This is a genomic window from Streptomyces rimosus subsp. rimosus, from assembly GCF_000720725.1.
Lineage (GTDB): Bacteria > Actinomycetota > Actinomycetes > Streptomycetales > Streptomycetaceae > Streptomyces > Streptomyces rimosus_A.
Genome location: NZ_JOCQ01000012.1, coordinates 1 through 57,671, shown reverse-complemented (window position 1 = coordinate 57,671; position 57,671 = coordinate 1). Strand labels below are relative to the sequence as shown.

General features: G+C 71.0%; 42 protein-coding genes and 1 pseudogene. 20 read left to right on the top strand and 23 right to left on the bottom strand.

All coding sequences use genetic code 11. From position 1 onward, the window contains the following. Positions 1–504: 504 nt before the first annotated feature. The 6 genes from IH45_RS0109030 to IH45_RS0109005 all read right to left on the bottom strand — a co-directional run bounded on the left by IH45_RS0109030 (position 505) and on the right by IH45_RS0109005 (position 7,957). Positions 505–1,509, bottom strand: coding sequence for a sugar phosphate isomerase/epimerase family protein (locus IH45_RS0109030; RefSeq protein WP_030664147.1), 1,005 nt, complete (start codon positions 1,507–1,509; stop codon positions 505–507). 15 nt (positions 1,510–1,524) lie between these two features. Beyond that, positions 1,525–2,724, bottom strand: a complete 1,200-nt coding sequence (locus IH45_RS0109025; protein ID WP_030664143.1) for a Gfo/Idh/MocA family protein — start codon at positions 2,722–2,724, stop codon at positions 1,525–1,527. Positions 2,725–2,816: 92 nt separating this feature from the next. Next, positions 2,817–3,866 (bottom strand): substrate-binding domain-containing protein, encoded by a 1,050-nt coding sequence (locus IH45_RS0109020; RefSeq protein WP_030664140.1) that lies wholly within the window; start codon positions 3,864–3,866, stop codon positions 2,817–2,819. A 24-nt stretch (positions 3,867–3,890) separates the two neighbouring features. Beyond that, positions 3,891–4,901: an ABC transporter permease gene (locus IH45_RS0109015; protein ID WP_030664137.1), complete on the bottom strand. Its 1,011-nt coding sequence runs from the start codon at positions 4,899–4,901 to the stop codon at positions 3,891–3,893. Beyond that, on the bottom strand, positions 4,898–6,391 hold the full coding sequence (locus IH45_RS0109010) for a sugar ABC transporter ATP-binding protein (protein ID WP_030664134.1): 1,494 nt from the start codon (positions 6,389–6,391) through the stop codon (positions 4,898–4,900). The genes IH45_RS0109015 and IH45_RS0109010 overlap by 4 nt, the downstream gene beginning before the upstream one ends. Positions 6,392–6,772: 381 nt before the next feature. Continuing rightward, the gene (locus tag IH45_RS0109005; RefSeq protein WP_030664130.1) at positions 6,773–7,957 is read right to left on the bottom strand and encodes an ROK family transcriptional regulator; all 1,185 of its coding nucleotides are present in this window, start codon (positions 7,955–7,957) and stop codon (positions 6,773–6,775) included. A 522-nt stretch (positions 7,958–8,479) separates the two neighbouring features. On the opposite strand from IH45_RS0109005, the gene IH45_RS01000000143350 reads away from it, so the two are divergent. Both IH45_RS01000000143350 and IH45_RS1000000150605 read left to right on the top strand, forming a co-directional pair. Beyond that, entirely contained in the window at positions 8,480–9,322 is an 843-nt protein-coding gene (locus tag IH45_RS01000000143350; protein WP_050514672.1) for an RNA polymerase sigma factor, read from the top strand. Positions 9,323–9,400: 78 nt separating this feature from the next. Beyond that, on the top strand, positions 9,401–10,126 hold the full coding sequence (locus IH45_RS1000000150605) for an RICIN domain-containing protein (protein WP_324607926.1): 726 nt from the start codon (positions 9,401–9,403) through the stop codon (positions 10,124–10,126). Positions 10,127–10,648: 522 nt separating this feature from the next. Here the strand turns inward: IH45_RS1000000150605 and IH45_RS0108990 are convergent. From IH45_RS0108990 to IH45_RS1000000148640, 7 genes are all read right to left on the bottom strand, one after another. Further along, positions 10,649–11,572, bottom strand: coding sequence for a sugar phosphate isomerase/epimerase family protein (locus IH45_RS0108990; RefSeq protein WP_050514671.1), 924 nt, complete (start codon positions 11,570–11,572; stop codon positions 10,649–10,651). Then, a complete protein-coding gene (locus IH45_RS0108985) occupies positions 11,569–12,768 on the bottom strand; it encodes an ABC transporter substrate-binding protein (RefSeq protein WP_030664117.1) in 1,200 nt (399 codons plus the stop codon). The genes IH45_RS0108990 and IH45_RS0108985 overlap by 4 nt, the downstream gene beginning before the upstream one ends. Further along, positions 12,765–13,769 (bottom strand): ABC transporter permease, encoded by a 1,005-nt coding sequence (locus IH45_RS0108980; RefSeq protein WP_030664114.1) that lies wholly within the window; start codon positions 13,767–13,769, stop codon positions 12,765–12,767. The genes IH45_RS0108985 and IH45_RS0108980 overlap by 4 nt, the downstream gene beginning before the upstream one ends. Continuing rightward, positions 13,766–14,767 (bottom strand): ABC transporter permease, encoded by a 1,002-nt coding sequence (locus IH45_RS0108975; protein ID WP_030664110.1) that lies wholly within the window; start codon positions 14,765–14,767, stop codon positions 13,766–13,768. The genes IH45_RS0108980 and IH45_RS0108975 overlap by 4 nt, the downstream gene beginning before the upstream one ends. Next, entirely contained in the window at positions 14,764–16,248 is a 1,485-nt protein-coding gene (locus IH45_RS0108970) for a sugar ABC transporter ATP-binding protein (RefSeq protein WP_030664108.1), read from the bottom strand. Before IH45_RS0108970 ends, IH45_RS0108975 begins: the two co-directional genes overlap by 4 nt. A gap of 158 nt (positions 16,249–16,406) precedes the next feature. After that, positions 16,407–19,895 (bottom strand): ThuA domain-containing protein, encoded by a 3,489-nt coding sequence (locus IH45_RS0108965; RefSeq protein WP_050514670.1) that lies wholly within the window; start codon positions 19,893–19,895, stop codon positions 16,407–16,409. A gap of 478 nt (positions 19,896–20,373) precedes the next feature. Beyond that, complete coding sequence (locus IH45_RS1000000148640; RefSeq protein ID WP_158812979.1) at positions 20,374–20,793, bottom strand: hypothetical protein; 420 nt, start codon at positions 20,791–20,793, stop codon at positions 20,374–20,376. Positions 20,794–21,067: 274 nt separating this feature from the next. On the opposite strand from IH45_RS1000000148640, the pseudogene IH45_RS0108960 reads away from it, so the two are divergent. Then, positions 21,068–21,493: pseudogene (locus IH45_RS0108960) on the top strand (pyridine nucleotide-disulfide oxidoreductase); the annotation flags it as partial. Positions 21,494–21,687: 194 nt separating this feature from the next. Here IH45_RS0108960 and IH45_RS0108955 read toward each other — a convergent pair. Next, positions 21,688–22,374, bottom strand: a complete 687-nt coding sequence (locus tag IH45_RS0108955) for a hypothetical protein (protein ID WP_030664101.1) — start codon at positions 22,372–22,374, stop codon at positions 21,688–21,690. Positions 22,375–22,881: 507 nt separating this feature from the next. Between IH45_RS0108955 and IH45_RS0108950 the strand changes: the two genes are divergently transcribed. The 4 genes from IH45_RS0108950 (at position 22,882) to IH45_RS0108935 (ending at position 26,817) form a co-directional block, all read left to right on the top strand. Continuing rightward, entirely contained in the window at positions 22,882–23,448 is a 567-nt protein-coding gene (locus IH45_RS0108950; protein WP_324607925.1) for a DUF4142 domain-containing protein, read from the top strand. Positions 23,449–23,657: 209 nt separating this feature from the next. After that, complete coding sequence (locus IH45_RS0108945; protein WP_030664095.1) at positions 23,658–25,103, top strand: DUF1996 domain-containing protein; 1,446 nt, start codon at positions 23,658–23,660, stop codon at positions 25,101–25,103. Between the two features lie 17 nt (positions 25,104–25,120). Beyond that, entirely contained in the window at positions 25,121–25,594 is a 474-nt protein-coding gene (locus IH45_RS0108940) for a hypothetical protein (protein ID WP_050514669.1), read from the top strand. Positions 25,595–25,695: 101 nt separating this feature from the next. Next, the gene (locus IH45_RS0108935) at positions 25,696–26,817 is read left to right on the top strand and encodes a methyltransferase (RefSeq protein WP_463607444.1); all 1,122 of its coding nucleotides are present in this window, start codon (positions 25,696–25,698) and stop codon (positions 26,815–26,817) included. 70 nt (positions 26,818–26,887) lie between these two features. Here the strand turns inward: IH45_RS0108935 and IH45_RS0108930 are convergent, their stop codons facing one another. Further along, positions 26,888–28,204, bottom strand: a complete 1,317-nt coding sequence (locus IH45_RS0108930) for an MFS transporter (protein WP_030664087.1) — start codon at positions 28,202–28,204, stop codon at positions 26,888–26,890. Positions 28,205–28,326: 122 nt separating this feature from the next. Between IH45_RS0108930 and IH45_RS0108925 the strand changes: the two genes are divergently transcribed. The 4 genes from IH45_RS0108925 to lacZ all read left to right on the top strand — a co-directional run bounded on the left by IH45_RS0108925 (position 28,327) and on the right by lacZ (position 34,521). Then, entirely contained in the window at positions 28,327–29,124 is a 798-nt protein-coding gene (locus IH45_RS0108925; protein WP_030664084.1) for a (Fe-S)-binding protein, read from the top strand. Beyond that, positions 29,121–30,596: a lactate utilization protein B gene (locus tag IH45_RS0108920; protein WP_030664079.1), complete on the top strand. Its 1,476-nt coding sequence runs from the start codon at positions 29,121–29,123 to the stop codon at positions 30,594–30,596. Before IH45_RS0108925 ends, IH45_RS0108920 begins: the two co-directional genes overlap by 4 nt. After that, entirely contained in the window at positions 30,593–31,231 is a 639-nt protein-coding gene (locus tag IH45_RS0108915) for a LutC/YkgG family protein (protein WP_030664076.1), read from the top strand. The genes IH45_RS0108920 and IH45_RS0108915 overlap by 4 nt, the downstream gene beginning before the upstream one ends. A 113-nt stretch (positions 31,232–31,344) precedes the next feature. After that, on the top strand, positions 31,345–34,521 hold the full coding sequence (lacZ, locus tag IH45_RS0108910; RefSeq protein WP_030664074.1) for a beta-galactosidase, LacZ type: 3,177 nt from the start codon (positions 31,345–31,347) through the stop codon (positions 34,519–34,521). 42 nt (positions 34,522–34,563) lie between these two features. Here lacZ and IH45_RS0108905 read toward each other — a convergent pair whose 3' ends face one another. Then, the gene (locus IH45_RS0108905; RefSeq protein ID WP_234440467.1) at positions 34,564–35,634 is read right to left on the bottom strand and encodes a hypothetical protein; all 1,071 of its coding nucleotides are present in this window, start codon (positions 35,632–35,634) and stop codon (positions 34,564–34,566) included. Between the two features lie 316 nt (positions 35,635–35,950). Between IH45_RS0108905 and IH45_RS0108900 the strand changes: the two genes are divergently transcribed. Continuing rightward, positions 35,951–37,126 carry an SGNH/GDSL hydrolase family protein gene (locus IH45_RS0108900; protein WP_030664068.1) on the top strand — a complete coding sequence of 392 codons (1,176 nt, stop codon included), beginning with the start codon at positions 35,951–35,953 and terminating at the stop codon, positions 37,124–37,126. Positions 37,127–37,143: 17 nt separating this feature from the next. On the opposite strand, the gene IH45_RS0108895 is transcribed toward IH45_RS0108900, so the two are convergent. The 3 genes from IH45_RS0108895 to IH45_RS0108885 all read right to left on the bottom strand — a co-directional run bounded on the left by IH45_RS0108895 (position 37,144) and on the right by IH45_RS0108885 (position 39,878). Continuing rightward, positions 37,144–37,566, bottom strand: coding sequence for an ASCH domain-containing protein (locus IH45_RS0108895; protein ID WP_030664054.1), 423 nt, complete (start codon positions 37,564–37,566; stop codon positions 37,144–37,146). A gap of 10 nt (positions 37,567–37,576) precedes the next feature. Then, on the bottom strand, positions 37,577–37,939 hold the full coding sequence (locus tag IH45_RS0108890) for a DoxX family protein (RefSeq protein ID WP_030664052.1): 363 nt from the start codon (positions 37,937–37,939) through the stop codon (positions 37,577–37,579). Positions 37,940–38,021: 82 nt separating this feature from the next. After that, on the bottom strand, positions 38,022–39,878 hold the full coding sequence (locus tag IH45_RS0108885) for an ABC transporter ATP-binding protein (RefSeq protein WP_030664048.1): 1,857 nt from the start codon (positions 39,876–39,878) through the stop codon (positions 38,022–38,024). Positions 39,879–39,984: 106 nt separating this feature from the next. Between IH45_RS0108885 and IH45_RS0108880 the strand changes: the two genes are divergently transcribed. Together IH45_RS0108880 and IH45_RS0108875 are read left to right on the top strand one after the other, a co-directional pair. Further along, entirely contained in the window at positions 39,985–40,467 is a 483-nt protein-coding gene (locus IH45_RS0108880) for a MarR family winged helix-turn-helix transcriptional regulator (protein ID WP_030664045.1), read from the top strand. Between the two features lie 76 nt (positions 40,468–40,543). After that, positions 40,544–43,501 carry an FAD-binding and (Fe-S)-binding domain-containing protein gene (locus tag IH45_RS0108875; protein ID WP_030664042.1) on the top strand — a complete coding sequence of 986 codons (2,958 nt, stop codon included), beginning with the start codon at positions 40,544–40,546 and terminating at the stop codon, positions 43,499–43,501. Between the two features lie 198 nt (positions 43,502–43,699). Here the strand turns inward: IH45_RS0108875 and IH45_RS0108870 are convergent, their stop codons facing one another. Then, positions 43,700–45,058, bottom strand: a complete 1,359-nt coding sequence (locus tag IH45_RS0108870) for an alpha-amylase (RefSeq protein ID WP_030664039.1) — start codon at positions 45,056–45,058, stop codon at positions 43,700–43,702. A 338-nt stretch (positions 45,059–45,396) separates the two neighbouring features. On the opposite strand from IH45_RS0108870, the gene IH45_RS0108865 reads away from it, so the two are divergent. Continuing rightward, positions 45,397–46,875: a Gfo/Idh/MocA family protein gene (locus tag IH45_RS0108865; RefSeq protein WP_030664037.1), complete on the top strand. Its 1,479-nt coding sequence runs from the start codon at positions 45,397–45,399 to the stop codon at positions 46,873–46,875. Positions 46,876–46,945: 70 nt separating this feature from the next. Here IH45_RS0108865 and IH45_RS0108860 read toward each other — a convergent pair whose 3' ends face one another. Further along, a complete protein-coding gene (locus IH45_RS0108860) occupies positions 46,946–47,653 on the bottom strand; it encodes a L,D-transpeptidase family protein (protein ID WP_032917045.1) in 708 nt (235 codons plus the stop codon). Between the two features lie 296 nt (positions 47,654–47,949). Between IH45_RS0108860 and IH45_RS0108855 the strand changes: the two genes are divergently transcribed. Then, the gene (locus tag IH45_RS0108855; RefSeq protein WP_030664032.1) at positions 47,950–49,827 is read left to right on the top strand and encodes an ABC transporter transmembrane domain-containing protein; all 1,878 of its coding nucleotides are present in this window, start codon (positions 47,950–47,952) and stop codon (positions 49,825–49,827) included. Further along, entirely contained in the window at positions 49,824–51,605 is a 1,782-nt protein-coding gene (locus IH45_RS0108850; RefSeq protein WP_030664029.1) for an ABC transporter ATP-binding protein, read from the top strand. The genes IH45_RS0108855 and IH45_RS0108850 overlap by 4 nt, the downstream gene beginning before the upstream one ends. Positions 51,606–51,664: 59 nt before the next feature. Here the strand turns inward: IH45_RS0108850 and IH45_RS0108845 are convergent, their stop codons facing one another. Next, a complete protein-coding gene (locus tag IH45_RS0108845) occupies positions 51,665–52,456 on the bottom strand; it encodes a metal-dependent hydrolase (RefSeq protein ID WP_030664026.1) in 792 nt (263 codons plus the stop codon). Positions 52,457–52,628: 172 nt separating this feature from the next. On the opposite strand from IH45_RS0108845, the gene IH45_RS0108840 reads away from it, so the two are divergent. Beyond that, positions 52,629–55,142: a DEAD/DEAH box helicase gene (locus IH45_RS0108840; RefSeq protein ID WP_030664023.1), complete on the top strand. Its 2,514-nt coding sequence runs from the start codon at positions 52,629–52,631 to the stop codon at positions 55,140–55,142. Positions 55,143–55,176: 34 nt separating this feature from the next. Beyond that, positions 55,177–56,094 (top strand): acyl-CoA thioesterase, encoded by a 918-nt coding sequence (locus IH45_RS0108835; protein ID WP_030664021.1) that lies wholly within the window; start codon positions 55,177–55,179, stop codon positions 56,092–56,094. 87 nt (positions 56,095–56,181) lie between these two features. Here IH45_RS0108835 and IH45_RS0108830 read toward each other — a convergent pair whose 3' ends face one another. After that, positions 56,182–57,066, bottom strand: a complete 885-nt coding sequence (locus IH45_RS0108830; RefSeq protein WP_030664016.1) for an NAD(P)-dependent oxidoreductase — start codon at positions 57,064–57,066, stop codon at positions 56,182–56,184. A 49-nt stretch (positions 57,067–57,115) separates the two neighbouring features. Here IH45_RS0108830 and IH45_RS0108825 point away from each other — a divergent pair, with 49 nt between their 5' ends. After that, positions 57,116–57,526: a MerR family transcriptional regulator gene (locus tag IH45_RS0108825; protein WP_030664013.1), complete on the top strand. Its 411-nt coding sequence runs from the start codon at positions 57,116–57,118 to the stop codon at positions 57,524–57,526. Positions 57,527–57,671 lie beyond the last annotated feature (145 nt).

Sequence of the window (57,671 nt, the reverse complement as noted above, 5' to 3'; positions counted from 1 at the left end):
TTCATCGACTCATAAAGACCTTGCGCAGGAAAAAAGTTAACTTTCTACTGAGTAAGAACAAAGTCCGTCCGGGCACGCCGAATACCCCGTCGGCCTCGGCATTTCCGACGGGGCAGCGGCGAGAGAACCCACAGGTCAGCCGCCTAACAGCCGCGATGCGGCGTGGCGCTGCGGAATTCACGCGCGAAGATTCGGTTACGGGAAAAGAGGCTCGCCCCTATGGGCAGGTCGGAGGCGGTCCGTGAACTGGCGCTGGGGACCGGGGGAAAAGCGTGGCATATAAAGACTCCCGTGGTGCGCGAGGCACACATATCGCTGTACGCGTATGGCACCCCGAAGGCGGTTCCATCCCTGAAGGAGAGCGATGCTCACAGCTCGTCCCGCCGCGTTACCCATCCGTTATCCGCCTCGTGGCGCGACGCCCGGCGGACCGGAATTCTCCCGGGCCGGCGGGTGCACGCGGGCGGCGGCCACGCATGCCGTCGGCGGTCGGCCCGGAACGCCTCAGCCGTGGCTTCCGAAAGCGGCGTCGAAGGAGGCGGCCGGGGGTGGGAAGTCGTACGCCTTCAGCCGGGCGAGCGCCTCCGCGGCACCGTGGCGGCGGTCCATCCCGGCGTCCTCCCACTCGACGGAGACGGGGCCTTCGTAGCCGATGAAGCCAAGCACTCGGAAGACGTCCTCCCAGCGCACGTCGCCACGGCCGACCGAGACGAAGTCCCAGCCGCGCCGCGGGTCACCCCACGGCAGGTGGGAGCCGAGGCGCCCGTTGCGGCCGTCGAGGCGTGTGCGGGCCTCCTTGCAGTCGACGTGGTAGATCCGGTCACGGAAGTCGTAGAGGAAGCCGGCCGGGTCGACGCCCTGCCAGATGAAATGGGAGGGGTCGAAGTTGAGGCCGAAGGCGGCGCGGTGGTCCACGGCCTGCAGGGCCCGGTCGGTGGTCCAGTAGTCGTAGGCGATCTCGCTGGGGTGCACCTCGTGCGCGAAGCGGACGCCCTCGGCGTCGAACACGTCGAGGACCGGGTTCCAGCGGTCGGCGAAGTCCTGGTAGCCGCGCTCGACCATGCCTTCGGTGGCGGGCGGGAACATGGCGACCAGATGCCAGATGGCGGAGCCCGTGAAGCCGACCACCGTGTCGACGCCGAAGGCGGCCGCCGCGCGGGCGGTGTCCGCCATCTCGGCCGCGGCCCGTTGCCGTACGCCCTCGGGCTCTCCGTCGCCCCAGACGCGGGGCGGGAGGATGGCCTGGTGGCGCTCGTCGATGATGGCGTCGCAGACGGCCTGGCCGACCAGGTGATTGGAGATCGTCCAGCACCTGAGGCCGTACTTCTCCAGGATGCGGCGCCGGGAGTCCAGATAGGCGGGGTCGGCGAGGGCCTTGTCGACCTCGAAGTGGTCGCCCCAGCAGGCGAGTTCGAGGCCGTCGAACCCGGCGTCGCGAGCAATCCGGCACACCTCCTCAAGGGGGAGGTCGGCCCACTGACCGGTGAAGAGGGTGAAGCGACGGGACATGATGCACAGTCCTCCTCAGTTTGTCGTAGCTGCTGTGGGTGTGACAGTCACGTAGACGCTGTCCTTGGACGCGCTCTCCTCGATGGCGGCGAGCACCTGCTGCACCTGGAGCCCGTCGGCGAAGGACGGTGCGGGCTGGACACCCGTGGCGACGGCGTGAACGAGGTCGCGGGCCTGGTGGACGAAGGTGTGCTCGTAGCCGAGGCTGTGGCCGGGCGGCCACCAGCCGTCGAGGTAGGGGTGATCGGGTTCGGTGACCAGGATGCGCCGGAACCCCGCTTCGGGAGCGGGGACGGTGCCGTCGAAGAACTGGAGCTCGTTCAACCGCTCCAGGTCGAAGGCGAGCGATCCGAGCTCGCCGTTGACCTCCAGGCGCAGCGCGTTCTTGCGGCCGTGGGCGAAGCGTGTGGCCTCGAATGAGGCGAGCGCGCCGGAGGGGAAGCGGCCGATGAACAAGCTGGCGTCGTCGACAGTGACGGGACCGCGCTCGACTCCCCTGGTGGTGGCCGGCGCCGGCGCGGCGGCAGGGACGGGCCGCTCGGTGACGAAGGTCTCGCTGAGTGCCGCGACACCCGCCAGGGGTTCACCCACCAGGTATTGGGCGAGGTCCACGATGTGCGCTCCCAGGTCGCCGAGGGCGCCTGACCCGGCGCTCTCGCGCTTGAGGCGCCAGGTGAGCGGGAAGTCGGGGTCGACGAGCCAGTCCTGAAGGTAGGTGAGGCGGATGTGGCGCAGTGCCCCGAGCCTGCCGACCTCGATCAGAGCGCGGGCCAGGGCGAGGGCGGGCACCCGGCGGTAGTTGAAGCCGACCATGGCGATGCTGCCCGGGTTGCGTGCGGCCGCCTCGGCCATGGCCTCGGCCTCGGCGACGGTGTTGGCGAGCGGCTTCTCGCACAGCACGTGCTTGCCCGCGTCGAGCGCGGCGATGGCGATGTCCGCGTGGCTGTCGCCGGGCGTGCAGATGTCGACGAGGTCGACGTCGTCCCGGGCGATCAGCTGCCGCCAGTCGGTCTCGGCGGACGCCCAGCCCAGCTTGTCGGCGGCGGCACGCACCGCTCGCGGGTCACGGCCGCACACGGCTGCCAGGTGCGGCTCGCTCGGCAGGTCGAACACGCGGGCCGCGGTGCGCCAGCCCTGGGAGTGCACGGCACCCATGAAGGCGTAGCCGACCATGCCGATACCGAGGCGCTGCTTGGGGGCAGCGGTGGAATCCATACGCGAGGTCTCCTTGACGCGGTGGGGGCGGGCATGGTGGGCCAGCCCCGGAGCCCCCACAGCACCGAGGCTGGCCCTGTCTCTGGGGCGGCCTACCGGAAGCCGGTGGACATGTACTGGTCGACGTTGCCCTTGTCGACGACGGCCGAGTAGAGCGTGACCGAGGACGGGATCTCGAACTCGGCCATGCCGCCGATGCCCTTGCCCTGGCCGAGCGCCCGCGCGAGGTCGATCGCGGAGGCGGCCATCGTCGGCGGGTACAGGACGGTGGCCTTCAGCACGCCCCGGTCCTGCTTGATCTCCTGGAACGCCGAGAGCGCGCCCGCGCCGCCGACCATCAGGAAGTCGTCGCGTCCGGCCTGCTTGATGGCGCGCAGGGCGCCCACGCCCTGGTCGTCGTCATGGTTCCACAGGGCATCGAAGTTCTTCTGCGCCTGGAGCAGCTGCGACATCTTCGCCTGGCCGGACTCCACGGTGAACTCGGCGGCCTGCCGGGCGACCTTCTCGATGTTCGGGTAGTTCTTCAGCGCGTCGTCGAAGCCCTTGGTGCGCTGCTTGGTCAGCTCCAGGTTGTCCAGCCCGGCCAGCTCGACGACGCGGGCGTTCTTCTTGTCCTTGAGCTTCTCGCCGATGTAGTGCCCGGCGTTGAGACCCATGCCGTAGTTGTCGCCGCCGATCCAGCAGCGGTAGGCCTGCGCGGACGCGAAGGCCCGGTCGAGGTTGATCACCGGTATGCCCGCGCGCATGGCCTTGAGGGCGACCTGGGTGAGGGCCTTGCCGTCGGCGGGCAGGATGACGAGGACATCGACCTTCTTGTTGATGAGGGTCTCCACCTGGCCGATCTGGGCGGCGGTGTCGTTGGAGCCCTCCGTCGCCTCCAGGGTGACGTCCTTGTACTTCTTCGCCCGGTTCTTGGCGTTGTCGTTGATGGCCTTGAGCCAGCCGTGGTCGGCCTGCGGTCCGGCGAAGCCGATGGTCACTTTCTTGCCGGGCTTGTCGTCGGCGACGGCGGCCTGCTGAGCGTCGCCTCCGCCTCCGTCCTTGGGCTGGTTGGAGACGCACGCGGTGAGCAGCGCGCCGGCCGAGAGGGCGGCGGTGCCGAAGAGCATCCGTCTGCGGGTGGTGTTCACGTTCTGTGACATGGTCGTGGTTCTCCTTGCGCGGGCTTACTCACGGGCCGTGCGGTGCTGGACCAGGACGGCGGCGACGATGATGGCGCCCTTGGCGATCTGCTGGACGGCGGTCTCCAGGTTGTTGAGCGCGAAGATGTTGGTGATGGTGATGAAGATCAGCACGCCGAGCACGGAGCCGGTGATGGTGCCGCGCCCGCCGCTGAGCAGGGTGCCGCCGATGATCGCCGCGGCGATGGCGTCCAGCTCGTACAGGTTGCCGTTGGTGTTCTGGCCCGAGCCGGACAGCACGATCAGCAAGAAGGCGGCGATGCCGCAGCACAGGCCGGACAGCAGGTACAGGTAGAGCCGCTGGCGCCGTACGTCGATCCCGGCCAGGCGCGCCGCCTCCGCGTTACTGCCCACCGCGACCGAACGCCGCCCGAACGTGGTGCGGTTCAGCAGCAGCCAGCCCACGACGGTCACGGCCGCGAAGACCATGACCAGCGGCGGGACACCGAGGATGTACGAGTCCCGCTCGCCCAGCTTGAGCACGCCGTCCACGGTGACCACCTGGGTCTTGCCGTCGGTGATCTGCAGAGCCAGGCCGCGTCCAGCAGCCAGCATGGCCAGCGTCGCGATGAACGGCACCAGGCCGCCGTACGCGATCAGCAGGCCGTTGACAAGGCCGCAGCCCAGGCCGACGACGACAGCGGTGAACAGGATGCCCGCGAAGCCGTACTCCTGAGTGGCAACCGTCGTCGCCCACACCGACGCCAGCGCGACGATCGCCCCCACGGACAGGTCGATGCCGCCGGAGATGATGACGAAGGTCATGCCGACGGTGACGACCCCGATGACGGATGCCTGCGTGAGGATCAGCTGGACGTTGCTGGTGTCCAGGAACGAGTCGGGCTGGGTGACACCGCCGACGACCACGAGGACGGCAAGGACACCGAGCAGCGACAGCGTCCGCATATCGAGGCGGAAGCCGAGCGCGGGCCGTCGCGGTGGCGGCACGTCGGGGGCGGATTTCTCAGCCGCGGGTGCGGTCGCGGACTGCGTCATGATGAGTGGTCCCCTTCCATTACGAGATCGAGTACGCGGTGCTCGTCCAACTCCCCCGCGGGCGCGGTGTGTACGATCCGGCCCTCGCGGAGCACCAGGACCCGGTCGGCGAGGCCGAGGACCTCGGGCACCTCACTGGAGACGAGCAGCACGGCGAGCCCCTCGTCGGCGAGCCCCCGCACAACGGCGTACAGCTCGGCACGGGCACCGATGTCCACGCCGCGCGTCGGCTCGTCGAGCAGCAGCACCTTGCAGCCGCGCAGCAGCCAGCGGGCCAGGACCGCCTTCTGCTGGTTGCCGCCGGACAGGTTTTTGACCTGGGCGTCCGGGTTGTCCGGGCGCAGCACCAGCTCCCGTGTGGCCTGCTGGGCGGCGGTGCGCTCCGCGGTCCGGTCGAGCCAGCCCGCACGCGAGAACCGGCTGAGCGTGGAGACGGAGACGTTGCGCGTGACGGATTCCAGCATCAGCAGGGCCTGCGCCTTGCGCTCCTCGGGGGCAAGACCGATGCCGGCACGCACGGCGGCGCGGACGTCGCCGGGCCGCAGCGGTTCCCCATTGACGAACACCCGACCTGTGGCGGGTCTGCGGGCGCCGTAGATGGTCTCCAGGATCTCGGACCGTCCCGAGCCGACCAGGCCCGCGAGGCCGACAATCTCGCCGGGGTGCAGACCGAAGGTGACCGGCTCGAACTCCCCTTCACGGCTGAGCCCTTCGACTTGCAGGACCGGCGTGGCCGTGGTCGGGGAGCCGGGCGAGCGGTCGGGGAAGACGTGCTCCACGTCCCGGCCCGTCATGAGCGCGACGATGTCGCGGGCGGGAGTGGAGACGGCCGGGAGGCCGTCGGCGACGGAGCGGCCGTCCTTCAGGACGGTGACGCGCTTGCCGATGCGCCGGATCTCCTCCAGGCGGTGCGAGATGTAGATGACGGCGACCCCGTCGGCGGTGAGGCGCTCGATGATGCGGAAGAGATTGCGGACCTCGTCCGGGTCCAGCGCTGCCGATGGCTCGTCCATCACGATCAGACGCACCTCGTGGGAGAGGGCGCGGGCCATCGAGACGATCTGCTGCTGGGCTGCCGAGAGCTCACCGACCAGCGTGGCCGGGTCGACCTCCGGATGGCCGAGCCGACGCAGCAACTCGGCGGCGGTGCGCCGTGCGGACCTGGTGCGGACGACGAATCCGGCGCGTGTCGGTTCGTGGCCGAGGCTGATGTTCTCCGCCACGGAAAGGTGCTCCACCAGGTCGAGTTCCTGGTACATGGTCGCGATGCCCAGGCGCATCGCGGCGGTCGGGGACTTCAGACGCGTGGAGGTGCCCTGCCAGAGGATCTCGCCGCCATCGGGCTGATGGACACCGGCCAGGACCTTGATCAGGGTGGACTTGCCCGCGCCGTTCTGGCCGAGGAGGCAGTGGACCTCCCCCTCGGCGACGGTGAGGTCGACACCGTCCAGGGCACGGACGCCCGGGAAGTGCTTGGTGATCCCGGTCATCTTGAGGAGAGGAGGCGGCATGCCACCTTCCGTGGGCTCATGGGGTGTTGGCGACATGGTGTTCCTCGGTTCACTGGGGGCACACAGTCACGGCGCTGGCGCCGCCTGCGCGAGTGATGCGTCTGAGACGAACAGGAGAGTGATACGAGCCGAGCGCCCACCGCGCGAGATGTGCGGGCGAGCGGAGGCGTTCGCGGGGCCCACGGTGCGGCCCGCCGGGTGCGGCGGGGATCACGAGCCCGGGCACCGCGGCGAAGGTTGCCGGAGCGCCTGAGGGTGCGTACCGGCCCTCAGGGATGCCCGGTGCCTGGTACGCCGGAGGTGTGGTTCAGGCGCCCCACCGCCAGCGGGGTGTCACGGCGGTGGGGCGGGTTCTTGGGGTCAGGCCGGGGAGAAGAGGTGGTCGGTGATGAGGCGCGCGGCGCCGATGGCGCCGGCGACCGGGCCGAGGTCGCCCAGGACGATGGGCAGATTGCCGGTGGCCAGCGGCAGGGACCTGCGGTAGACCTGCGTGCGGATGGCGGCGAGCAGGCCGTGGCCCAGGCCCGTCACCCGACCGCCGAGGACGACGAGACTCGGGTTGAAGAAGGAAACCAGTCCGGCGATCACGTGCCCGACGTGGTCCCCTCCCGCACGGATGAGATCGAGGGCGACGGCGTCGCCGACGTTCGCGGCCGCCCCGACGTCGGCCGCGGTGAGCGTCCCGGAGGCGGCCAACCGGTCGGCCAGCGCACCGGTGCTGTGCCCGGACTCGACTGCGGCGAGCGCGTCCCGGGCGAGCGCGGCCCCACTGAAGTGGGCCTCCAGGCAGCCGCGGTTGCCACAGGCGCAGGGGTGACCGTCGGGGTCGACCTGGATGTGGCCGATGTCCCCCGCGCTTCCGGAGGCGCCACGGTGCACCTGGCCGTTGACGACGATCCCGCAGCCGATGCCGGTGCCGATCTTCACGCACAGGAAGTCGTCGACGCGCTTGGCGACTCCCGCGTGCCGTTCACCGAGCGCCATCAGGTTCACGTCGTTGTCGACCATGACCGGGCAGCCCAGCACCTGGCTGAGCGCCTTCCGCACGGGGAAGCCGTCCCAGCCGGGCATGATCGGCGGCGCGACCGGAACCCCTTCGGCGAAGCGCACCGGCCCGGGAATCCCGACTCCGGCACCGTCGAAGCTCTCGGCGAGGCCGGCCGCCTTCAGCTTCCCGGCCATGACCACGACTTGCTCGAAGACCGCAACCGGGCCTTCCCGTACGTCGATCGGCTCGTTGAGGTGCCCGAGCACCTCCAGTTCGGCGTTGGTGACAGCGACGTCCACCGAGGTGGCGCCGATGTCGACGCCCAGGAAGCGGAGTTCGGGTGAGAGCCGGATGCGGTGCGAGCGGCGGCCGCCCCGCGAGGCGGCGAGCCCGTCGACCACGAGGAGCCCGGCGGACATGAGCCGGTCGACCTCGACCGCGACCTTCGAGCGTGACAGGTCGATGAGACCGCTGAGCTCCGCACGCGAGCGGGGGCCCTCGTCACGCAGCAGCTTGAGCACTCGCTCCTGATGCGCGTTGGCCGGCCGTGCTGTCATGCGCCTCACGTCACCCCTCCCGCCGTTCACCGGGCCTTCGGTGTCTTCGCGCTGGAACGTAGCAGCGATCGCCGGTATCAGGGAAGAAGTTAGTCAGAAATAGCCACTACTTTCTCTTCGATGGAGACAAAGTAGTGGGGAGATTCGTCCCGCCAGGGAACAAAATGCCCGACAAACCGCAGCGTTCGAGCGCCCCCTTCGCGGCTGACAACGCACCGCCATCGAGCCGCCGCCATCGCGCCCGGCATCCGACGCGGGCCCGAGAGCACGTGGGGACCCGCTGCCGCCGTGCGACGACTTCTTGGCCCCGCCTCACCCGACGGGCAGGTTCGCGACCTCATCGAGGTGCGCCTGAACACCTGGAATGAACCTTCGGGTCCGTGTGGGCCACGTCGCGCCCTGACAGGGCCGCCGGCACGACAACCCCACCAGGTATCGGCTTCATAACGCCGCGGGACGGCATGTCCGCCGCCCGCTCTTCACCGCGACGGTGAATCTCTCTTGCCCCACAGGATGACTAGCATGCGCGACAGCACCACCGGCGCCGCCACTCCCGACGAGACTTGCAGCGACGCCGACTTGTCCGCCCGCATACGCAGCGGCTCACGCTCGGCGGCCGACGCCGTGCTGGTCGAGCTCTACCGTCGTCACCACGCATCGGTCCTCGCCTACGCACGCAGTTGCACACAGGACTCCCACACGGCGGAGGACCTGGCGTCGGAAGCGTTCACTCGCGCGCTGCATGCCGTGCGGCACGGCGCCGGCCCCCAGAACGCTTGGCGCCCCTACCTGCTGACGGCCGGCCGCCGCACGGCGGCCGCCTGGGCCGCCACGGCACGCCGCACCGAGCTGTCCGCCGACTTCGAGACCTGGTTGTCCAAGGCGTCGGCAGCGGAGAGCGGAGAGGAATGGGCGCTGCGCCGCCAGGATGCCGACCTGGCACTGCGCGCCTTCCAGAGCCTCCCTGACCACTGGCAGACAGCCCTGTGGCACTCAGCTGTCGAGGGCGAGTCGCCCGCACGCATCGCGCCACTGCTCGGCCTCAGCTCGAACGGCGCCGCCTCCCTGACCTCACGTGCCCGAGAAGGCCTGCGCGAGGCGTACCTCGCCCAGTACGCGTCGGACAGCGCGGCATCCGAGGAGTGCCGGTACTTCACCGGCCTGCTGGCCGCCTCCATCCGCAGCTCCGGTCGCCGCCATCGCACGCACCGCGGCCTGAAGCGCCATCTGGCGAACTTCCCCCGCTGCCACCGCGCGCGCAGCGAACTGCGGGACCTGGGCAAGCTCCTGAGCTTCGCCCTCCCGGTAGGGCTACTGCTGTGGACGGGGGCTTCGTACGGGACGAAGGCCACCGCTGTGACGTGAGCGCTTCCCGGCCCCAATGGCACCGCCGCCTCCCCGGCTCTGAGTGTCGCCGCGAGCGTCGGAGGCGTCGGTGCCTCTGTGCTCGTGGCCGCTCTCGTCGGATACGCGTTGTGGCCGGACGGCGGCGGGCCGTCGGCTGTTCCTCCGGTCGCCGCCAGCGCCCCACCTGCCGCCTCCGCCTCCGCCTCTGACCTGGACAAGAGCAAACGCCGGAGCCCTGCACCTTCTTCTCGTGCTACACCCCATTCGTCCTCGCCCTCCTCCTCGTCTTCCTCGTCCCCTTCACCCCCTTCCGCCACCCCGCCCGCACCCAGCACACAACCATCGGCACCCCCGTCGTGGCAGCCTGCCGCAACCGACCGCACGCGACTCCCGATCGCCTCCACCGGCCGGTGCATGGACATCTCCACGAAGGAGGGCGCCGAACCGCACGAAGCCGCCTGCGACGTCAGCCGTTCGCAGCAGTGGGAACTGCTGGTCGACCGGGCCGCCCAGGAAGTGCGCATCCGCAATTACGCGACCGGCATGTTCCTCACCCACACCGGCCAGCCGACGGACGGTGCCCCGGCCCGCCAGCGGCGCGCCAGCGACTCCCCCGCGCTCACGGCCCGCTGGACGTACTTCCTCGACCAGTCGGGCCTGGTTGCCTTCGCACAGAAGGGCAACCATCTGTACTTCCTCGGCCTGGACGACTGGAACGGTGCCGCCGAAGGAAGAGCGCCCCCGGCCATCGGGACGACGGCGAACTACTACCACTCTCCCTCGCTACGATTCCGTTACGGGGATGCCGCCTTCCGCGGCTGACCACCTCAGATCCCACGCTGGGCGGAGGCCAGCGCCTCGACGCGCGGTGGCCCGTCCTCCGTCGAACCGGCACACGAGGCCGTATGCGCGCGAGGGAGGTGCCCCGTGGGCTCAGGCGTTGGCCTCCGTGCGTACCCGATCAGTGACGGCGACTGCCAAGGCGTAGTCGCCACGTGCCAGATCGTGGAACGCGCAGCTGCCGTCCGGCCCAGTGCCCGTCGCGGTCACCTCGCTGCCTGCCGCGTCCCGCAGCGCGCAACGGACTCCGGCGACAGACTGGCCCCGCACGCCTGGACGCTCCCGCAGTGCGTTCCGGAGCAGTGCGGACAACGGGGTTCGGTGGTGTGCGGAAGCTCGACCTGGCAGTCGTCGACGGAGCCGCCGTCGACCGGCACGCTGACGGTGTGCGGGTGGTGCCGTGGCTGCTCACCCGACCACGCCGGGGGGCTCCTGCGCGGCACGCCGGTGTATGCGGCCACGGTCAAACCGGGATACCAGACCCTCGTCGCGGCTCTGCCCTGATCACGTCCGGGTTTCCTCAGCGCGGCCGAACGGAGCGCCTCCGGCGGATACCCGAGCACGGGCGAGAGTCCGGCGCAGGAAGTCGAGGCCCTCGGTGGCGAGCGCATCCTGGCTTGTGGCAAGCGGGCGCCACACGGAAGCAGCCACAGCGATCGTGGCGTTGTGGGCGGTGAACGACTCGATGCACAGCGGGCCTTCGTAGCCGCACGCCTCCAGTTCCGCCATGAAGGCGGACCAGTCGAGGTGGTCGGCACCGGGAGCGCCACGGTCGTTGGCACACACCTGTACGTGCACGATGCGGCCGGCGGCTTGCCGAACGGCTTCCGTCAGCGAGCGTTCCTCGATGTTCTGGTGGTATGTGTCCAGGGCGATGCCGACCGTGTCCTCGGGCAGGCCGTCGAGGGCCTGGAGGGTCTGGGCGACGGTGTTGAGCAAGCTCGTCTCGTAGCGGTTCAACGGCTCCACGGCAAGGCGGACGTGGGCGTCGGCAGCGTATTCGGCGACGGGCACGAGATGCTCGCGCCATTCCTCGTACGCCGCTCGGCGTTCGGCGGGCTTCAGGCGCCAAGTGCGTCCGACTGCCGCGTACAGCGGACCCGCCACCACCCCGGCGCCGACGCCATGTGCGGCGTCCACGCAGCGGCGCAGGTAGTCCTGGGTGGCGTGGACCACGGTCGGGTCAGTGCGCACCAAGTCGCGCCCCGGCGGCAGCACTGCGATGACGGCCGCCGGATCAATGCCGGTGGCCTCCAGGAGCTTCCGCGTGCGGGCCGCCTCCCAGTCGCCGGGTTGCTCCAGCGGGAGTTCGGCGCAGTCGAAGCCCCAGCCGGCCAGGCGCGGCAGCACTTCGGCGAGGGCAGCACCGGTCACCGGCGAGTGCCAGATCCAGGGGTTGGCGCCCAGCTGCGGCGCGTAGGAGCTCACTTCTTGCCCCAAGCCTCGGGGAAGCCGGGCAGATTCTCGCAGCCGCACATCGCGTAGTGCAGCGGCGGCATGCCCGCCTTCAGGTACTGGTCGAGGTTGTCCTCGGTGACGGTGGGCTGGGGCAGCTTCCACTTCTTGGGGACCTGCTTGCCGTCCAGGATTTTCAGCGCGGCGATGACCGGGGTACGCCACTGGAATGTCGGGTAGGTGGGGGCGATAGCGGTGAGCTTCTTGTCCTTCCATGCCTGCAAGAAATCCTGCTGGTCCTCGCCGGTGATCGGCGGTACGTCGACGCCGGCGTCCTCGAATGCCTCCACTGCGGCGACCGCTGTGGCGCCGGAGTCCATCCAGACGCCGTCGATCGTGCCGTGGCGGGAGATGGCGTCGGCGACGACGGACTTGGTCTTGACGGGGTCGCCCTCGGTGAACTTCACGTCCACTACATCCAGTTCGCTTTTGTCGAAGGCGGCCTTCCCGGCCGACCAGCGGTTCTCCAGGACATCGACGCCGGGTGAGATGCGCAGTGCGAGGATTTTGCCCTTGGGCTTCACTTTGTCGATGAGGAAGTCGGCCGCGACGGCGCCGTAGCCGTAGCCGCCGATGGGGTTGATGAAGGTGACGGCGCAGTCGGTTTCCACACCCCGGTCGAAGACGATCACGGGGAGCTTGCCGCAGGCCTCCTTCACCGCCGGGGTGAGAGTGGCGGTGGTGTTGGGCGAGACGATCAGAGCGTCACAGTTCTTGCCGGTGAGCTCCTGGATGTCGGAGATCTGCTTGTCGTCCTTGCCTTGCGCGTCCAGAACGGTGAACTCGCTGATCTCCTTGTGGAGTTTTACCTCTGCCTTCATGGTCGTCAGGCCGACCTGGCGCCAGGGGTTGAAGACTCCGGCGTTGGAGAAGCACAGGTGGATGCCGCCGGATCCCTTCTTCTTGTACTGAGCCGTGTCGGCCATCTTCGGCTCGATCATCTGCTCCCACGGCTTGCCGTCCGGTCCCTCAGGTGCGGCTCTGGTGAGCTTCAGCTGCTTCTTGTACTCGGCTTGGTCGAAGAATTTCGACTGCTTGCCGTCGCTCCCGCTGTCCGGGGCACCCTTCGAGCCGGCCGGGGAGTCCGGTGGTATGTCGCTGGAACAGGATGTGATCAGAGCACTTGCGAGCAGCAGTGCGGACGGCGCCCAAAGTCGGCTGCGGATCATGACGGTGTTCCTCCAGATGAGCGAGTACGGGTGCGGCGCAGCCGGGACCAGTTGGCGGCTCCGAGTCCCACCGCGGCGATGACGATCACGCCTTGCACGGTGGATTCCAGGGCGCCGGAGACGCCTTGGAGGTTGAGCAGGGTGAACAGGGCCTGCAGCGAGAAGGCGCCGGCCATCGCGGACACGACCGACCCACGCCCGCCGCCCAGGGCGACGCCGCCGAGCACGACAGCGGTGATGGCCTCGAACTCGTAGCCGCGGCCCGCCTGCGCGGAGACTCCGGAGAACCCGCCGACAAGGATCGCCGTGAGCGCGGCGGCGACACCGGAGAGAACGAATGCGAGTACACGGACACGATGGGTGCGCACACCTGACAGCGTGGCGGTGCGTTCGCTGTCCCCTGTGGCGATCAGCGTACGGCCGAAGTCCGAACGCATCAGCCAGACGGCCAAGACCCCGGCGGCGAGGCAGGCGAGCGCGGCCCAGGGCAGCCAGCCGAAGGCCGAGCCCCGGCCGAGAATGCGGAAGTCCTCCGGCAGAACGCCGTGCGGGGAGCCGCCGGCCCAGTAGAAGACGGCGCCTTCGAGGATCAGCATCATGCCCAGAGTGGTGATGAAGGACGGCACCCGCAGGAACGTGGTGATCAGACCGTTCGCGAGGCCGGCAACCGCCCCGGCCAGGAGCAGAGCCAGGCTGATGACCAGCCAGTGGGCCTCGGGGAAGGAGCCGTACAGCTCGGCCGCGACGACCACACCCGCGGTGACGACTGCCCCCACGGACAGGTCGAACTCGCCGCTCACGACGACCAGGTACTGCCCTGCGGCAAGGATCACCAGCGGCGCGGTGCGTTTCACGAAGGCGAGGAAGCGGTCGGGTTCGTAGAAGTCCGGGTTCGTCAGGGCGAGTGCGGCGAACAACACCGCGAGGAGGGCGTAGACGGGAGCACCCGCACCAAGTGCCGCAGTACCCCTCTTGCGCCATACGGCCGTTGCGGTGGTCATGCGGTCCTCCTGCTGCCGCGCCGGGCGTAGAGGGCGACTGCGGCGATGATGACGACGCCGCGGACGACGTTCTTGAAGAACGGGTCGATGGACAACTGGTTGAAGACGCTGTCCAGGACTGCCAGAAGCAGTACACCGCCGAGCGTGCCCAAGACCCCGCCGCGTCCGCCCGCGAGGGCGGTGCCGCCGAGGACGACCGCAGCGATGGAGTCCAGGTCGTACCGGGCTTCCGTGCCGGCCCAAGGCGCACCCGAGCCGAGCCGGGCGGCCAGGAAGAGGGCGGCGGCGCCGACGCACAGCGAGCACAGGACATGGGCGATGACGACGGTGCGTCTGGTGCGTACTCCGGACAGGCGGGCGGCGTGCTCGTCGCCGCCGGTGGCGTACATGTGGTGGCCCAAACGAGTACGGCGGGTGATGAACCACAGGACGGCGGCGACCGCCGCGAGCAGGAAGATCGATACGGGTATCGGTCCGATGCGGTCGTAGCCGAGGTGCTGGAAGGACGCGGAGACCTTTCCGGCGGGGCCGGTGTAGTTGTCCTCGATCCAGCCGCGCAGGATGAACGCGGTGCCGAGGGTGGCGATGAACGCGTTGACCTTGAGTCCGGTGACGATGAGGCCGTTGGCCAGGCCCGCCGCGGCTGACATGGCGAGCACGGCCACCACCGCGGTCAGGACGCTGCCGCTCGCCATCGTCTCGGCCGCGACAAGGGTGCCGAGGCTGATGAGGTAGGCGACGGAGAGGTCGAGGGAACCCGTAAGGATCACCAGGCTCTGGCCGACTGCGACCAGTCCGAGGGCCACGCTGTTGGACAGGATGATGGTGATGTTGGTGCGGGTCAGCAGCTGGCCGCCGGCGAGCGCGACGACAATCCAGCCGAGTACGATGACGGCAGCGGCCGCGAGCCAGATGCCGACAGCAGGGTCGGCCAGGCGGGACCTGCGGACGGCGTCCGGCTTGAGGACCGCCGACGGTGCGACGGTGGTTCCGGTCATGCGACGGCCTCCCGGTCGGCACTGGCGGTGGCGAGGCGCATGATGTCCTCTTCGCCTGCCCCGGCAGGCAGTTCGCCGACGATGCGTCCGTCGGCCATGACCAGGATGCGGTCGCTCATACCGATGAGTTCGGGCAGCTCGGACGAGATGATCAGGACAGCGAGGCCCTCGCGGGCCAGTTCGCGGACCAGGGTGTGAACGGCCGCCTTGGCGCCGACGTCGACGCCTCGGGTGGGTTCGTCGAAGAGCAGGACCCGCGGGCGTGCGGCCAGCCATTTGGCGATGACGACCTTCTGCTGGTTGCCACCCGACAGAAACTGGACCTGTTGGTCACCGCTGCGGGCGTGCAGGCGTACGCGCTCGAGCAACTGGCCGATACTTCCGGCGGCGGAGCGCCGGCCGCGGGCGGGGATGGCTCTGGTGACCAGGAGGGCGTTGTCGCGCACGGACTGGCGCAGGGCCAGGCCCTCGGCCTTGCGGTCCTCGGTGACCAGAGCGATCCCGGCGCGGATGGCCTGGCGCGGGCTGGTGGGCCGCAAGGTGTGGTTCGCGACGGTCATCGTGCCTTCGGTGAAGGGTGCGTCGCCGAACAGGGCCCGGGCCAGCGACGTACGGCCCGACCCCTGCAGTCCCCCGATGCCGGTGATCTCACCCGCACGCAGCTCGATGTCGATGCCCGACAGACGCCCGTTGCCGCCGCCTCGAACCGCCAGTCTGACGTCGCCGATCTCCTCCGGCCGAGCCCTCTGCGGGTAGTAGGCGCTCAGCTCCCTTCCCACCATGGCGCGTACGACGGCGTTGGTGTCGGTCTGCTCGGTGAGCAGCGTGGTGACGTGCCGCCCGTCCTTCAACACGGTGATGCGGCGGGACAGGTCGAAGACCTCGCGCAACCGATGCGAGATGTAGAGGATGCCGAGACCTCGCCCGGCCAGGCGCCGCACGAGATCGTGCAGCAGGCCCGCCTCGTGCTCGGCCAGAGGTGCGGTCGGCTCGTCCATCACGAGGACTCGCACGTCCGAGGCGAGCGCCTTGACGATCTCGACCGTCTGCATGCGGGCGACGCTCAGGTCTCGGACGTACATCCGCGGAGTGATCGCCGTCTCGCCGAGCTCGGCGAGCAGCTGTGCGGTGCGTTCCTCCATGGCCCGGCGGTCCACCAGGCCCCGTCGGGTGGGTTCGCGGCCGAGGAACACGTTCTCGGCGACGGTGCGGTGTCCCAGGAGCGCGAACTCCTGGTGGATGATGCCTACCCCGGCGGCCTGCGCCTGGGACGGGTGGGTGAAGCGGTGTGCGGTGCCGTCCAGGTGGATGGTGCCCGCGTCGGGTATGTGCTCGCCTGCGGCGACCTTCATCAAGGTCGACTTGCCCGCGCCGTTCTCGCCCACCAGCGCATGGATTTCGCCGGCTTCCAGATCCAGTGACACGTCGTGCAGGACGGACACCCCCAGGAAGCTCTTGGACACGTGCTGCATCGACAGCAACGTCGTCATTACGTGTGGCTCCTTCTACTCACAGCCTTGGTCAGACGCCAATGGGCTCCAGGTAAGGCGGTGCCGGAATCACCGTCGCCGGCACCGCCATCACTCAGTTCAGCCCAGCCCAGCCCAGCTCAGCTCAGCTCAGCTCAGCTCAGCTCAGCTCACGAAAGCTTCCACTTCTGCTGGGCACCGCCGTGGCACGGCCAGATGATCAGCCGTGTTCCGTCGGCCGAGCCTGCGCCCTCGGCATCCAGGCACTTGCCCCTGTTACGGATGGTGCCGTCGGACTGCACCGACCAGTCCTGCCCGGCGGACCCGTTGCAGTTCCACAGCTGCACCTTGGCGCCATCGGCCGTGGACGCCCCGGCGACATCGAGGCACTTGCCCAGCGAGCGCAAGGTGCTTCCGGTGGGCGTCCACTTCTGATGGGCACCGCCATTGCACGTCCACAGCTGGACTTTCGTTCCGTCCGCCTGTGCGCCCTTGTCCACGTCGACGCACTTGTTGCCGATCCCGACGATCTGCTTCGCCGAGCCGCCTCCGCCCTGGCCGACGCCCGCACCCGTGAACTTCATCGAGTCGATGTCGTACGCATTGTTCGTGGGCGTCTTGAACACCATGAACAGCTCCGTGGTGCTGCTGGGCTTGGTGACATTCACCGCCGGCATGTCGACGTAGTTGTCCCATCCCCCGGTGCTCTTGACCGGTGTGGAGGAGATCAATGGGCCGGTCGGTGAGCCGTCGCGCAGTTCAACCGTGCCGCCGCCGGACGGCGACGAAAGGCGGATCGACACCTGGTCGATCCCGGTGAGGTTGACCGGGTTGAAGGAGATCCAGTCGTTGTTGCTGATGTCGCCGATCCGCGCGCCGGACTCGGCGCCGCCCTGCGACACGACCCTCACTCCGGACTGCCTGGTGAAGTACTCGGCCTGCTTGTGCTTGGGCTGCAGCACGATCTTCTTGCTTCCGGTCAGGGCGGGAACTCCGTCGGCGCCCTTGTCGGTGTAGCTGGAGTTGGCGACGTAGAACGCGTTGAGGTTGGCGTGACCCGCGTCGGTCTCGGGCTTGAGGGTGCCGGAACATCCCGGGATCGCAGCGGCATCGTGCGCGTGCCCGTCATGCCCGAGCGAGGGCACGGTCTTCACCTTGGCGCAGTCCACGGTGCCGTCCTCGGGGTCGGTGACGTCCACCTTGAACGGGATCGAGTCACCCCAGTCGAACATGCCGCCGTCCGGTATCGACAGCTTCACCACCGGCTCGGTGTTGCCCGAGGTCACCAGCGCATTTCCCACGCCCGTCCGGCCTCCGGCATCCGTGACAGTGAGCTGCGCGGTGAACTGCCCCTTCCGCGTGTACGTGTGCGTGGGGTTCGCCTCGGTCGAGGTCCCTCCGTCCCCGAAGACCCACTTGTACGTGATCGGAGTGCCCTCCGGGTCCTTCGAACCCTCGCTGGAGAACTTCACCGTCAGTGGGCTTTTGCCGGATGCAGGGGTCGCGGTGGCCTTGGCGATCGGCCGCCGGTCGCCTCTCGTGTAGTCGATGCGGTACAGGCCGGAGTCGGGATTGTCCCGGCCGAACCCGGTCCCCCACTCAAGGATGTACATCGAGCCGTCCGGACCGAACTTCATATCCATGGGCGACTTGAAGCCCATGTTCGACACAAAGTCGTTGATCTTCAGCAGTCGCCCGTCCTTGTCGAGGCGGAACTCCCACAGCTTGTTGCGCGACCACTCGCCGAAGAACGGCGTCTGGTTGAAGTAGGCAGGGAACTTCGTCTCCGACGGATTGTTTTTGTCGTACTGGTAGACCGGGAACGCGGCCGGGGCCTCGCCGCCGCTGCCCAGTTCGGGGAACTTGTCGCCGTGGGCGCCGTTGCCGTACCAGACGTCGGCCTTGCGGACCGCGGGCAGGTCGGTGAGGCCGGTGTTGTTCGGCGAGTTGTTCACCGGCTTGTCGCAGTTGAACTTCGGCCCGGACCGGCCGGTGGCGAAGTCGTAGTGGTTGTACGGGATATTGTCACCGACGCAGTACGGCCAGCCGTAGAAGCCCGGGGACTTGATCGCGTTCCATTCCACGATCGCGGCAGGGCCACGGTCGGGATGGTCGTTCGCGGCATCGGGGCCGTAGTCGGCCGCGTAGATCGTACCGTTGGCGGGGTGCACGGAGAACCGGAACGGATTGCGGAAGCCCATCGCGTAGATTTCGGGCTTCGTCTTCTCCGTCCCCGGCGCGAACATGTTGCCGGACGGAATCTTGTAGGTTCCGTCGGTCTCCGGGTGAATGCGAAGGATCTTGCCACGCAGGTCGTTGGTGTTGGCCGCGGTGGACTGGGCGTCGTTGTCCGCGTGCCCCGGGCGCTCGTCGATGGGTGCGTATCCGTCGGAGCGGAACGGCTCGATGTCGTCGCCGGTGCCTATGTAGAGATTCCCGTTCGGCCCGAAGGTGATGTAGCCGCCGGTGTGGCCGGGCTCCGGGTTCCGGCGCGAGGACGGCACCTTCATGATCACCTTTTCGCTGGACTTGTCCAGTGAGTCGCCGTTCACCGTGAACCGGGACACCCGGGCTATGTCCTCGGTGCCGCCGGCCGGCGAATACATCAGGTAGATCCACTTGTTCGTCGCGAAATCGGGGTCGAGTGCCAGGCCCGTCAGACCGTCCTCGCCACCCGTGTACACGTCGAGCGTGCCCGCGGTGACCACCTCGCCGGACGGCTTGGAGACCTTCACCTTGCCGCCGTACTCGGCGTAGAACACCCGGCCGTCCTTGGCGACGTCCAGCTCGCTCGGGCCTACGGTGCTCTCGTCCAGCGGCACCTTCTCGTAGCTCGCCCAGGTCGTCGGGCCACAATCCGACTCGACCTTGCCGCCTGCCGACTCCACTCCGCCCACGATGTGTTCGCGGAAGGCGGCTTCGGTGTACGACTCTTTGTCGTGTCCCATGGCAGTGGCCCACACCCTGCCGCCTTCGGCGTCACGACACCAGGAGATCGGATGGTCGGCGCCCATGGCGTCGGGGCCCGGGTTGTAGGTCTTCTCGTCCGCGGTGACGAGAACGTGCACGTCACCCCGGGGATTCTTGTCGAAGTTGTACCACTCCTCGGCCCGCTCCCAGCGCTCGGGCAGCGACTTGGTGGAGGGGTGGACGCGGTCGGCGACCTTCGCTGTTCCTCGCAGCACTCCGGGCGAGTGGGTCGGCATGTGGGCACCGCCATTGATCAGCTTGTCCCACCACGGGAAGTCCTTCTCGATGCCCATGTCGAGGGCGTTGTGGATGGCTGCAACGCCACCACCGCCGTTCACATACTTCTGCATCGCCTGACGCTGGGCGGCGGTGTCCCACACCATGCCGGATGTCTGGAGCATCACCACTACGTCGTACTTGGCGAGGTCTGCGTCGTTGAAGACCTTCGAGTCCTCGCTCTTGGTCACCTCCCAGTCGTGCTCGGCGGCCAGCTGGTCGAACATCGTGATGCCCGCCGGGATGGAGTCGTGCCGGTAGGCGTCGGGATGGGTCTTGGTGAACAGCAGGACGTGCAGGCCCTTTGGATGTGCGGCGACCGGCGCGACCAACCCGGCCGACACCAGCAACGCACACAGCACGGGCAGTAACACTCGTATGGATCTGAATCTTGATCTGGACTTGTGCCGCATCGTGACTCCTCCAATTCGCTGTGCAGGGCAGCCTGCTGATCAGGGCGGCTTGTGAGTGAGCCCGCCGTGACCTCACGTGAGGACGGCGGCATAGACGACTTGGGCTGTGCGTACGAGGGGCATACCGGCCACACGAGCCTCTGGTGCTGAGGTCGGACAAGTGGCCCGCGAGGACGCTTGCGTGAGGTGGCCGGCCCGGCCCGAGCACGCGCCTGGGCGCGCGAAGGAGGTCCGGGCCAGATGCGCGGACTACAGATCAGGAGCGATGCCCACGGCAGTCGGGTCCGCCGCCGGCCGGACCCGGCGTAACTGGACCACAGATGAAGTGGGGCTTCGTCGCCTCAGGTGTCGCCCGAGGCATCCAAGCACTTGCCGAAGGGAGTTGTGCATGCTCTCGATCCACAGTTCAACCTCCATGCCGGAAGTGGGATCTCGCGCCCGAGCGGTCCATGACATGTGCGGATGGTTCGTCCGGAACCTAGCGGCCTTTCTCCCGTACCGGAAGACCTTGCGCATAAGACCGGCTATCTTTTCCCAGTCTCAGGACAAACGCGTGGGTGAGCTCGCATGAACACCCGCTGGCCTTGGCGAGCCTGACCAGCGGGCTCACGGCGATGGTGGCTGCACACCGCCCCTGCGCACGCTCCGCGTAGGCGGCCGACGAGGCGACTCTCGATGTGCCGCCAACGGCTTCAGCGGCCCCGGCGCCGCGCCGGACTTCAGCGCACGCGCCGCGCGCGGCTTCGCCCTCGCCCGTCTGAGCCGATACGCGGGCAGCACCGCTGCGAACCCACTCCGCGCGGGCTTGCTCACGCCACCGCGCGAAGTCCTCCACCTCGATGGCGGCCTGCTCGCACAGCCCGCCCTCGGGCACCTGGCCGCGCACGCCCTCGGGCAAGCCGAGCAGCTTCCGGTCGGCCTCTGCCGCAACCTTCGGCCGCCCGGCCTGCGCAGCTCCCGGTGCCACCGTGAGGACAGAAGGCGCAGGTCCAGTGACGGTTCACGTGCTGGCACACGGTGACTCGACCGCACAGCTCGACCGCACAGGCGGCCCTGTCAGCATGTGGTCTATAGCCGCTGATGTTGCCATGCACGGCGCCACTTCCCCGCCCATCCGGCGCGTGCCACCCCTTGCCACTTGCACTACGGGGACATTCTCCCTACCCGCCCCGTCCGTCCGCGGGCTGCCAATGACGGAGGCCATGCGGCGGGCGCGCGAGCACGGCGTGCTGGAGCGGCTGCCGCTGTTCGACCGGCTCACCGGGACCGGCGCGGTCTGGGCCGACGGCCGTACCGTCGAGGCGGACACGGTCCTGTACGCCACCGGCTTCCGCGCCGCCGTCGACCACCTGGCCCCGCTCAAGCTGCGCGAGCCCGGCGGCGGCATCCGTATGGAGGGCACCCGCGCGGTACGGGACCCCCGCATCCATCTTGTCGGCTACGGCCCCTCCGCCAGCACCATCGGCGCCAACCGCGCGGGGCGTGCGGCGGTGCGGGACGTTCGGTGGTTGCTGGAGGAGGACGCGGGGGTGGGGGCTGCGGGGGTGGGAGCTGCGGAGGTGGGAGCTGCGGAGGTGTTCCTGCCCGCTTCGAGGTGACGTAGGGGTGAAGGTCTCCCCGCGGGTGTATGGATGCGGGCCGACATCGGTCGGATGCCGGCCCGCATCGGTCGAGTACCGGCCCGCATCGGTCGGGTGCCGCCCCACATCGGTCGGGCCCGTCCCTGCCGTTCAGCCGTCGGCAGTGCGTCCGTAACCGGTCACTGTGAGACGTCGAGTGTCTGCTGAGTCGGTCACTGCGATACGTCCAGCGTCTGCTGAGCCGGGCGCTGCGTGTGCGACGGCTGCGCTGTGCGGATCTCCGCCGTGCCGACGCCCTCGAAGAGCTGGTCGCCCGCCTTGACCGGCGCGGTGCCGAAGGCGCTCCGGAAGGATGCGGCGCCCTGGTCCGTCAGGGTGAAGGCGATGCGGCCGGAGTTGATCTTGCCGGAGGCGAGCCGGGCCTGCTTGCGGTCCAGTTTGAACGCCAGGAACGCCGTCCTCGCCGGACGGGCGCCCCGGACGTCTCCGGACACCCGGCCCGTGGCGAGGTCGGCCTTCAGGTGGTTGACCCGCAGGTGGCGGGCGCCGCGCGTGAAGTCGAAGCCGCCGTCGAAATGCATCTCGCCCTGGGTGAGGCCGCGGTTGAACGCACCGCCGGTGATCGGTGTGCTGACACACCGGCGCTCGCGGGTGCCGGTGAGCCGGGCCGGGCGGATGGCGGTGAGCCGTACGTGCGCCTTGGCCAGGGCACGGGTGGCGCCGGGCGTCAGGCAGAAGTCCCCGGTGCCCTTGCCCAGCCGGGTCAGCTCCCCTTGGGGCGCGGGGGCCGGGTGCGGGCCGTCCGGGGCGGTGGCCAGGGCGAATCCGCCGCCCAATGGCCCGGTGAGGGCGAGCGCGGTCACACAGGCCGTGGTCAACAGGCGGCGCGGTGCGGACATGGAGGCGTCTCCTTCGCATACGGCTGCGGTCGGCCACGGCGGACCGGCAGCGTTGCTGTGTTTGCTACAGGTATTGACGCCCTGGCCCCGGTGGTGACGGCCACACCCGCTAATCACCCGTTCGTCCGATAGGTACTGGACGCTTCCCGGGTCTCGGGGCTCGGGTCCCGGGTCCCTGGAGAGCGCGGAAGGCGTGCGCAGCGAACCCGGCTCGCACAGCCCGGTCCCGCCCCCGAGCCCCCGCCCACCGCGGCCCCGCACCCTGGCATCCGCCCGCAGCCACTGCAGTTCTTTGTCGTTTTGGTGCCAAGAACGCGGAGGCGGCCCGGCCCGGCATTAGCGTCCTCTTTCCATCCCTGGAGCAGTTCCGCCCCTGGAGAAGTTCCATCCCTGGAGAAGGAGGGCGCTGTGCGCAATGTCGGACGACGGCGTTCGGTGACCGGCAGTGTCCGGTCGCGGTTCTCGGTGGGTACGGGGCTGGTCGTCGCCGGGCTTTCCCTGACGGCCGTGGCCATCCTGCTGCCGGTGCAGTTGTTCGCGAGCAGCGGCAGCGCGGCCGGGAGTTCCGCGCCTGCCGCGCAGGACGACGGGCTCGGGGTGTGGAACACACCGTCGGGCCCCCTGTCACCGCTCGACCGGGAATTCGTCAGAAAGGTGCGGCAGGCCGGGCTGTGGGAACTGCCCGCGGGCCGGCAGGCGCTGCAGCGCGGTACGCGGCAGGCCGTCCAGCACGCGGGCCGGCATTTGATGGAAGGGCACACCGACCTCAATCAGCGTGCCGCCGAGACGGCCCGCGCCCTGAACATCACGCTTCCCGGACAGCCGACTCCCGAGCAGCAGGGCTGGCTCGCCCAGCTCGACGCGGCCGAAGGGGACATCTATGAGCGGCTGTTCACCAATCTCGCGCGCCGGGCGCACGGCAAGGTCTTCTCCCTCGTCGCGCAAGTGCGGGCGAACACCCGGAATTCCATGATCCGGGATTTGGCCACCCGCGCCAATTCCGTCGTGCTCGATCACATTACGGCCCTGGAGCAGACCGGACTGGTCGACTTCGCAGCATTTTCCGAAGGGTAGGCACCCAGTGGCTCATGCCCGCATACGGTCACGCCGTCCGCACAGCCGTCCGGATAACCCTGTGTACGCCACCGGCGACCAGCCGCGAACCGCGGATTCCCGGCCCCCGTGAAACGACCGCGCCGGGCGCACGTATTACCGCGAGACCGCGTCGCCGCAAAGAGGCACCGGCCGCAGGACCACCCCGCGATCAGAAGCGAAGTGATGACATGAAACGGCAGGAACGGATACCGGAGCGAACGGCGCGCCCGCACAAGAGGGCGCGCCTTTCCAAGCGGAGCGGCGCGCTGATCCTCGCGGCGCTGGCCGCGTGCGGTGGTACGGCGGTGATCGCCGCCCAGGCGCTGGCGGGGCCCGGCACGCCCGGGGCCGGCGGTGCGGACGCCCCGGCGGGCACCCCGTCGAGCGGTACGGCGGGCGGCACGGGCACAGCGGCCGGCCGGACGATCAGCTGCCCGGACGTGGGGCAGCGGCTGCGCAGCCTTCCGTCCGCTGCAGCGCCCGAAGTGAACCGTGATCTGGGGAAGTTGGACGCGCAGGTCGCCCAGGCGTTCCGACGGTGGTCGGCCGATCCCGGCACGCAGAGCGAGGTGCTGCGCGGCCTGGAGCAGGACCGCAAGGCCACCATCGGGCGGATCACGGACGCACTGCGCCGGGCCGGCGGGCAGCCGGACGCGCTCGACCGGCTGAGCGCGTGCCGCACGACGACGGGGAATCCGGCCGCCACGCGGAACGCGCCCAAGGACGCCCGGGGCGGGAACGGCGCGGACAACGGCCCGTTCCGCGACGACTTCGTCGACATCAGAACCGTACGGCCGAATGCGCGAGATGATGGCCGAGGAGGGCGCGGCGCCGCCTCCGGGTCGTTCCGCTCGGAATGCGGACGCAACGAGAACCGGCACAACAACCCGGACAATCTGATCGTGGCACCGGGCGTCAGCAACGGCGCCCACCATATGCACGACTATGTCGGCAATCTGGCGACGGACGCGTTCTCCTCCGACCGGAAACTGGCCGGGGCCGGTACGACCTGCGGCAACGGGGACCGGTCCACGTATTACTGGCCGGTGCTGCGGCTGCGGGACAACGGGCGCGAACGGGACGCCGACGCACCCGGCGGCGGGCAGGACGGCAACGTCGGCACCATCCTCCGACCGGCGAAGGTGGCGCTGGAATTCGACGCGACCGGCGCGGGAAAGGTCACCGCCATGCCCCCGTTCCTGCGGAACCTCACCGGCGACGCGAAGGCGCTGACGAACGGCCCGGCCAACGCGAACGCCTCGTGGAGCTGCACCGGTTTCGAGAACCGGCAGTTGAAGAACAAGTACCCGGTCTGCCCTCGGGGCAGCGACGTCGTACGATCGCTGGCGTTTCCCAGCTGCTGGGACGGGCGCAACATCGACAGCGCCAATCACCGTACGCATGTGGTGTTCCCGGACGGGAACGGGCGGTGCCGCGACGGGTTCCGGGCCATTCCCCGGCTGGTGCAGCGACTGACGTATGCCGTTCCCCCGAACGCACGGTACGCGGTGGACAGTTTTCCGGACCAGCTGCACAACCCGGTGACGGATCACGGGGATTTCATCAACGTGATGCCGCAGCAGCTGATGCGTACGGCCGTGGACTGCATCAATTCCGGCCGCGACTGCCGGTGAAAGGAGGGATTTCCGGCATGCGGCTTCCCTCCGGACCGGTGCTGTCCCTTGTCGGGGCGGGCGGCCTGTCCTGCGCGATCGTCGTGGCCGGGTATGTGAACGGCGGCCCGGCACCGGCCTCCCGGCACTCCCCGCTCCCCGCGCACGCCGCTCCCTCCCCCGGCGTGACCGGTCCGCCGGTCTCCATGGCGCGGATCGCCGCCGCCCTCGGCTGCCGCGCCGAAGTCATCGTCGACGCCCAGGAGCTGCGCGAGGGCGGCTGCACCACCCGCGCCGGCACCTTCCGCATGCTGACCTTCAGCAGTGACGCCAACAAGCGCGCCTGGCTGACCGAGGCGCAGGCGTACGGGGGGACGTATCTCGTCGGCACCCGCTGGTCGGTCACCGGTCCGTCCCGGAGCGCGCTGGCCCCGCTCCGGGCCGCCCTGGGCGGTGCCGTGGAAACGGGCGGCGGTCATGGCCGCTCCTCCCCGCATGATCACGCCCCTTGACGTGGGCGAATACCCCGGCACAGCCGGAAACGGGCACCACGGTGCCCGTTTTCCGTGTGTGACGGCCTCCCGGCGGTGGTAGTGATCACGGACGCGGACGTATGTTCGCGTCCGTGAACCCCTGTGCGGTCCCCCGCACGTCCCCCGCACACCCCCGCAACGATCCCTGGAGGCATCCCATGGCATCCCCGCACCCCGTCGCGCCGACCGCGTCCCCGCTTCCGCTGATGCAGTTAGCCACCGGGTTCTGGGCGTTCAAGACGCTGGCCACCGCCGACGAGCTGGGCCTGTTCGGCATGCTCGACCGGCTGGGCGGCGGCACGGTCGAGGAATGCGCCGAGGAGCTGGAGATCGGCACCCGGCCCGCGGGGATGCTGCTGACCGGCTGCGCGGCGCTGGACCTGCTGGAACGCCGCGGGGACGGCCGCTTCGTCAACTCGGCCCTGGCCGACGCCTATCTGGTGCCGGGGCGCCCGTACCACTTCAGCGGCTGGCTGCGGATGCTGGACCAGCGGCTGTATCCGGGCTGGGGCCGGCTCGGCGAGGCGGTGCGCACCAACCGGCCCACGACCTGGGACCCCGACAAGCAGCCGCACCTGTTCGACACCGAGGACCCGGGGCTGCTGTCCGTCTTCTGGGAGGCGATGCACGCGCTGTCGTCGTGGACCGCGCAGCGGCTCGGCGAGGTGGTGGACCTGACCGCCGGGACGCGGCTGCTGGACGTGGGCGGCGGCTCCGGCGCGTACGCCATCGAGCTGTGCCGGCAGCATCCGGGGCTGAAGGCGACGGTGTACGACTTGCCGAAGGTGTGTCCGGTCGCGGACCGCAACATCGCCGACGCCGGGCTCGCGGACCGGATCGGCACCCACCCCGGCGACTTCCTCGCCGAGCCCGCGCTGCCCGGCGGGCACGACGTCATCGTGCTGTCGATGATCCTGCACGACTGGGACGAGGACACCAACCGCATGCTGCTCGACAAGTGCTGTGCGGCGCTGCCGCCCGGCGGCACCCTGGTGATCAGCGAGCTGATGGTGGACGACGATCTGACCGGGCCCGCGCCGGCCGCCCTGATGAGCCTGAACATGCTGGTGGAGACCGAGGGCGGCCGCAACTACACGGCGGCGGAGTACAGCTCCTGGCTGACGGACGCCGGATTCTCCGAGGTGCACAAGGTGCCGTTCGAGGCGCCCGGCGCCAACGCGGCCGTCGTCGCCCGCAGGTGACGCCCGGACGGTGATCCGGAACGCGGGCGGTCCGCGGTGCGCGGGCCGCGGACAGCCCGCGCACCGTGCCTCAGGTCTCCAGCTTCTGCTTGGCGGTCTCCGGCAGGGTCAGATAGACGACGAAGGAGACCAGGCAGAGCACGGAGACGTACCAGGGGAAGAGGTCCGGGTGTCCGGCCTGCTTGAACCAGGTGCCCACGTAGGGCGCGGTGCCGCCGAAGAGGGCCACGGTCAGGGAGTACGGGAAGCCGATGCCGGCGGCCCGTACGCGGGCCGGGAAGACCTCGGCGTTCACGGCCGCGGCCACCGCCGTGTAGCCGGTCAGCAGCACCATGCCCGCGCACTGCACCAGCAGCAGCGACCAGAACGCGTCGGTCACCAGGTGCAGCAGCGGTACGGCGAGCACGGCGAAGCCCAGCGCGAAGCCGAGCAGCAGCGGCTTGCGGCCGATCCGGTCCGAGAGCATGCCGCCGAGCGGCTGGAGCACGGTGAAGAAGAGCAGCGACAGGGTGCCGACGGTGAGCGCCTGGCCCTTGTCGAAGCCCGCATTGACCTGCGCGTACGTGGGCAGGTAGGTGGTCCACGTGTAGTACGCGAGGGTGCCGCCCGCGGTGATGCCGCAAATCAGCAGGGACTGCCGGGGGTGGCGGCGCAGCGCCTCGAAGAGGCCGGGGCGGGCGGCTGCGCGCTGCTCCGCGCTGCGCGTCTCGCGCGCCCCGCTGCGCACCCACAGGCCGATCAGGCTGAGCACCGCGCCGATCAGGAACACCACGCGCCAGCCCCACTGCCCCATCTGGTCCTCGGTGAGGACGCCCGCCAGCAGCGCGGCGGTGCCGGAGGCCAGCAGCTGGCCCGCGGTGGTGGAGACGTACTGGAAGCTGGAGAACAGCCCGCGCCGCCCCGGGCCCGCCGATTCGACGAGAAAGGTGGTGGAGGCGGCGAACTCACCGCCGACCGAGAGTCCCTGGACGAGCCGGGCGACGACGAGCACGACCGGCGCCAGCACGCCGGTGGCCGCGTAGGTGGGGGTGACGGCGACGAGCAGGCTGCCGCCGCCCATCAGGAGGATCGTCACGGTCAGCGCGGCCCGGCGGCCCCGGCGGTCGGCGACCGCGCCCATCAGCAGTCCGCCGATCGGGCGCATGAAGAAGCCCACCGCGAAGACCGCGAAGGTGGACAGCAGCGGCACCAGGGAGTTGCCGGTGCCCTTGGGGAAGACCCGGTCGGCGATGTAGACGGCCAGGAAGGAGTACGCGTACCAGTCGTACCACTCCACGGCATTGCCGACCGACGCCGCGGCCAGCTGCCGCAGCTGCGACACCCGCCGTGGCGCGCCGTCGGGTCCTTGCGCCTTCGCTATGTCCGGGGCCTGCTCCGCACGTGTCATGGTCCTCCGCTCCGGGTCCTTCTCCTTCGCCCGCCGCTGGGGCAGGATGAGCCGACAGGTGATCATGTACCGGTGAGACGGCCCGCCGCCAGCGTCCGCGACGGCCGAAAGGAGATGGCAACGTGCGTGTAGCACTGTTCGTCACCTGCATCAACGACACGCTCCACCCGGACACCGGCCGGGCGGTGATCACGCTGCTGGAACGTCTCGGTGTCGAGGTGGGATTCCCCGAGGAGCAGAGCTGCTGCGGCCAGCCGCAGTACAACACCGGCTACCGCCATCTGACAGAGCCGCTGGTGCGCCGCTTCGACCGGGCCTTCCGGGACTACGACTACGTGGTCACCCCGTCCGGCTCGTGCGCGGCCATGGTGCGCGACAACTATCCGCGGATCGCGGAGCGGGCGGCGGCCGAGGGGCGCGACGGCCGGGACCTGGCCGACGCGGCGGCGAGCGCCGTACCGAAGACCTACGAACTGACCGAGTTCCTGGTCGATGTGCTGAAGGTGACGGACGTGGGCGCGTACTACCCGCACACCGTCACCTACCACCCCACCTGCCACGGCCTGCGGATGCTGCGCCTGGGCGACCGGCCACGGCGGCTGCTGGAGCACGTCAAGGGCCTGGAGCTGCGGGAACTGCCGGGCGCCGAGGAATGCTGCGGCTTCGGGGGCACCTTCGCGGTGAAGAACGCGGCGGTGTCGGCCGCGATGGGCGCCGACAAGGTGCGGGCCGTACGGGAGACGGGCGCGGAAGCGGTCTGCACGGTCGACAACTCCTGTCTGCTGCACATCGGCGGCATGCTCAGGCGCGAGGGCGCGGCGGCCCGGCCCGTGCACATCGCGGAGATCCTGGCCGCCACGGAGGCCACCACCAAGGCCGGTGCCCGGGAGCCGGCCGGTACGGAAGGGAGCCGGCGGTGAGCGGCACCTATCTCGGCATGCCCGCCTTTCCCGCGGCCGCCGCGTCGTCCACGCAGGACGCCCGGCTGCGCGCGAACCTGCGGTACGCCACCCACACCATCCGCGACAAGCGCGCCAAGGCGGTCGCCGAACTGGACGACTGGGCGCGGCTGCGGGCCGCGGGCGCCGCCGTCAAGGACCGCACACTGCGCCATCTCGACCACTATCTGGAACAGCTGGAGGAGTCGGTGGCGGCGGCCGGCGGGCAGGTGCACTGGGCGGCGGACGCCGCCGAGGCCAACGCCATCGTCGCCCGGCTGGTGCGGGAGACCGGCGAGCGCGAGGTCGTCAAGGTCAAGTCGATGGCGACGCAGGAGACCGGGCTGAACCGGGCGCTGGCCGAGGCGGGCATCACCGCGTACGAGACGGACCTGGCCGAGCTGATCGTGCAGCTCGGCGACGATCTGCCGTCGCACATCCTGGTGCCCGCGATCCACCGCAACCGCGGCGAGATCCGGGACATCTTCCGCGAGCGGATGGGCCGTTGGGGCCGCCCGGCGCCCGAGGGGCTGTCCGACGCGCCGGGCGAGCTGGCGGAGGCGGCGCGGCTGCACCTGCGCGAGAAGTTCCTGGACGCCAAGGTCGGCATCTCGGGCGCCAACTTCATGGTGGCGGAGACCGGCACGCTCGTCGTCGTGGAGTCCGAGGGCAACGGCCGGATGTGCCTGACGCTGCCGGAGACGCTGATCTCCGTCGTCGGCATCGAGAAGGTGGTGCCCACCTGGCAGGACCTGGAGATCTTCCTCCAGCTGCTGCCCCGCTCCTCGACCGCCGAGCGGATGAACCCGTACACCTCGATGTGGACCGGGACGACGGACGGGGACGGCCCGCGCACCTTCCACCTCGTGCTGCTGGACAACGGGCGCACCGACACCCTCGCCGACACGGTGGGGCGCCAGGCGCTGCGCTGCATCCGCTGCTCGGCCTGCCTGAACGTCTGCCCGGTGTACGAGCGGGCCGGCGGGCACGCATACGGCTCGGCGTATCCGGGCCCGATCGGCGCGATCCTCACCCCGCAGCTGCGCGGTACGGCGAGTGAGCTGGACGCCTCGCTGCCGTACGCGTCGTCGCTGTGCGGCGCCTGTTACGAGGTGTGCCCGGTGGCCATCGACATCCCGGAGGTGCTGGTGCACCTGCGGGAGCGGGTGGTGCAGGGCGGCAAGGTGACGCGGCGCGGGGTGAAGACCGTCCTCAAGCCGGCCAAGGGGCACGCTGCCGAGCGGGCCGCGATGCGCGCGGCGGGGTTCGCCTTCGATCACCCCGGGGTGCTGCGGGCGGGCCAGCGGCTGGCGGGCCGCACGCGGCGGCTGCATCCGCGCCGGCTGCCGGGCCCCGGGCACGCCTGGTCGGACACCCGGGACCTGCCGCCGGTGCCGGCCGAGTCCTTCCGCGACTGGTGGCGGCGTACGCGTGGAGAGGAGCGGGGCAAGTGAGCAGCCGGGATGTGGTGCTGGCGCGGGTGCGCCGGGCGCTGGCGGACGTACCGCGCGGCGAGGGGCCCGAGGACCCGCCGGTGCCGCGCGACTACCTGCGCGCCCATGGCTCCCGTACGGACGAGGAGCGGGTGGCGCTGCTGGCGGAGAATCTGGAGGAGTACCGGGCGGTGGTGCACCACTGCGCCGAGGACGACGTGCACATGCTGATCACGCGCCTGGTCAGCGGCTCGCAGACGGTGCTCGTACCGCCCGGGCTGGACCCGTGGTGGATGGCCGCCGCCGACCCCACCCGTATCCACGACCGGGCGGCGAGCACCACGCGCGGACTCGACGCGGTGGGCAGTGTCGTCACCGGCTGTGCGGTGGCGATCGCGGAGACCGGCACGATCGTGCTGGACGGCTCGCCCGACCAGGGGCGCCGCCGGATCTCGCTCATCCCCGATCACCACGTCTGTGTCGTCCGGGTCCCGGACCAGGTCGTCGACTCGGTGCCGCAGGCGCTCGAACGGCTCGACCCGACGCGGCCGTTGACGTGGATCTCGGGTCCGTCGGCGACCAGTGACATCGAGCTGGACCGGGTGGAAGGGGTGCACGGGCCGCGGAAGCTGGAGGTCGTACTGCTCTCGGAGTAAGGCGAGCGGGCCCGGGGGCCGGGTGCGGGAAGTGGCGTGAAGGGCGTCTTGTGTTGCGCCCCTTGCTGTTCGACCCTGGCGCTTCCTGTTGCCTTGCGTTCGGAGCTGTTTCCATGAACGTACGTCGCATCGACCGCCGGTCCTTCCTCGCCACCGGCGCCGCGCTGGCCGGGTGGGCCGCGTTCGCCGCACAGAAACGGGCCTTCGCCGCCTCCTCCGCTGCCGGTGGGGAGTGGGACGCCGCCCCGCGGATCTTCCAGGTCAACCGGGAACCGGCCCGTACCCGCCTGGTCCCGTACGGCGACACCCGGGCCGCACGGGCCGGCGAGTTCCGCGCGTCCCCGTACTACCGCTCCCTGGACGGCAGTTGGCGCTTCCACTGGTCCAAGAACCCCGACGAGCGGCCCCGCGACTTCTTCGCGCCCCGGTACGACGACAGCGGCTGGGACCACATCACCGTGCCCTCCAACTGGGAGATCGAGGGCTATCCGGAGCCGATCTACCTCAACGTCAAGTACCCGTGGATCGGGTACGAGGACCCGCAACCGCCGCACGTCCCGCACGGGTTCAACCCGGTCGGCTCCTACCGGCGCGCCTTCACCGTCCCCGAGAGCTGGGACGGCCGCCGTACGCTGCTCTCCTTCCAGGGCGTGAAGTCCGCGTTCTTCGTGTGGGTCAACGGCGAGCGGGTCGGCTACAGCGAGGACAGCTACACCCCGGCCGAGTTCGACGTCACCGAGCGGCTGCGGCCCGGCAGGAACGTCCTGGCCGTCGAGGTCTACCGGTGGTCCGACGGCAGCTGGCTGGAGGACCAGGACATGATCGACCTCTCCGGGATCTTCCGCGACGTGTACCTGTACTCCATCGCCCCGGTGCACCTCCAGGACCTGCACGTACGCACCGCTCTCGACGCCGCGCACCGCGACGCGGAACTGACCGTGTCCGCGACCGTACGCAACCGGGGCGCTGCGGCGGGCGGGCACCGGCTGAGAGCGGAGCTGTACGACGAGCGGGGGCGGCCCGCGCTGCCCGCGCCGCTGACCGCCGAAGTCCGCTTCGGCGGCCGGCCGGAGGCCACGGTCGAGCCGAAGGCCACCGTCCGCGCCCCGCACCTGTGGTCCGCCGAGACCCCGTACCTCTACACGCTCGTGCTCACCCTCACCGATCCGGCCGGACGCATCGTGGACGTGCAGAGCACCCGGGTGGGCTTCCGGTCCGTCGCGTACGGGCCCGGCACGCTCGCCGTCAACGGGCGGCCAGTCGTCTTCCGCGGCGTCAACCGGCACGAGACCGACCCCGACCACGGGCAGGCGGTGCCCGAGGAGCGGATGCTCCAGGACATCCGCATCATGAAGCAGCACAACATCAACGCCGTCCGCACCTCCCACTACCCGGCCGATCCGCGCTGGCTGGAGCTGTGCGACGAGTACGGCCTGTACGTCGTCGGCGAGGCGAACCTGGAGTCGCACGGGGTCCGCGACCGGCTGCCCGGCAGCCTGCCGGAGTGGACCGACGCCTGCCTGGACCGGATGCGGTCGATGGTCGAGCGGGACAAGAACCACCCGTCCGTCGTGGTGTGGTCGCTGGGCAACGAGGCGGGCCAGGGCAGCACCTTCCGGGCCATGGCGGACTGGACGCACCGCCGCGATCCGTCCCGGCCGGTGCACTACGAGGGCATGAACGCGGTCGCCGACATCGAGAGCCGGATGTACGCCAAGCCGGACGAGGTCGAGCGCTACGGGAAGTCCGGCAACCCCAAGCCGTTCCTCCTGTGCGAGTACGCGCACTCCATGGGCAACAGCACCGGCAACTTCCAGGAGTACTGGGACGTCTTCGAGCGCTACCCGAACCTGCACGGCGGCTTCATCTGGGACTTCGTCGACCAGGCCATCCGCCGGCCCGTCCCCGGCGACCCGCACCGCACATACCTCTCCTACGGCGGCGACTGGCACCCCGGCTACCCGACCGACTGGAACTTCAGCTGCAACGGCATCGTCTCCGCCGACCGCGTGCTGCACCCGGCCATCCACGAGGTCAAGAAGGTCTACCAGGCCGTCCGGATGTCCGCCGCCGACCTCGCCGCCGGTACGGTACGGATCGCCAACCGGCAGCTGTTCCTGGGCCTGGACGGCTACGAGCTGCGCTGGGAGGTCACCCGCGACGGCGAGCGGACCGAGCACGGCACGCTGCCCGCGCCGCAGACCGCGCCCGGCCGGGAGACGACCGTACGGATTCCCTTCACCCGGCCCGAACGGCCCGCCCCCGGAGCCGAGTACTGGCTGAACCTCGCCTTCGTACTGCGGCACCCGTCCCCTTGGGCGGACGCGGGCCACACCGTCGCCGCCGAACAGCTCGCGCTGCCCTGGCGCACCCCCGCGCCCGCCGAGCCCTCCCCCGCCGGACTGCCGCCGCTCCGCCTCACCGAGTCGGACCGGGCGGTCACCGTCACCGGGCGCGACCTCGAACTCGTCCTGGACAAGGCGAGCGGCACCCTGTCGGCCTACCGCCACCGCGGACGGGCGCTGCTGACCGCCGGGCCGGTGCCCAACTTCTGGCGCGGGCCCACGGACAACGACATCGGCCGTGACGCGCACAAGTCGCTGCGCACCTGGCGCGAGGCGGGCGCCAAGCGCACCGTGACGCGGGTGCGGGCCGCGCGGCCGTCCGACTCCGAGGTGACCATCGAGGTCACGGCCGAGCTGCCCACGTGGCCCTCCGCCTCCGGCTGGCACACCGTCTTCACCGTGCGCGGTGACGGCGAGGTACGGGTGCGGCACACGCTCACGCCGGGCCACCGGCTGCCCGACCTGCCGATGGTGGGCGCGCTGCTGACCGTACCGGCCGGGCTGGAGACCTTGAGCTGGTACGGGCGGGGGCCGCACGAGAACTACTGGGACCGGCGCACGGCGGCGTTCGTCGGCCGGTACCGCAGCAGCGTCGACGCCCAGTTCGGCCCGTATGTCCGGCCGCAGCAGACCGGCAATGTGACCGATGTGCGCAGTGCCTCGCTGACCGGCCGCGACGGTACGGGGCTGACCGTGCGCGCGGAGCCGGGCGACGGCGCGCCGCTGCTGGAGCTGAGCGCCCTGCACTACGCGCCGTCCGACCTGGAGAGCGAGCGGCACGAGCACCCGTACGAGCTGAAGCGGCGCCCCGAGACGGTCCTCGGCGTCAACCACCGGCAGATGGGCGTCGGCGGGAACGACTCGTGGGGCGCGCCGCCGCTGGACGCGTACCTGCTGCGTGCCGACCGGGCCTACAGCTACGCGTACCGGCTGCGGCCTGCGTGAAGTGGGGCGAGCGGCGCCCCCGTTCCGCCACGGCGGGGGCGCCTACTCGTACATCACGTACTCGGGCTGCGGGCGCAGGGCCAGGACCTCTTTGTGGGTCATCAGGCGGCTGCCCTTGGGGTCCTCGTCGTAGAAGAGCTTGAAGCCGGTGTGCATCCCCTTGGGCAGGTCGGTGACCAGGTGGTTCCAGGTCTCCCGCTTCAGGCCCGGCGAGCCGATGCCGTCGGCGCACTTGACGGCGGCGACGCCGGGCTGCGGCCGGAACGCGTGCTGGTCCCGCACCACCGAGGAGGCCACCTGGTGGAAGATGAAGGGCTTCTCCGGCAGGTCGTGCTCGCGGACCAGGCCGGAGAGGTAGCGGGCGATCTCGGTGAGTTCGCGGCCGTCGGTGCTCCCGTAGGTGTCGCCGGGCGTCTCGCCGGGGCCCATCTCCCATTCGGGGTCCATGGCGATGCCCACGTCCGGGTGCACCAGCCATTCGCGCAGCGCCTTGACCTCGCCCAGGGGCGAGGCGCGGCCCGGCTGGATGTTCAGGAGCAGCAGCGCACGGTGCTTGCGCGCGGCCGCGTGGAAGCGACGGACGATATCGGCGTCGGTACGGGACCGATAGGTGCCGTCGGGCCCCGCTTCGGCGTTGGCGACCACCGCCAGCAGTTCCAGGACGGGCAGCGGCTCGCGGTCGCCCGCGTAGGTGTGGGCCAGCTTCTCGATCTCCCGGGCGCGGTCGTCCAGGTCGCCGGTGCCGAGGCGGCCGAGGGCCGCGAATCCCGGCAGCCCGCAGAAACCGGCGAGCTGATGACGGGGGAACAGCTGCCGCCCGCCGCGCGGCAGCTGGGGCCGCTTCCTGGTGGGCCCGGTCGAGCGGCCGGGCGTGGCTCCGGCGGTACGGGGAGGCGCCGCGCCGGGCGGTGACGCGTCGCCGTCCGCCTTCCCGGCGCAGGCCGTGAGGAGGCCGAGGCCGGCCGCCGCGGTGGCGGCCAGGACGCCGCGGCGGCCCGGCTCGCGCACCGCGTGTCCGCCCGGCCGGGTCGTGCCGGTGGGTGCGCGGGCCGCCCGCCGGGCCGCCGGGTGCGCGTCGTCCGCCGTGGGCAGGCCGGGTGCGCTGTCGACCACGTCGCCTCCGTGGGTGCGTAGGGGTGGGTGCTGTGGCGTGAGGTGGTTGCGTCGTGCGCCTTGCCGGGTGTGATCGGGTGAAACGCCGCTCGGCACACTGCCTGCCTTATCACGATCAAGATCGCGCCAACTTCGACCGGCCGGGCGGCGCCGCGCCTCTCACCCGCTCGCCACCCCCGGCTCCCGCCTTCGGCCGCAGGGTGACCCCGGCGTTGGTAGGCATCCGGTGCGTACGCAGCCCAAGGGGCTGGGTGGCCGCGCGCCCGATCGGCAGACTCCTGATCACCGAGTCAACGGAAGAAAGCGAGCGACCGTCATGAACGACACCACCGGGTGGCAGGCCGGCTGGAGCGCCGCCGTCCAGCGCCCCAGCAGCGGTTTCGACAAGAACTGGGCCGAGGAGGGATTCGCCGACCAGACGGTGCGTCAGATCGTCCGGGTCACCGGCTCCGGCACCGCGGCCCGGGTGAAGCTCTCCAACCGCTACGGCACCGCCCCTCTGGAGGTCACCGGCGCCACCCTCGCCCGTACGGACCGGGGAGCCGCCGTCCGGGCGGGAACCACGCGCCGCCTGACCTTCGCGGGCGCCGAATCCGTCCGCATCCCGGCCGGCGGCGAGATCTGGAGCGACGCGGCCGAGGTACGCGCGGCTCCCTTCGACAAACTGACGGTGAGCCTGTACTTCGCACGGCCGACCGGCCCCGTCACCTTCCACGCCCAGGCGTTCACCACCGCCTACCGCGCCGCGGGCGACCAGCTGACCGCCGCCGACCCGGTGGTCTTCACCGAGACCACGGTCTCCTGGTACGTCCTCGCCGACGTGGAACTGGCCGGCGGCCCGGCCCGCCGGGACACCGTGGTGGCGTTCGGCGACTCGATCACCGACGGCTTCTCCTCCACCGCCGACACCGACCACCGCTACCCGGACGCACTCGCCGAACGGCTGGCCGCGGCAGGCCTGGCGCGCCCGGTGCTCAACGCCGGAATCGGGGGAAACCTGCTGCTCGGCGACGCACCGTGGTTCGGCGAACGGGCCGGTGCGCGCTTCCGGCGGGACGTTCTCGACAAGCCCGGGGTACGGACCGTCATCGTGCTCGCCGGCCTCAACGACATCGGCTTCAGCGAGGTGGACCCGGCCGCGTACCCGACGTACCGTCCGAACCCCGAGCGGTCCGCCGAAGCGGTCGTCGCCGGCTACCGCGACCTGATCGCCCAGGCCCACGCGGCCGGGGTACGGGTCATCGGCGGCACGCTCCTGCCCTTCGAGGGCGCCGAGTACCACACCCCTGCCTCCGAGGCGAAGCGCCGGGAGATCAACACCTGGATACGCGACTCCGGCGCCTTCGACGCGGTGGCCGACTTCGCCACCGCCCTCGCCGACCCGTCCAACCCGTACGCCATGCTGCCCGCGTACGACAGCGGCGACCACAAGCATCCGAATGACGCGGGGTACCGGGTGATGGCGGGGGTGGTGGATCCGGAGGCGCTCTGAGCGCGTCCCTCATCGCCCTACAGGCTCTCGGCTACCCGGAACCGCTGGGTCACGACCAGCGTGTCGTCATCGACGCCGAATCCCGGATCCCCCAGAGCCTCGCGCATTTCCCGGCTGTGCCAGAAGGTCTCGTGATCGGCACGCCAGTCCGCCAACGTTTCGTGGCCCTCGCCCTCGTCCACGGCGTGTTGCCGATCCACGTCGGCCAGGCGCAGCACGCGTACGTCCGTCAGCTCGATGACGGCTACGGGGTGGCCGTCGGAGTCGGGGACCTGGTAGCGCTCGCCTGCCTGCGGGAGGGGGTCGCCCTGGTGTTCGTAATCGGCCAGCAGGCCCGTGGTGGTGGTCTTGGCGCCGGATAGGACGGCGGCTACGAGACGGTCCCGCAGGGGGCCCGGGAAGGCGAACTCGAAGCGGGGCAGGGGCTCGTGGGAAGGCATGTGGATCAGATCAGAGGGCCGGGGTTCCGGGGCGGGGCGCGGTGCGGGCCGTGTGGAGGGCCCAGGCCACCATGGGGAGTTGGAGCGGGAGGCGGCCGTAGGCGATGGCCCTGAGGGGCGCGGGGCGGTGGCGCCAGTCGCGGGCCATCTTGATGTTGGCGGGGAAGACGGCGGCGAACAGGCCGGCGGCGGCCAGCGCGCCGGCCCGGCGGGTGCGCGGCAGGGCCACCGCGGCGGCGACCGCCAGCTCCGCGGCGCCGCTGGCGTACGTCCAGGTGCGCGGGGAGCCGGGCAGCGCGCGCGGCACGATCGCGTCGAACGGCTTGGGGGCGAGGAAGTGGAGCGCCCCCATGCCGCCGAGCATCCGGGCCATCGTCAGGGCGGAACGGTCGGTGGTGCGATCGGCGGCTGCCACGGGCGCTCCCAGGGTCGGTCCGGTGCGGTCGGAGCCGACCTTACCCATGCGTCAGGTCGGCGGACAGGGGCTGATCACCGTTGGGGGCGAGGTGTGCGTCACGCCGTACCAGGGCCGCGTACCGGCCGTCGGCGGCGAGGAGTTCGCCGTGGGTGCCGCGTTCGGCGATGCGGCCCGCGTCGAGGACGACGATCTGGTCGGCGTCGCGGACGGTGGACAGGCGGTGCGCGATGGTGATCGTCGTACGGCCCTTGGAAAGCGCGTCCATGGCCTGCTGCACCGCGTGTTCCGTACGGGTGTCCAGCGCGCTGGTGGCCTCGTCGAGGACGAGGACGGGCGGGTCGCGCAGGATCGTCCGGGCGATGGCGAGCCGCTGCTTCTCACCGCCGGAGAAGCGGTGGCCGCGCTCACCCACAAGGGTGTCGTAGCCGTCCGGCAGGGCCGCGATGTGGTCGTGGATCTGGGCCGCGCGGGCGGCGGCCTCCAGTTCGTCGTCGGTGGCGTCCGGCTTGGCGAAGCGGAGGTTGTCGGCGACCGAGGCGTGGAAGAGGTAGGTCTCCTGGGAGACCACGCCGACCGCGCGGGCGAGGGAGTCGAAGTCCAGGTCGCGGACGTCGACGCCGTCCAGGGTGACGCGGCCCGCCGTCACGTCGTACAGCCGCGGCACCAGGTAGCTGAGGGTGCTCTTGCCGCTGCCGGTCGCCCCGACGACGGCGAGGCTGGTGCCGGCCGGGACGGCCAGGTCGATGTCGCGCAGGGTGGCGGAGGCGGGCGCGGCCCCGGGCCCGCCCTCCGGGCTGTCGTACGCAAACGTCACGTCCTCGAAGCGGATCTCGCCGCGCGGCTCGGCCAGGCGTACCGGGTGCGCCGGTTCGGTGATGGCCACCGGCAGGTCGAGGTATTCGAAGATGCGCTGGAAGAGTGCGATCGAGGTCTGCATCTGCACGCCGGTGGACAGCAGCGAGACGGTGGGGCGCAGCAGGCCCTGCTGGAGCGTGACGAAGGCGACGAGGGTGCCGAGGGAGAACTCGGGCCCGCCGATCTGGAGGACGAGTCCGGCCGACCAGTAGATGAGGGCGGGCATGGCGGCCATGACGATGCCGATCGTGGCCATCCGCCAGCGGCCGGCCATGTTGGCGCGGACCTCCAGGCCGACCAGCCGCTCGGACTCGGTGGCGAAGTTCTTCGTGAGCGAGTCGGCGCGGCCCATGGTGCGGCCGAGCAGGATGCCGCTGACCGACAGCGATTCGGTGACCATGGCGGACATCGCGGCCATCTGCTTCTGCCGCGCCGTGGTGATCTTCTTGCGCTCGTTGCCGACCCGGCGGCTGATCCAGACGAAGAGCGGGAGCAGCAGCAGGGAGACCAGGGTCAGCCGCCAGTCGAGGGCGATCATGGCGACGACGGTGGCGACCACCGAGGTCAGGTTGGAGACCAGGGAGGTCGCGGTGGAGGTGACGGTGGCCTGCATGCCGCCGATGTCGTTGGCGATGCGGGACTGCACCTCGCCGGTGCGGGTGCGGGTGAAGAACGCCAGCGGCATGCGCTGGAGCTTGGCGTAGACGGCGGTGCGCAGGTCGTGCATGACGCGCTGGCCGACGGTGGTCGAGATCAGTGTCTGCAGGACGCCGAAGACGCTGGTCAGCACGGCGGTGGTGATCATGCCGGCGGCGAGCAGGGTCAGCAGGCCGGTGCGGCGTTCGGGGATCGCCACGTCCAGGACGGCGCGGAGCAGGAACGGGGAGGCGACCGAGACCAGCGAGGAGGCGGCCACCAGCAGGCCCACCGTGGCCAGCCGGCCGCGGTAGGGGCGGAAGAGGGCGAGGATGCGCCGCACCTGGGCCGGCTGGTCCGGGTCCCGGGGCGGCGGGGTCCACTGGGGTTCGTCGGGGCGCATGGGCTCCTTCGGAGGCGGTACGGGAAGGTACGGGAACGGAGTCCCGCCGAGCATAGTTCATTGTTACCTATACTCACAATGAACCTTGTCCTGATACCCTCCGGTCATGTCCTCCCCCGACCCGGCCACCACCGAACCCGGTCCCGTCCGCGCCGACCCCGACCTGGCGGAGCAGCTGGTGCGGCTCACCCGCCGTATGCACCGCGCGCAGCAGCGGCACATGGAAGACCTCGACATCGCCCTGACCCCCGCGCAGACCCGGCTGCTGCGCATCGTGGACCACTACCGCGACCAGCCGCCGCCCCGCATGGCCGACCTGGCCGCGCGCCTGGAGGTCGTACCGCGGGCCGTGACCACACTGGTCGACGCGCTGGAGGCGAAGGACACGGTCCGCCGGGTGCCCGACCCGGCCAACCGCCGCGTCGTACGGATCGAGCTGACCGAAACCGGCCGTTCGACGCTGCGCGCGTTGCGCGGCGCGCGCCGGGCCGCCGCGCGCGACATCCTGGCCCCACTGACCGCCGAGGAGCGGGACGTGCTCGGCGGCCTGTTGTCCACCCTCGTCGACGGGGCGGCCACCCGCTGCTGAAACACTGGCCCGGGTGGCCGCTCCGGACGCCGGAGCGGCCACCCGAGCGAGCCGAGCGGACCGGAGGTACGTCGTCATGCCCCTGCTGGAACCGAAGCCGGAGGCCCTGCGGCCGGCCGCCGCCGAAGGCCCGTACCACGACCGGGTGACGGACCGGCAGGCATCCGGCACGCCGGAGCGGCTGCGCGACGACCTGGTGGCGCTGCTCGGCCCGGACAAGGTGCTGCACCACGTCTCCGACCTGGTCCGGTACGCCTCCGACGCGAGCCCGTACCGCTTTGTGCCGCAGGTCGTCGTACTGGCCGAGGACGTCGACGACATCTCCGCCGTCTTCTCCTACGCGCACGGCAAGGGCCGCAACGTCGTCTTCCGGGCGGCCGGGACCTCGCTCAACGGGCAGGCGCAGGGCGAGGACATCCTCGTGGACGTGCGCCGGCACTGGGCGGGCGTCGAGGTGCTGGACGACGGCGCCCGCGCCCGTATCCGGCCCGGCACCACGGTCGTACGCGCCAACGCCACGCTCGCCCGGTACGGCAGGCTGCTCGGCCCGGACCCGGCCAGCGCCATCGCCTGCACGCTGGGCGGGGTGGTCGCCAACAACGCGTCCGGCATGACGGCGGGCACCACCCGCAACTCCTACCGGACACTGGCCTCGGTCACCCTCGTCCTGCCCTCCGGGACGATCGTGGACACCGGCGACCCGGCCGCGGACGAGGAACTGGCGCGCGCCGAACCCGGACTGTGCCGCGGGCTGCTGGCACTCAAGGCGGAGATCGAGGCGGATGCGGAGCTGGTGGCCCGCATCCGTGCCAAGTACGAGATCAAGAACACCAACGGCTACCGGCTGGACGCGTTCCTGGACGGGACGACCCCGGCCGAGATCCTGCGCGGGCTCACGGTGGGCTCCGAGGGCACCCTCGGCTTCATCGCGGAGACCGTCTTCGAGACGCTGCCGCTGAACCGGTACACCTCCACCGCCCTGCTGTTCTTCCCGTCGCTGAGCGCCGCCGCCGCGGCCGTACCGCTGTTCAACGAGGCGGGTGCGATCGCCGTCGAGCTGATGGACGGCAACACGCTGCGCGCCTCGGTGAGCGTGGCCGGCGTGCCGGCCGACTGGGCGGAGCTGCCGAAGACGACCACCGCGCTGCTGGTGGAATTCCGCGCGCCCGACGAGGCGGTGCGCGAGGCGCAGGAGGAGGCCGCGCGGAAGGTGCTGGCAGGGCTGGACCTGGTCGCCCCGGTCGCCTCCGTCACCAACGCGTTCACCCGCGATCCCGCGGTCATCGCCGGGTACTGGAAGGCCCGCAAGGCGTTCGTCACCGCGGTCGGCGGCTCCCGCCCGTCCGGTACGACGCTGATCACCGAGGACTTCGCCGTACCGCCGTCCCGGCTCGCCGAGGCCTGCACGGCCCTGCTGGAACTCCAGGACCGGCACGGTTTCGACGCGGCCGTGGCGGGCCACGCCGCCCACGGCAACCTCCACTTCCTGCTCGCCTTCGACGCCGCCCGGCCCGCTGACGTGGAGCGCTACGCCGCCTTCATGGACGAGTTCTGCGCGCTGACCGTCGAGCGCTTCGACGGCTCGCTGAAGGCCGAGCACGCCACCGGCCGCAACATCGCGCCGTTCCTGGAGCTGGAGTGGGGCCCGCGCGCCACGGAGCTGATGTGGCGTATCAAGCAGACCGTGGACCCGCACGGCATCCTCGCCCCGCGCGTCCTGCTCGACCGCGACCCGAAGGCGCACCTGCGCGGCCTGAAGACCATTCCGCAGGTCGAGGCGATCGCCGACCCCTGCATCGAGTGCGGCTTCTGCGAGCCGACCTGCCCCAGCCAGGATCTGACGACCACTCCGCGTCAGCGGATCGTGCTGCGCCGCGAGATGATGCGCCAGGCCCCGATGTCGCCGGTCACCGGCGCCCTGCTGGACGCGTACGGCTACGACGCGGTGGACACCTGCGCGGGCGACTCGACCTGCAAGCTGGCCTGCCCGGTCGGCATCGACACCGGCATGCTGATGAAGGAGTTCCGGCACCGGCGTCACTCCCCCGCCGAGGAACGCGCCGCGGCGCTGACGGCCCGGCACTTCAAGGCGGTGGAACGGTCGGCGCGGCTGGCGGTGGCCGCCGCCGCGAAGATCGGCGACCGGATCGGCGAGGGCCGCGCCGACCGACTGCTGAAGTCCCTGACGGGCGCGGCACGCAAGGCGGTACGGCCCGACCTCGTACCGGAATGGCTGCCGCAGATCCCCGGCGCCGCCGCCCGCAAGCTGCCCGCCACCCGGCGGGTGGGTGCCGCCGCGGTCTACTACCCGGCCTGCGTGAACCGCATCTTCGGTGAACCGGACGGCTTCGACGGGCCCTCCCTGCCCGAGGCGGTCGTGGCGGTGTCCGCGCGCGCGGGAAAGCCGGTGTGGATCCCCGACGATGTGCAGGGCACCTGCTGCGCCACCATCTGGCACTCCAAGGGCTACGACGAGGGCAACACGGTGATGGCCAACCGCATCGTGGAGGCGGCCTGGGGCTGGACCGCGGGCGGGCGGCTGCCGCTGGTCGTGGACGCGTCCTCGTGCACACTGGGCATCGCCCACGAGGTCGTGCCGTACCTGACCCCGGACAACCGGGAGCTGCACGCCGAGCTGACCGTCGTGGACTCGGTGGTCTGGGCGGCCGAGGAACTGCTGCCGCACCTGGAGATCCGGCGTACGGTCGGCTCCGCCGTACTCCACCCGACGTGTTCCATGCGGCACCTGGGCGACGAGGCGCAGCTGCGCGCGGTCGCCGAAGCGTGCGCGACGGAGGTGGTCGTCCCGGACGACGCGGGCTGCTGCGCCTTCGCGGGCGACCGCGGCATGCTGCACAAGGAGCTGACCGAGGCGGCAACCGCCAAGGAGGCCGCGGAGGTGACGTCCCGCCACTTCGACGCGCACCTGTCGGCGAACCGGATGTGCGAGGTGGGGATGGACCACGCTACGGGCGGCCGGGGGTACCACTCGGTGCTGCTGGCGCTGGAGGGGGCTACTCGGGTGGGGGGTTGAGGGAGCGGGTGCGGGGCGGCGACCGTGCGGGGCGGGTGCGGGTACGGAGCTGGGCCCGTACGGAGGAGCCCGTGCGGTGCCCGGCGCGTCCGCCTTATAGGGCGAATCGAACGTGATCGTTCCCCCGGCGGGGGCATACCCGCACCCAGGCGATGGGAAGCACGACGGCCACCCCGTCCGACCGCCGCCCGGTGCCTCTCACTCCCGCACGTGCAGCGCCACCGCCCCCTTCGCCGGGACCGACAGCCGCGCCGCCCCGTCCTCCCCGACGGTGACCGTGTGCCCGTCGCACGCGTCGGGTGCGGCCCGCAGGACGTCGCAGTACGTTCCGGCGGGGAGGGACGTGGTGAATGTCCGCTCCAGCGCCGCGGCGCCGTTGTTGAGGGCGACGAAGCCCTTGCCGTCGCGCGCGAAGGCGATCGCGTCGCCGCCGTTGTCCCACCAGTGGGTGAGCGGGGCGGAGCCCACCGCGTTGCGGAAGCCGACCATGCCGGTGATCTCCCGCCTGGCGTGCAGGCCGGTCCAGCCGTCGGTGCCGGCGGGCGGGCCGGCGTCCTTGTCGGTCCACGCGTAGCCGGAGTACACGTTCGGTGAGCCGTACGGCGAGGCCAGCATGAAGACGTTGGCGAGGAGATGGGCCGCGCCGTCCTTGTAGGTGAGCGTCGAGCCGTTGCGCTCGGTGTCCCAGTTGTCGACGAACGTACGGGCGTGCCCGCCGTCCAGCTTCCCGTCGGCCACCGATTTCAGCTGCGAGAGGCCGCCGCCCTGAAACGCGGCCTTGAGGTGGGTCCCGTACCGGAATTCGTCGACGTCCCCGGTGCCGGTGTACTCCTCGGGCCGTACCGCCTCGCCTTCGCCGTACACGGCCTCCTGCACCCAGAAGCCGGGGTCCTTCATCCTGCCCTTGACGGCCGCCAGGTCCGCGGCGGCCATGTGCTTGGCGGCGTCCACGCGGAAGCCGTCCACGCCCAGCGACCGCAGGTCGTCGAGGTGGCCGGCGATCGCGGTCCGCACCTGGTCGCTGCCGGTGTCGAGGTCGGCCAGGCCGACGAGTTCGCAGTTCTGCACGTCGCCGCGGTCGGTGTAGTCGGATATGTCCTTGCGGCACGTGTGGAAGTCGCGGTCGCCGTAGAGGCCGGGGTAGCCGTACTTGGTGTACGCCGTGCCGCCGGTTCCGGTACCGGAACCGGCGGCCATGTGGTTGATCACCGCGTCGGCGATCACCCGTACGCCGGCGGCGTGGCACGCGTCGACCATCTTCCCGAAGGCCGCGCGGTCGCCGAGCCGTCCGGCGATCCGGTAGCTGACGGGCTGGTACGAGGTCCACCACTGCCCGCCCTGGATGTGCTCGGTGACGGGCGACACCTCGACGTAGCCGTAACCGGCCGGGCCGAGCTGGTCCGTGCACGCCTCGGCGACCTGCGCGAAGGGGCGCTCGAAGAGGGTCGCCGTAACGGTTTTCGGTCCGGGCGGGGCGGCCTGCGCCGACCAGGGGGTGGCGGCGGCGAGGCCGGCGACGGCCAGGACGCCGGCGAGTGTGCGGGCACGACGCTGCATGCTGCGGCTCCTTCGACAGGCGGGAACGGCCGGTCTCCGGTGGTGGGGCACCGCCGGCCGGCTCCGCGCGGGCAGCCGCGTTGCGGGCTGCCGTGGGGGGAATGTCCGACGGAGCCTGCCCCTCCGCCGGTTGATCCGTCAAGGGATCACGCAAGAATTTCCAGGCACTTGCGCAAGAGTCGGGTCCCGTCCGTCCCGGGCCCGTACCCGCGGGCCGCGGCCGCCCGCGCGGGACATTCCGTCCGGGCGGCCCTCTTGTGCCCCGAGCCACTCAACCGCCAAGGTCCCTTGCGAGGTTCACGCTTCCGCCACGCACCATCCGCTCCTATGGAGGACCGATGAACGAGGCACCATCGCAGCGCCACGAGCCCCACGAGCACGACGGCCACGAGGACGGCGCCGGGCACGACGGACCGAGACCGAGCAGGCGTTCCGTCCTGTGGACCGCCGGTGCGGCGGGGGCCGGCCTCGGGATCGGCGGGCTGGGCGCGGGCAGCGCCTCGGCGGCCGGAACCGGACAAGCGGCCGGAGCGGCGGCGGCAGCCGGGGAGGCCTCGGCTCCCCGGGGCAAGCACAAGACCATGATCGGCGTGCCGTTCGAGCGGCGCAGCACGGTACGGGTCGGCATCATCGGCCTGGGCAACCGCGGTATGGGCATGCTGCCGCTGTACCTCGACATCCCGGGCGTACGGGTCGTGGCGGTCTGCGACCCGGTCAAGGACAAGGCGGCCAAGGCCGTCCGGCTGGTGACCGGCGCGGGGCAGCCGGCGCCCGCCGTCTACAGCAAGGGCGACCACGACTTCGAGAACCTCTGCGAGCGCGGCGACCTCGACTTCGTGTACATAGCCACCCCGTGGGACTGGCACTTCGAGATGGCCAGGACCGCGCTGCTGGCCGGCAAGCACGTCGGCGTGGAGTGCCCGGCCGCCATGCGCATGGGCCAGCTCTGGGACCTGGTCGACCTCTCCGAGCGCACCCGCCGGCACTGCATGCAGGTGGAGAACTGCTGTTACGGCCGCAACGAGATGCGCGTCCTGCGGATGGCGCACGCGGGCCGCTTCGGCCGGTTGCTGCACGCCGCCGGCGCGTACAACCACGACCTGCGCCAGCTGATGTTCGACCCGACGTACTACGAGGGCCCGTGGCGGCGGCTGTGGCACACCCGGCTGCGCGGTGACCTCTACCCGACCCACGGCTTCGGTCCGATCGCCAACTACATGGACGTCAACCGCGGCGACCGGGTGGTGCGCATCACCAGCTTCGGCACGCCCGCGCTGGGGCTCGCCGAGTACCGCGCGGCACACATGCCGCCGGGCGATCCGAGCTGGAAGGAGTCGTACATCGAGAGCGACCGGACCTTCAGCCTGCTGCAGACCGCCAAGGGCCGGGTGCTGCGGCTGGAGCACGACGTGTCGACGCCGCACCCGTACAGCCGCATCAACAGCCTCGGCGGCACCAAGGGCGTCTTCGAGGACTACCCGGAGCGGATCTACATCGAGCCGGACCAGAGCAACGACCAGTGGGGCGACTTCAGCAAGTACACCGAATGGGACCACTGGCTGTGGAAGGAGCACGCCAACCCGCCCGGCGGGCACGGCGGCATGGACTACATCATGCTCTTCCGGATCATGCAGTGCTTCCAGCTCGGGCTGGTACCGGACTTCGACGTCTACGACGCGGCGACCTGGAGCGCGCCGGTGATGCTGAGCCATGCATCGATCAAGGCGGAGGGCGAGCCGCAGGAGTTCCCGGACTTCACCCGGGGCCTGTGGCGCAAACCGCGGCAGGGGGTGGACTCCCCCAAGCCGACGGCGTGACGCGGCGGGGCCGGGCAGGCGCGCAGCCGCGCCCGGCCCCCGCACCGCTCCGGCGGCGCAAGAGCGCCCCTCAGGCCGCCAGGTGGGCGGTGTCGCCCATGACCACGACGGGGCGCTGCCGCGGGTCGAGGGTGCGCAGCAGCGTGACCAGGCCCGCCTTGGAGATGCTCACGCAGCCGGACGTGCCGCTGCCGTGGTCCAGGTGGAGCCAGATGCCGCCGCCCTTCTTCTGCCCCTGCGGCCGGGTCGGGTCCAGGGGCGGGGTGCCTTTGACGCGGTTGTAGTCGACCGCGATGACGTGGTCGAAGTCGTGCCGGGTCTTCTTTTCCCAGTACGAGGGCGGGGTGAAGGCCGCCGAGTGGGTGTACGGCAGCTTCGCGCCCGGGTCGGGCAGCACGCCGCCCGCGTCGGTGAGACTGAAGACACCGACCGGGCTGCGCAGGTCGTCCTCGTGGTGGTCGGTGGTCCAGCCTTTCCTCCCGTTGTGCGCGGGCCAATCGGCCGTACGGTGCCACCCCTTGGCCGTCTTCGTGTACAGGGCGAGCGTGGCTTCGGGCGAGTCGGCGCCCTTGCCGTACACGGCGACGACCTGCCGCGTGCCGGCGGGGATGCGTGCTCTGAGCCGCTCGCCCACGCCCGGGATGTCCTTCGCGTACGCGGCGGCCCCGGCCTTGCGCCTGCCGTTGCCCTTGCCTTCGCCGTCCGTCGATCCGCCGCCTGTGCCGCAGCCCGCCAGCAGGGTCAGCCCCACCGCCGCCACCGCGGCCCTTCGTACCATGCAGCCCGCAGTTCGCATGATTCCCATGGTGGCATCCGGACGGCGCGTAGGGGCCGAACCGGCCCCGACCGGCATGGCCCGTCGGCTGCGCCCGCGCGGAAAACCTGTTGAACCAGGGCGCCGTGACGCGCCAGTCTGCCAAGGCCCTCCCGCGGCCGCGCCCCTCCGCCGCCCGCGCGCGCCCTGCCGCATCACGCTTCACGCGTCACGACGACGCGGACCGGCCACCGGCTCCCGGCCCGGCCCGACGCCCACCGACCCGAACCGCCGCACGCCGGCCCTGACCTTGGGACACCATGCACATTCGCGACCTTCCTCATGCCGATCCGGGGGTCCCTGACGTCCGCTCCGGCGGCCGGCTGCTGCGGTGGCTGTACCGGCAGCAGCTCGGCGGACAGACCAAAGCACTGTGCTGGGGGCTGGTGCACACCGGCGGGGTGGCGTCCTTCCCCGTCCCGGTCGGGATCGCGGTGCAGGCCGCCGTGGACCGCTCCGGCTCCCGGCTGCTGCTCGCGGGCGGGCTGTTGCTGCTGCTCGGCGCGCTGGTGGCGGTCGGCGACGTGATGCTGCACCGCGCCGCGGTCACCAACTGGATCACGTCGGTGGCCCGCATCCAGCAGTTGCTGGCGCGCAAGACCACCGAGTTGGGCTCCGCCATGACCCGGCGGGTCGCCGCCGGAGAAGTGGTGGCGGTTTCGACGGGCGACCTGGAGAAGATCGGCTGGTTCGTCGAGGCGGTCTCCCGTTTCGGCGCGGCGGCGCTGACCTCCGTCGGCGTCTGTGTCGCCCTGGTGGTCTACCAGCCCGCGCTCGGTGTGGTGGTGGCCGTCGGCGTACCCGTACTGGCGCTGGCCGTCCTGCCGTTGCTGCCGCCCGCCACCCGCCGCGCCGACGAGCAGCGCGAGAAGGCGGGCCGGGCCACCGAACTGGCCTCCGACACCGTCGCGGGCCTGCGCGTCCTGCGCGGCATCGGCGGTGAGGAACTCTTCCTCGGCCGCTACCGGCGCGCCTCCCAGGACGTCCGCCGGGCCGCCGTACGCAGCGCCCGTATGTGGTCCACGATCTCCGCCGTACAGGTCCTCCTCCCGGGGCTCCTGCTGATCGCGGTGGTCTGGTACGGCACCGGGCTCGCCCTCGACGGCCGGGTGCGGGTCGGTGAACTGGTCACCGTCTACAGCGCGGTCACCTTCCTGCTGTATCCGCTGAGGCACTTCGAAGAGATCGCCATGGCCTACTCCTTCTCCCGGCCGTCGGCCGAACGCGCCGCACGCGTGCTGGCGCTGCGCCGCCCCGCCGAAGGGCGGATCGCCGCGCCCGGCCCGCTCGGCGGCGACCTGGCCGACCCGGTCAGCGGGGTGCGCGCACCGGCCGGGCGGCTGACCGCCGTGGTGTGCGGCGACCCGGACGCGGCCGGACGACTCGCCGACCGGCTCGGCGGCCACCCCGCCGAGGCGCCCGAGGGCACGCCGTCGGTCCTGCTGGGCGGCGTCCCGCTGGACGACGTGCCGCGCGAGGCCGCCCGTACCGCCGTACTGGTCCAGGACAAGGACCCGGTCCTGCTGTCCGGGACGCTCGGCGAGCTGCTGGACATCCCGGCGTCCGGGTCCGTACGGGCCGAGGAGGCGCTGGCGGCGGCGCAGTGCGGCGATGTGCTGGCCGCGCTGGCGCAGGGTTCGGCCGACGGCTCCGGCGACCCGATGGGCAGTCACATCACCGAGCGCGGCCGGTCGCTGTCCGGCGGGCAGCGGCAGCGGCTGGCGCTGGCCAGGTCGCTGGTCACGGACCCCGAGGTGCTGGTCCTGGACGAGCCGACCAGTGCCGTCGACTCGCACACCGAGGCCCGGATCGCGGACGGGCTGCGCGCCCTGCGCACGGGCCGTACGACGGTGGTCCTGACCTCCAGCCCGCTGCTGCTCGACCGGGCCGACCACGTGGTCCTCCTGGACGAGGGCCGGGTGGCGGGCACCGGCACCCACCGTGAACTCCTGCGCGGCAACGCGGCGTACCGCGCCGTGGTCACCCGCGGGACCGACGAGGACGACGGGCCGGAGGCCGCCTCCCCGGCGGCCCGGGCCGCGTCCGACGGGCGCTTCGCCCGTACCACGACCGACCGGGTTCGTACCGGAATCGACCGGATCTCTACCGGAACCGACCAGATCGAGGAGACCGCATGATCGGCCTGGCGCCACCGGAGCACGATCCGGACGCCCCGCGGACGGCCGCCACCCTGCCGGTCGGCTCGCCCGCGACCGTACGCGCCTACGTGGGCGGACTGGTCCGCAGGCACCGCGGGGCCTTCGTCCTGCTGGTGACCGTCAACGCGGTCGCCGTACTCGCCTCCATGGCCGGACCGTTCCTGCTCGGGGATGTGGTGGAGGACCTGGGCAACGGCGTGCGCGACCTCCACCTGGAGTGGACGGTCGGGCTGTTCGTCCTCGCGCTGGCCGCCCAGGCCGTGTTCGTCCGGCTGGTACGGCTGCGCGGCGCGATGCTCGGCGAGGAGATGCTGGCGGACCTGCGCGAGGACTTCCTCGTACGGTCCGTCGCCCTGCCGCCGGGCGTGCTGGAGCGGGCCGGGACCGGCGACCTGCTGTCCCGCATCACCACGGACATCGACCGGCTGTCGGAGGCGATGCGCGAGGCCGTGCCGCAGCTGGCGATCGGCGTGGTCTGGATCGCACTGCTGCTCGGCGGCATGACCGTCACCGCGCCGCCACTGGCCCTGTCCGTGCTCATCGCGCTGCCCGTGCTGCTCGTCGGCTGCCGCTGGTACTTCAAGCGGGCCCCGCACGCCTACCGCTCGGAGGCGGCCGGGTACGCCGCGGTCTCGGCCGCGCTGACCGAGTCGGTGGACGCGGGGCGCACCATCGAGGCGCACCGGCTGGGCGCGCGCCGCATCCGGCTCTCCGAGCGCCGTATCCGCGAATGGACCCAATGGGAACGCTGGACCCTCTATCTGCGCTCGGTGCTCTTCCCGGTCGTCAATGTGACGCATGTGCTGATCCTGGGCGCGGTGCTGCTGCTCGGCGGCCTGTTCGTGCTGCGCGGCTGGCTCACACCGGGGCAGCTGACGACGGGGGCGCTGCTCGCCCAGATGATGAGCGAGCCTGTGTCGATCATCCTGCGGTGGTACGACGAGCTGCAGGTGGCCCAGGTCTCCATCGCGCGGCTGGTGGGCGTACGGGAGATCGAGCCGGACGCCGCCGACGAGCGGGCCGAGCCGGACGGCCGGGACGTGCGGGCGGACGACGTGCGCTTCGGTTACCGGGCGGGGGTGGACGTGCTGCACGAGGTCTCGCTGCGGGTGCGGCCCGGCACGCGCATGGCGCTGGTCGGTCCTTCGGGGGCGGGCAAGTCGACGCTCGGGCGGCTGCTCGCCGGGATCTACGCGCCGCGCACCGGCGAGATCACGCTCGGCGGCGCGGAGCTGTCCCGGATGCCCGCGGAGCGGGTGCGCGCGCATGTGGCGCTGGTCAACCAGGAGCACCACGTCTTCGTGGGTTCGCTGCGCGACAACCTGCTGCTGGCCCGTACGGACGCGCGGGACGCTGAGCTGTGGGCCGCGCTCGGCGCGGTGGACGCGGACGACTGGGCCCGGGCCCTGGAAGCGGGCCTGGACACCGAGGTCGGCTCCGGCGGCCACGCCCTCACCCCGGCCCAGGCCCAGCAGATCGCGCTGGCCAGGCTGGTCCTGGCCGACCCGCACACCCTCGTCCTGGACGAGGCGACCTCCCTGCTGGACCCCCGTGCGGCCCGGCACCTGGAGCGCTCGCTGGGCCGTGTGCTGGACGGCCGTACGGTCGTGGCCATCGCCCACCGGCTGCACACGGCCCACGACGCGGACGTGATCGCGGTGGTCGAGGACGGCCGCATCAGCGAACTCGGCAGCCACCATGAGCTGGTCGCGGCGGACGGGGCTTATGCGGCGTTGTGGAGGTCCTGGCACGGATAGGGAGCCGCGTCCTCCGCCGGGACGCGCCCCGGGCGGAGGGCGCCCGGGGCACCTCCCCGTCAGAGATACCCCAGCGCCCCCAGCCCCCCGATCCCGCCGAGCAGCATGAACACGGGCATCAGGACCTTGATCTCCACCCAGCTCCCGGCGCGGAAACGCATGCCCTTCGGCGGGCCCAGCGGATACCAGCGCTTGCGGCCGATCGGGATGGGCCACAGGACCGGGCAGCCGGAGACGGTCAGCGCGTCGCCGATGTCGTGGACCAGCGCGCCCAGGACGATCGGCAGGCCCAGCCACAGGTATTCCTGGCCGGGGTCGGTGAACAGCCAGCCCGCGCCGTTGCCCGGCTCGTCCAGGACTCCGGCGAGGATCCACGCCGTCGCGGCGCCCAGCAGCCACACCAGGACGTCGCTGGAGACCCGGGCCGCCCGCCACAGCAGGCCCTCGATCGCGAGGACCATGTGGACGAAGAGGATGCCGAGCACCGCCCAGCGCCCGCCCTGCACCGCCAGGAGTGACATGCCGCCGCCGACCAGGACCGCCCACACCCACGTATGGGTGAGGGTGCGGTGCCCGCCGGAGCGGTGGGCGTCGCCGCGCATCTTGGTGGCCTTGTAAACGGCGTGCGAGAGGGTGTCGACCACGCCGCACAGCGCTCGCGAGAGCGGTCCGAAGGCGCGCGATATGGTCGCCGACTTGTGGTCCAGGTCGGGTGCCAGCGCCGCGCCGGCGCAGATCAGCGCGCCGACGACGAGGACCGGCCAGGGCATCGGATACCCCGCGGCCGCCGTCGCCGCACCCACCCCCAGCCAGGCCGCGGCCCCGGACAGCGAGTGCGCCGGTCCCATCATGGTCTTTCCCCATCCCGGTTCGACTGGACACGAAGCCCGGTCCCCGTCGACGGGACACGGAGCTCGGAACCCGGATTTCTGACGCCGGGCCGGCGACACAGCGTAGCCTTTGATGATCTAGGTCTGACCCGCCGGTTGTCGGATCCGGACCCGGCCAAGGCAGTATGGGGGCGTGACCCTCATCGATCATCTCCCGAACGACGCCGACCCCGATGCCCTCTTCGAAGCCTTTTCGAGCTGGGCCGAACAGCAGGGCCTCGCGCTCTACCCTGCTCAGGAGGAGGCGCTGATCGAGGTGGTCTCGGGGGCGAACGTCATCCTGTCCACCCCCACCGGATCGGGAAAGAGCCTGGTCGCGGCGGGTGCGCACTTCTCCGCGCTGGCCCGCGACGAGGTCACCTTCTACACCGCGCCGATCAAGGCGCTGGTCTCGGAGAAGTTCTTCGACCTGTGCAAGCTCTTCGGTACGGAGAACGTCGGCATGCTCACCGGCGACGCCTCCGTCAACGCGGACGCGCCGGTCATCTGCTGTACGGCCGAGGTGCTGGCCTCCATAGCGCTGCGGGACGGCAAGGACGCCGACATCGGCCAGGTCGTCATGGACGAGTTCCACTTCTACGCCGAGCCGGACCGCGGCTGGGCCTGGCAGATCCCGCTGCTGGAACTGCCGCAGGCGCAGTTCGTACTGATGTCGGCAACGCTGGGCGACATGTCCCGTTTCGAGGAGGACCTGACCCGGCGCACCGGCCGGCCGACGGCGGTCGTACGGTCCGCGACCCGGCCCGTACCGCTGTCGTACGAATACCGGGCGACCCCGATGACGGAGACCCTGACCGAGCTGCTGGAGACCCGGCAGGCCCCGGTCTACATCGTGCACTTCACGCAGGCCGCGGCCGTGGAGCGGGCGCAGGCGCTGATGAGCATCAACATGTGCACCCGCGCCGAGAAGGACGAGATCGCGGCGCTGATCGGCAACTTCCGCTTCACAACCAAGTTCGGCCGCAATCTGTCCCGCTACGTCCGGCACGGGATCGGTGTCCACCACGCGGGCATGCTGCCCAAGTACCGCCGGCTCGTCGAGAAGCTCGCCCAGGCCGGGCTGCTGAAGGTCATCTGCGGTACGGACACGCTCGGGGTCGGCGTCAACGTCCCCATCCGTACGGTGCTGTTCACCGCACTGACCAAGTACGACGGGACGCGCGTCCGGACGCTGCGGGCGCGGGAGTTCCACCAGATCGCGGGCCGCGCGGGGCGGGCCGGGTTCGACACGGCAGGGTTCGTCGTCGCGCAGGCGCCCGAGCACGTCGTGGAGAACGAGAAGGCGCTCGCCAAGGCCGGCGACGACCCCAAGAAGCGCCGCAAGGTAGTCCGCAAGAAGGCGCCGGAGGGCTTCGTCAACTGGGGCCAGAACACCTTCGAGAAGCTGATCGCCTCCGAGCCGGAGCCGCTGACCTCCCGGTTCCGTGTGACCCACGCGATGCTGCTGTCCGTGATCGCGCGGCCCGGCAACGCCTTCGAGGCGATGCGCAAGCTGCTGGAGGACAACCACGAGCCGCGCCGCAACCAGCTGCGGCACATCCGCCGCGCCATCGCGATCTACCGTTCGTTGCTGGACGGCGGGATCGTCGAGCGCCTCGACGAGCCGGACGCGGAGGGGCGGATCGTCCGGCTGACCGTCGACCTCCAGCAGGACTTCGCGCTCAACCAGCCGCTGTCCACGTTCGCGCTGGCCGCGTTCGACCTGCTCGACCCGGAGTCGCCCTCGTACGCGCTGGACATGGTCTCGGTGGTGGAGTCCACCCTCGACGACCCGCGGCAGATCCTCGCGGCCCAGCAGAACAAGGCCAAGGGCGAGGCGGTGGCCCAGATGAAGGCCGACGGCGTCGAGTACGAGGAGCGCATGGAGCGCCTCATGGACGTCGAGTACCCGAAGCCGCTGGAAGAGCTGCTGCTGCACGCGTACAACCTCTACCGCAAGAGCCACCCGTGGGTCGGCGACCACCCGGTGTCGCCGAAGTCGGTCATCCGCGACATGTACGAGCGCGCGATGACCTTCACCGAGTTCACCTCGTTCTACGAGCTGGCGCGCACCGAGGGCATCGTCCTGCGCTACCTGGCGAGCGCGTACAAGGCGCTGGACCACACCGTGCCGGACGACCTGAAGTCCGAGGACTTCGAGGACATCATCGCCTGGCTGGGCGAGATGGTCCGCCAGGTGGACTCCAGCCTGCTGGACGAGTGGGAGCAGCTGGCCAACCCCGAGGTGGAGACGGCCGAGCAGGCCATGGAGCACGCGGACGAGGTCAAACCGGTGACCACCAACGTGCGCGCCTTCCGCGTGCTGGTCCGCAACGCCCTCTTCCGGCGGGTGGAGCTGGCGGCGCTGGACAAGGTCGGGGAGCTGGGCGAGATGGACGCCGAGTCCGGCTGGGACGCGGACGCCTGGGGCGCGGCGATGGACGCGTACTGGGACGAGTACGACGAGCTGGGCACCGGTCCGGATGCGCGCGGCCCCAAGCTGTTGCAGATTCAGGAGGAGCCCGAGCACGGGCTGTGGAAGGTGCGGCAGACGTTCGCCGATCCCAACGGCGACCACGACTGGGGCATCTCCGCGGAGGTGGACCTGGCGGCCTCCGACGAGGAGGGGCGCGCGGTGGTGCGCGTCACCGATGTGGGGCAGCTCTGAGGCTGCCGGGACACCTGACGGAGGACCCACGGTCATGACCAATCCCGCCGAGCGCCTGGTGGATCTGCTGGACCTGGAGCAGATCGAGGTGAACATCTTCCGCGGCCGCAGCCCGCAGGAAAGCCTCCAGCGCGTCTTCGGCGGGCAGGTGGCCGGACAGGCGCTGGTCGCGGCCGGGCGGACCACGGAGGGCGACCGGCCCGTGCATTCGCTGCACGCGTACTTCCTGCGTCCCGGGCGGCCCGGGGTGCCGATCGTGTACCAGGTCGAGCGGGTACGGGACGGCCGGTCCTTCACCACGCGCCGGGTCGTCGCCGTCCAGCAGGGACGTACGATCTTCAATCTGACCGCCTCCTTCCACCGGCCCGAGCCGGGTGTCGAACATCAGTTGCCGATGCGCCGCGAGGTGCCGCCCCCGGAGGAGCTGCCGACCGTCGCGGACGAGGTGCGCGAGCACCTGGGCGGGCTGCCCGAGGCGCTGGACCGGATGGCCCGCCGGATGCCGTTCGACATCCGCTACGTCGACCGGCTGCGCTGGACGCCGGAGGAGATCGAGGGCGCGGAGCCGCGCAGCGCGGTGTGGATGCGGGCGGTCGCGCCGCTGGGCGACGACCCGCTGGTCCACACGTGTGCGCTGACCTACGCGAGTGACATGACCCTGCTGGACGCCGTCCGCATCCCGATCGAGCCGCTGTGGGGACCGCGCGGCTTCGACATGGCCTCCCTCGACCACGCGATGTGGTTCCACCGCCCCTTCCGCGCGGACGAGTGGTTCCTGTACGACCAGGAGTCCCCCATCGCCACCGGCGGCCGCGGCCTGGCCCGCGGCCGCATCTACGACCGCGCGGGCAACCTCCTCGTATCCGTCGTCCAGGAGGGCCTCCTCCGCCCCCACACCAACGCACCGAGCCTGGAGCGGCCGTACGGGGAAGGCGCGGGTGGGGGCGCCTGATGGGGAGTGGGCGGGGAGCGGGGCCGCGGATCGGCGAGCGGGCGACCGCGGCCCCGTGAGGACGGGCCGGTGAGGACGGTGCCCCGATCAGTGGTCGTTGCCGGGCTTGCTGAACTCCTCGATCAGCACGGGGTATTGCTCCTTTCCGTGGCCGGCGGCTATCGAGCGGTCGGCCATCGACTTGATCAATTTCGGTAGTTCCGCGTTGACGCCCACCGCCTCGCTCTCCTCGATCAGGTGCGCCATGGCCCGCGCGTCGGTTTCCATCGCCGACACCTCCGCCGGGAAGGCCCCCTTGTCGATCTGCTCGGCATACCCCGGCAGCCAGTCGGCCACCCCGGCAGCCATCTGCCGCGCGAACGTCGCGTACGTCGCGGCGTCGACACCGGCCGTCCTGAGCAGCGCGGTGCCTTGCAGCCAGGCGTTCAGGACGCTCCACATCATGGCCAGGCCGGCCACGTCGTACAGGGACGCCAGGCCATGGTCCGCGCCGAGGTAGGTGACGGTGCCGAGCGCGTCGAGCGTCGGCCTGTGCGCCTCGAAGTCCGCCTGCGCCCCGCTGTGCAGGATCACCGCCTCGTCGGTGCCGATGGCCGACGGTATGGCCATCACCGCGCCGTCGAGGTAGCGGGCACCGCGCCGCTCCGCCCACCGGGCGGTCTCCCGGGCCTGGCCCGAAGAACCCGAGGTCAGGTTGATCAGCGTCGCGCCGTCGAGCCCGGCATCGCTCGCGCCGAGCAGTTCCCGCACCGCCTCGTAGTCGGTGACGCAGATGATCGTCAGCCCTCCTGTCTTGAGCGCGTCGCCGACTGACGACGCGAGCCGTGCGCCGTCGGCCACCAACGGGTCGGCCTTCGAGCTCGTACGGTTCCACACGGTGGTCGGGTGCCCGGCCTTCAGGAACGCGCCAGCGAGTGCCCGGCCCATCAGCCCGAGTCCGATGACTGTCACGGGGGTGTCGGTGTTGTCCATGGCAGCATCGTCAACGTTGATACCGGTGTGAAGGTCAAGCAAGGTTGCGATGCGGATCGGGGAACTGAGTCGTCGGACGGGCGTCAACACCCACCAGTTGCGCTACTACGAAGCCCAGGGGCTGCTGGAGGCGGACCGTAGGGCCAACGGATACCGCGAGTACGGCGAGAGCGCCGTCCTCCGGGTGAAACAGATCCGCCATCTGCTCGGCGCCGGCCTGTCCTCCGAGGACATCGCGTATCTGCTGCCCTGCGCGGTGGGAGAGGAACCGGAGCTGATCGGGTGCCCCGAGCTGCTGGCCGCGATGCGGTCACGGCTGCGGCGACTGGACGACCAGATGCACCGACTCGCCCGGTCCCGCAACGCCCTCGCCGACTACATCGACGCGGCCGAGCGCATCGGCCGCGAGACCTATCCGCCCTTTGAGGGGGCAGGCTTGGAGCCCGTCGCCCCCGCCTGAAGGAGCACGCCCCGCGCGGGCCCCTCCCCCCCTCTCCGTCACCCATCAGCCTCGATCCGGAACGGCGATGTCGCGCAGAAGGCCGGGCGCGGATCCTTCGGCTGGTGGGGCGGGTGGGGCGGGTTGAGGGGCGGGGGCAGGGATG

What these genes read in the sequence shown, in the direction of transcription:
- IH45_RS0108890 (WP_030664052.1), bottom strand. Translation starts at nt 37,939, where the DNA reads ATGGCCCGGATGCTCGGCGGCATGGGGGCGCTCCACTTCCTCGCCCCC.
- IH45_RS0108880 (WP_030664045.1), top strand. Translation starts at nt 39,985, where the DNA reads ATGTCCTCCCCCGACCCGGCCACCACCGAACCCGGTCCCGTCCGCGCC.
- IH45_RS0108895 (WP_030664054.1), bottom strand. Translation starts at nt 37,566, where the DNA reads ATGCCTTCCCACGAGCCCCTGCCCCGCTTCGAGTTCGCCTTCCCGGGC.
- IH45_RS0108875 (WP_030664042.1), top strand. Translation starts at nt 40,544, where the DNA reads ATGCCCCTGCTGGAACCGAAGCCGGAGGCCCTGCGGCCGGCCGCCGCC.
- IH45_RS0109020 (WP_030664140.1), bottom strand. Translation starts at nt 3,866, where the DNA reads ATGTCACAGAACGTGAACACCACCCGCAGACGGATGCTCTTCGGCACC.
- IH45_RS0109015 (WP_030664137.1), bottom strand. Translation starts at nt 4,901, where the DNA reads ATGACGCAGTCCGCGACCGCACCCGCGGCTGAGAAATCCGCCCCCGAC.
- IH45_RS0108955 (WP_030664101.1), bottom strand. Translation starts at nt 22,374, where the DNA reads ATGTCCGCACCGCGCCGCCTGTTGACCACGGCCTGTGTGACCGCGCTC.
- IH45_RS0108885 (WP_030664048.1), bottom strand. Translation starts at nt 39,878, where the DNA reads ATGCGCCCCGACGAACCCCAGTGGACCCCGCCGCCCCGGGACCCGGAC.
- IH45_RS01000000143350 (WP_050514672.1), top strand. Translation starts at nt 8,480, where the DNA reads ATGCGCGACAGCACCACCGGCGCCGCCACTCCCGACGAGACTTGCAGC.
- IH45_RS0108940 (WP_050514669.1), top strand. Translation starts at nt 25,121, where the DNA reads ATGCGGCTTCCCTCCGGACCGGTGCTGTCCCTTGTCGGGGCGGGCGGC.
- IH45_RS0108930 (WP_030664087.1), bottom strand. Translation starts at nt 28,204, where the DNA reads ATGACACGTGCGGAGCAGGCCCCGGACATAGCGAAGGCGCAAGGACCC.
- IH45_RS0108980 (WP_030664114.1), bottom strand. Translation starts at nt 13,769, where the DNA reads ATGACCACCGCAACGGCCGTATGGCGCAAGAGGGGTACTGCGGCACTT.
- IH45_RS0108860 (WP_032917045.1), bottom strand. Translation starts at nt 47,653, where the DNA reads ATGGTACGAAGGGCCGCGGTGGCGGCGGTGGGGCTGACCCTGCTGGCG.
- IH45_RS0109025 (WP_030664143.1), bottom strand. Translation starts at nt 2,724, where the DNA reads ATGGATTCCACCGCTGCCCCCAAGCAGCGCCTCGGTATCGGCATGGTC.
- IH45_RS0108845 (WP_030664026.1), bottom strand. Translation starts at nt 52,456, where the DNA reads ATGATGGGACCGGCGCACTCGCTGTCCGGGGCCGCGGCCTGGCTGGGG.
- IH45_RS0108850 (WP_030664029.1), top strand. Translation starts at nt 49,824, where the DNA reads ATGATCGGCCTGGCGCCACCGGAGCACGATCCGGACGCCCCGCGGACG.
- IH45_RS0108985 (WP_030664117.1), bottom strand. Translation starts at nt 12,768, where the DNA reads ATGATCCGCAGCCGACTTTGGGCGCCGTCCGCACTGCTGCTCGCAAGT.
- IH45_RS0108865 (WP_030664037.1), top strand. Translation starts at nt 45,397, where the DNA reads ATGAACGAGGCACCATCGCAGCGCCACGAGCCCCACGAGCACGACGGC.
- IH45_RS0108975 (WP_030664110.1), bottom strand. Translation starts at nt 14,767, where the DNA reads ATGACCGGAACCACCGTCGCACCGTCGGCGGTCCTCAAGCCGGACGCC.
- IH45_RS0108855 (WP_030664032.1), top strand. Translation starts at nt 47,950, where the DNA reads ATGCACATTCGCGACCTTCCTCATGCCGATCCGGGGGTCCCTGACGTC.
- IH45_RS0109030 (WP_030664147.1), bottom strand. Translation starts at nt 1,509, where the DNA reads ATGTCCCGTCGCTTCACCCTCTTCACCGGTCAGTGGGCCGACCTCCCC.
- IH45_RS0109010 (WP_030664134.1), bottom strand. Translation starts at nt 6,391, where the DNA reads ATGACCGGGATCACCAAGCACTTCCCGGGCGTCCGTGCCCTGGACGGT.
- lacZ (WP_030664074.1), top strand. Translation starts at nt 31,345, where the DNA reads ATGAACGTACGTCGCATCGACCGCCGGTCCTTCCTCGCCACCGGCGCC.
- IH45_RS0108830 (WP_030664016.1), bottom strand. Translation starts at nt 57,066, where the DNA reads ATGGACAACACCGACACCCCCGTGACAGTCATCGGACTCGGGCTGATG.
- IH45_RS0108945 (WP_030664095.1), top strand. Translation starts at nt 23,658, where the DNA reads ATGAAACGGCAGGAACGGATACCGGAGCGAACGGCGCGCCCGCACAAG.
- IH45_RS0108900 (WP_030664068.1), top strand. Translation starts at nt 35,951, where the DNA reads ATGAACGACACCACCGGGTGGCAGGCCGGCTGGAGCGCCGCCGTCCAG.
- IH45_RS0108965 (WP_050514670.1), bottom strand. Translation starts at nt 19,895, where the DNA reads ATGCGGCACAAGTCCAGATCAAGATTCAGATCCATACGAGTGTTACTG.
- IH45_RS0108870 (WP_030664039.1), bottom strand. Translation starts at nt 45,058, where the DNA reads ATGCAGCGTCGTGCCCGCACACTCGCCGGCGTCCTGGCCGTCGCCGGC.
- IH45_RS0108825 (WP_030664013.1), top strand. Translation starts at nt 57,116, where the DNA reads ATGCGGATCGGGGAACTGAGTCGTCGGACGGGCGTCAACACCCACCAG.
- IH45_RS0108935 (WP_463607444.1), top strand. Translation starts at nt 25,696, where the DNA reads ATGTTCGCGTCCGTGAACCCCTGTGCGGTCCCCCGCACGTCCCCCGCA.
- IH45_RS0108835 (WP_030664021.1), top strand. Translation starts at nt 55,177, where the DNA reads ATGACCAATCCCGCCGAGCGCCTGGTGGATCTGCTGGACCTGGAGCAG.
- IH45_RS0109005 (WP_030664130.1), bottom strand. Translation starts at nt 7,957, where the DNA reads ATGACAGCACGGCCGGCCAACGCGCATCAGGAGCGAGTGCTCAAGCTG.